We start from the raw sequence: 44,862 nt of genomic DNA, 5'->3' as shown, positions 1-44,862 counted from the left end.
CCTATTTAGCGTAAAAACGCCACAGATCAGGTGGATAATGAATAAAAAAAGCCGATAAAAATATCGGCTTTCAGTGTAAAAAGACAGAAAGGTCAATAAAAACCCTGAACTTAGTGGGCTTCTCCCCAGTTATCGCCGAACCCTGCTTCGGCGATCAAAGGCACATCCAAGTCAGCCGCTGACGCCATCAATTTCCGTACTTTGCTTTCAACTTTGGACATTGATGACGTTTTGACTTCCAACACCAGTTCATCGTGCACCTGCATCACCAGGCGAGCCTCATCCGCGGCGTTGGCTTGGATCCATTGATCAACCAGTATCATCGCACGCTTGATAATATCGGCTGCCGTCCCTTGCATCGGCGCATTGATTGCCGCGCGCTCGGCCCCTTTACGACGCATGCCATTTCGTGATTTTATTTCAGGCAGATATAGGCGACGACCAAAAATGGTTTCCACGTAGCCTTTTTCCGCCGCTTGCTCACGGGTGCGTTCCATGTAGGCCTTCACGCCTGGATAACGCTCAAAATAAGTATCCATGTAACTTTGTGCTTCATGGCGACCAATCCCTAATTGACGAGATAAGCCAAAGGCACTCATGCCATAAATCAGGCCAAAGTTGATCGCTTTGGCGCGGCGACGCTGTTCACTGGTGACTTCATCGAGGCGGATACCCATCACTTCGGCTGCGGTGGCGGCGTGAATATCTTTGCCCTCTCGGAACGCTTCTAGCAAGGCTTTATCACCAGATAAATGCGCCATAATCCGCAATTCGATTTGCGAGTAATCCACCGCCAAAATGGTGTTATCCGCGTCTGCCGTAAAGGCCTCGCGAATACGACGCCCCTGCTCGTTACGAATGGGGATATTTTGTAAGTTCGGATCGGTGGACGATAAGCGTCCCGTCGCGGTGACGGCTTGATGATACGAGGTATGCACGCGGCCCGTTTGCGCATTAATCATGCGCGGCAATTTGTCCGTGTACGTCGATTTGAGTTTTGCCAGTCCACGGTATTCCAAAATCCGCGCAGGTAGCGGGTAATCGAGTGAAAGCTCTTGCAGCACTTCCTCATTGGTTGAAGGGCTCCCTGATGGGGTTTTCTTTACTACCGGCAGGCCCATTTTCTCAAACAAAATCGCTTGTAGTTGCTTGGGCGAGCTTAAGTTGAACTCTTCGCCGGCAATCTCAAAGGCTTCACGCTCAAGCTCAATCAAACGAGTATGTAGCGCCTCTGATTGGGTCGCCAGCTTGTCTTTGTCGATTAGCACCCCATGACGTTCCATGCGCGACAGCACGCTGACCAGCGGCATCTCGTAGCACTCAAAAATGGTTTTTAGTTTCTCGTCACTGGTGACTTTCCCAATCAGGTATTGGTGCAAACGCAACGTAATGTCCGCATCTTCCGCCGCATAAGGTGCCGCTTGCTCAAGCGGGATTTGGTTAAAAGTCAGTTGTTTCTTGCCTTTCCCGGCAATCTCTTCAAAGCTGATGCAGGTATGCTGCAAGTAGCGCTCAGCGAGGCTATCCATGTCATGACGTCCCGCCACACTGTTATAGACGTACGACTCCAGCATGGTGTCATAGGCGATCCCTTTTAAGGTGATCCCGTGACGCGCAAACACACTGGCATCATATTTCAGATTTTGACCGACTTTCGCCGCTGAAGGATCTTCCAACCAAGGGCGTAATACGTCCAGCACCTGATCCAGCGATAACTGCGCCGGCGCTTCCAGGTAATCATGAGCTACCGGCACATACGCCGCTTCACCCGGCGCGACGGCAAATGAAATCCCAACCAGATTGGCTTCCATATAGTTGAGGCTATCGGTTTCCGTATCCACCGCGACCACCTCAGCATCACGGATTTTTTCAAGCCAACTATCCAGCGCGTCGCGTGTCAGAACGGTCTGATAGCCACTGCGGTCAATCGTGGCCGCTTGCGAGATAGGTTCATCAGACACCGCCTCTTCTGGCGCATCACCTTCATCCAGCTCTTTGAGCCAGCGGCGGAATTGCAAGTCACGATACATGGCTACCAAGGTGTCATTATCAGGCTCTTGCTTGACCAGCTGTTCAGGGGTGAAGTCCAGTTCAACGTCCAATTTTATCGTTGCTAACTGGTGTGACAAATAAGCCGACTCTTTATGCTCTGTCAGTTTCTTCGCCATGCTCTTCGCACCACGGAAACCAAGATCGGCGATACGCTCAAGGCTGGCGTAAATATCATCCAAGCCGCCCAGATTGGCAATCAACGCGGTCGCGGTTTTATCACCGACCCCAGGTACACCGGGAATGTTATCGACTTTGTCGCCCATCAGAGCAAGGTAATCAATCATATGCTCAGGACCAAAGCCATACTTCTCACGCACCGCCTCAGGATCCATCACCACATTGGTCATGGTGTTGATTAAGGTGACATGCTCATCCACCAGCTGCGCCATATCTTTATCACCCGTACTGATAAGCACCGGCATCCCCGCTTGTGAGGCTTGCGTGGCGAGCGTGCCAATCACATCATCGGCTTCCACCCCTTCTACCGCGAGTAAAGGCAAACCCATGGCTTTGATAATCTTGTGCAAAGGTTCAATTTGCCCGCGTAGATCATCTGGCATCGGTGGACGATTGGCTTTGTATTRTTCATACATGTCATCGCGGAACGTCTTCCCTTTGGCATCAAAAATCACCGCCACGTGTGAATGTGGATACTGTCGCAACAAGCTGCGCAGCATATTGACCACCCCAAACACCGCGCCCGTGGGCTCGCCTTGGCTATTAGTGAGATTGGGGGACGCATGGTATGCCCGGTAAAGATACGAAGAGCCATCCACAAGGATTAACGGATTGTCGGGAAGAGTTGCCATATCAGAATCTTGATCGCCAGTTAAACACGTTAGCCGTTAAGCATGCCACGAGTCTCGACCCCTGTTAACCATGGTTTTTCCCACAAGGTCGCCAATCTGTGGATAACTTTGTTGGTAATTATTTTATAGGGTTTTGATTTTGTCTAAACAAACATAAGAAATGGATTTTTTATTAAATAAAAACATTAACTTAGGCAAAATCACAGGATCTAGATCTTGATCGAAAAAGGATCCTGTGGTGTGGAAAAAGAAATCGCTACTGGCGTCAAAGGTTGCAGAGAAAGTCATCACAAACTGCGGAGATAATCACCAATTTCTCTTGCGATCTTGGCTACTATTTCGCATAAGCCTTGGCCAATGCGACACTGTTAGACGCAATTAGGCGTAGACGACGCTTTAAGCATTGCCCACTCGGATTGCAATATTTTAAATGCCGATACAAGGAGAGCGTGATGAAAAAGGTGGCTGTGATCTTATCTGGCTGCGGCGTGTTTGATGGTGCCGAGATCCAAGAAACTGTGTTATCCCTACTGGCCCTCGAGCAAAACGATGCTCAATGGCAGTGCTTTGCCCCAGATATCGATCAGCACCATGTTATTAACCATCGTACTGGCGAAGCGATGAGCGAAACGCGTAATGTGCTCACTGAAGCCAGCCGCATTGTGCGTGGGGAGATACTTCCGCTAACTGATTTGAACGCCGATGACTTCGACGCCCTACTGGTTCCTGGCGGTTTTGGTGCCGCGAAAAACTTATCGGACTTTGCTTACAATGGCGATCCGGTTCAGGTACACCAAGATATGTTTGCAGTGTGTCAGGCCTTTGCCCGTTCCGAGAAGCCTGCTGGCTATATGTGTATCGCCCCGATCATGATCCCGCAGATCTACCCAAAAGGCGTCAAAGGCACCATTGGTAATGAGCCAGACATCGCCGCCGCCTTTAACCGTATGGGCGGTGAGCATATCGAATGTCCAGTATCGGATTATGTGTTAGACCAACGCCACCATCTGCTATCCACACCGGCCTATATGCTGGCAACATCTGTGTCGGACGCCGCGAGTGGCATCAATCGGATGGTGAAAAAACTGGTTGAGCTGGCCTAAGCACATAATAGGAAGACACAAAGAAAAAAGCGACGCCGAGAGCGGCGTCGCTGTAACAGGTGAGCGCAAAAACAAAGCTGTTTGAGTAACAGTTTGCTGGCCCCAATACACTGGAAGCAATGTGAGCAATGTCGTGCCTTCAGCGCTGAGCATGTGGGCTTAGCCCTGAAGACAAGTTAACAATAACCATTCTCATTAGCATTTTCAACAAATAATTTCGATGCTTTTTGATTTGTTGATCTTGTGCTCAGACTCTCTCGCTGTCATCAAACTGTCATTGCATCCACCGCCATAATGCCAACATCCATCGTTCGAAAAGTCAGTACCCAGAAAAGAAAAAAGCGACACCCCGAAAGGTGTCGCCTAGCAAAAATGGGCTAACTTAATCACTGTCTGATAAGCGCCCCGCTAATACACTGGAAGCAATGTGAGCAATGTCGTGCCTTCAGGGTTAAGCATGTGGGCTTTACCCTGAGCGCAAGTTAATAATAACCATTCTCATTATCGTTTATCAAGAAAAAAATATGCTTATTTTCCACTCACTGTTCATTTATTGATCTGCTTCTCAAAATAAAGTCGATAATCGGCAGGCTGACGTAAAAAAAGAGCCGCGATGCGACTCTTTATTCTGCGACTGACTAGGACGTTTGCTGCATCGTCGCCGACGGCGTCACCTGTGTGATTCGTCGAATAATCAGGTTGAGCAACACCCCATACAGAGGAATAAACAGTCCCAAGCTAATAATCAACTTAAAGGCATAATCTACCAAGGCGATTTCGACCCAGTGCGCGGCCATAAAGGCATCTTGGCTTTGATAAAACGCAATCGCGAAAAAGGCGAGTGTGTCTGACGCATTACCAAACAAGGTCGAACAACTCGGTGCCACCCACCATTGACGCTGCTGGCGTAACCGATTGAACACATGAATATCTAAAATCTGACCCAGCAGATAGGCCATAAAGCTGGCAATCGCAATCCGCGCGACGGTGAGATTAAAGCTACCCAGCTGCTCCATGCCTTGATAACTGCCTTGGTAAAACAAGACGGATAACACGTAGGAAATCAGCAGCGAGGGCACCATCACCAGCAAGATAATGCGGCGCGCCAGAGTCGGACCATAGATCCTGACGGTTAAATCAGTGGCCAAAAAAATAAACGGAAAGGTAAAGGCTCCCCAGGTGGTGTGGAAACCCCAAACCGTAAAGGGGATCTGCACCAAGTAATTACTGGAGGCAATAATGATTAGATGGAATAGAACGAGGTAACCCAGCGCTTTACGCTGCTGAGCAAGAGAAAAGTGGCTCATCGTGCACCTTTTTGTTATTGGGGGCGAGGGAACCCAAAAGACTTAGCTACCCGTCTACAGGCAGCGCGAGGTGGCGAATTATACAGCAATCAAGCGCCGGTGCCAGTGCAATTTAAAGAGGCGGATGGCGCGTCCACCAACGGCGCAAAAAGGCAATTACCTCGTCGCCCTCATTATCCAGCGCTTCTACCCACACGCTCTGGGTATAATGTGCCGCTTTGAGCATCAAGCGCGTGCCTTCAAAATCAATCAGCCAAGTCATCATGTCAGCGTCCTGTTGGCACTCAAGCACAGAGGCCGCGAGAGTGTCTAACAATGGCTGACAGACTTCTTTAGCATTATCCGCATCAAGCTGCGGCTGATAAAACGCCAAGGTGCTGTCGGACGCCATCAGTTGCCAGTTACTCGGTGCCATAGCCGTACTCACTTACACTAAGATGATCATCGATTAAGTCCAAAAACGCATCGCCGAATTTTTCCAGTTTGCGCTGCCCAACGCCACTGACCGCTAAGAGTTCCGCTTGCGATGACGGCAGCATCTCAGCCATTTCCATCAAACTGGCATCGTTAAATACCACGTAAGGCGGAATATCTTCTTCGTCAGCAATGGCCTTGCGCAACTTACGCAACTTGGCAAACAATTTTTTATCGTAATGGCGCTGGCTCAGTTTGTTGGCTTTGGTGCGCGGGCTGAGGCCAATACGCGGCACCGCCAGCTCAAGGGCAATCTCGCTGCGCAGTAATGGCCGCGCCTGTTCGGTCAACTGCAGCACTGAGCTGCGGGCAATGTTTTGTACCAAGTAACCGCGGTGGATCAATTGGCGAATAATACTCACCCAGTATTCATGGCTCCACTCTCGCCCGATACCATAGGTAGAGAGCTTGTCGTGACCATGATCTTTAATGCGCTGATTTTGCATCCCGCGCAATACTTCCACCACATACCCGACCCCGAAGCTTTGGTTAACACGGTACACGCACGACAGCGCTTTTTGTGCTTGTTCGGTGCCATCAAAATGGGTGGGCGGGTCGAGACAAATATCACAGTTGCCACAAGGGGTTTGGCGGTTCTCACCAAAGTAGTTCAGGAGCACTAAACGGCGACAGGTTTGCGCTTCGGCAAACGCCCCCATCGCGGTCAGTTTATGGCTTTCGACCTGCTTTTGTGGCCCATCCGGCTTTTCTTCCAAGCAGCGATGGAGCCATCCCATGTCGGAGGGGTCATATAACAACACCGCTTCAGCTGGCAGTCCATCTCGCCCGGCACGGCCGGTTTCTTGGTAGTAAGATTCAATATTGCGCGGCACATCATAGTGCACCACAAAGCGAACATTGGGCTTGTTGATCCCCATCCCAAATGCCACGGTCGCTACCACAATGTTGACATCATCACGTTGGAACGCCTCTTGGACTGATCCGCGCGCCTCAGTGGTCATCCCTGCATGGTAAGCGGCGGCGAGCATATTGTTGTCACACAGTTTTTGAGTGACCTGCTCAACCCGCTTACGGCTATTACAATAGACAATCCCGGATTGGCCGCGTTGACCACTCAGAAACTGCACCAATTGGGCTAAAGGTTTGTGCTTTTCCAGCAAGGTGTAACGAATGTTAGGACGGTCAAAGCTACCCAGATGCACCAGCGGATCATGCAGGGCAAGGCGGGATAAAATATCCTCGCGCGTGGTGGCATCCGCGGTGGCTGTCAGCGCCATCACAGGCACGTCAGGAAAGTGCTGTTTGAGCTGGCCTAAAGAGGCATATTCGCGACGAAAATCATGGCCCCACTGGGAAATACAGTGCGCTTCATCCACCGCCACTAATCCAAGTTGCCAATCACTTAAGCGATGAAGAAAATCACGGCCCAGGGCACGCTCAGGCGACACGTACAGCAGTTTCACCTCGCCATGGTTTAAGGCGCGCAAAGTCTCCGCTTGCGCCTCAGGCGTCATCGCTGAGTTTAAGCACGCCGCGGCAACCCCATTGGCATTAAGCTGGTCAACCTGATCTTTCATCAATGAAATCAAAGGTGAAATCACCACGGTCAAGCCGATGCGCACCAACGCGGGGATCTGATAGCACAGAGACTTGCCTCCCCCGGTCGGCATAATGACCAAGGCATCACGCCCCGCAATCGCCGCATCAATCACCGCTTGTTGCCCCTCACGGAACTGGTGATAACCAAACACCGCTTTGAGTACCTGATGGGCAGGGCTCATGGCAGGATCAGCAATGGGGGCGTCGCTAGACGTTGACGCATCGGCATGGGCGGGGGTGGCGGACATAATCAAGCTCGTTATTCAAACTGGCGCTCATTCTACCGACACCCTGTAGGCGATGAAACCCTGAGCACAGAGAAAGGTGCTTGCGCCCACTCTTACAACTTGTTACATCTAGACAACATGCACACGTTGGTGTTCATCCCTGACCGACACTTATAACGAGACTGCGCTGTGATTCCTGATCCGAAACGTACACGCCAAGGCGTGTTATTGGCCCTGGCGGCCTACATTATGTGGGGTATCGCCCCCATGTACTTTAAAACGGTCAACCATATTCCGGCGCCCGAAATTTTAGCGCACCGGGTATTGTGGTCGTTTGTCTTTTTGGCATTGCTGCTTTTTTTCACCCGTCGTTTTTATCAGCTCAAGCCGATTATCCGCGAACCGAAAAAGCTGTTGATGTTAATGCTCACCTCTTGCTTTATTGGCTGTAATTGGCTGATTTTTATCTGGGCGATTGTCAATAATCGCATGCTGGATGCCAGCCTTGGCTACTACATTAATCCACTGGTGAACGTGGCGCTGGGGATGATCTTTCTTGGTGAGCGTTTCCGCCGTCTGCAGTGGCTTGCCGCCGCGCTGGCGTTGGTGGGAGTGTTAGTGCAACTGATCACCTTTGGTTCACTGCCTTGGATTGCGTTGGTGCTGGCCACTAGTTTTGCGATTTACGGCTTACTGCGCAAAAAAATCAATCTTCCTGCGGTGCCGGGTTTGTTTGTGGAAACCTGCACACTCTTACCCATTGCGCTGATTTATCTGTGGCAGTTTGCCGATACATCCAGCGCCAACCTGCTCGAGAATCCCATTAGCCTGAATATGCTACTGGCCGCTGCCGGTTTGATCACGACGGTGCCTTTACTGTGCTTTACCGGCGCCGCCACCCGCTTACCCTTAACAGTATTGGGCTTTTTCCAATATATCGGCCCTAGCTTAATGTTTTTACTCGCCGTCGGCTTGTATGACGAACCCTTTACCCCAGATAAAGCCACCACCTTTGCCTTTATTTGGGCCGCCTTGGCGATATTTAGCTTTGATGCCTATCGGGCAAAACGACAGCAAGAGGCCAAGATAGCGACCACGCCTTTGTCAGCAGGAAAATCAGGATGAATGAGTTCGCTATTCTCGCCACGCTGGCGGGGGTACATATGATTGCGCTGCTCAGCCCCGGGCCCGACTTTGCCTTGGTGCTCCAAAATGCGACCCGTTATGGCCGTGCCACTGGCTTGGCGATTGCGCTAGGGTTATCGCTCAGTATTTTGGCACACACAATATTGAGCATTACCGGCGTCAGTCTGTTGGTGCATCAGCACCCGCAACTGTTTATGTGGGTACAGGTGGCAGGGGGCAGTGTACTGATGTATTTAGGCCTTAGCGCAATCAAAGGCTTGCTCGCCGCTACCACAGCGCCGGCGCAAACCGCCAATGATGCGCCTGCGGTACGCGGCCAAAAACAGGCCTTTTGGAAAGGGGTACTGACCAACCTTTTTAACCCTAAAGCCTTGGTGTTTTTTATTTCCTTGATGAGTACCTTGGTGCCTGCCAGCATGTCCGCCAGTGGCAAAGCCATGGCCGTGGCGGTGGTGTTCCTACTCTCATTGGGCTGGTTTTCGTCACTCGCCTGGCTGCTATCAGGCAGTCGCGTACAGCAAGTGCTCACCAAAGTCGCCCCGGTTATCGATGGCCTGTGTGCACTGTTATTTTTGCTGTTAGGTGGCGCGGTCGTTTGGCAAGCCGGCGTGTTCGGCTAACGCCGCGGCAGAAAAAGCAGGCAATGGGATAAAGACCAATACGCCCAGCCAAGGCTGGGCGTATGTTACGTTTTTTGACGTTAAGCAGCCGAGATTAAAGCGCTTCCAGTTTGGCGTACTGAGTCACCAACCACTTAATCCCTTCCCCATTAAAGGCAACTTGCACGCGGCTTTGCCCGCCACTGCCTTCAAAGTTGATGATGGTGCCTTCACCAAACTTAGGGTGTTGAACCCGCTGACCCAAACTAAATCCGGTTTGGTTAAAGTTCTCCTGAGTCTGCGTTTTGGAAAAACGACCCCCGCTTGCAGCAGGGCGTGAGACATTGGCACGCATGCGCACTTCTTCCAAGCAGGCCTCGGGCAGCTCACGAATAAAGCGCGAGATCTTATGGAACATGTCTTTGCCGTACACACGGCGCATTTCTGCATAGGTGAGATAGAGTTTTTCCATCGCTCGCGTCATACCGACATAGCAAAGGCGACGCTCTTCTTCTAAGCGGCCCGCTTCTTCGGCTGACATCTGGCTGGGGAACATGCCCTCTTCTACCCCGACCATAAAGACTAAGGGGAACTCGAGGCCTTTGGCACTGTGCAAGGTCATCAATTGGACCGCATCATCAAACTCATCCGCTTGCCCTTCACCGGCCTCAAGGGCAGCGTGGGCCAAGAATGCCGACAGCGGTGTCATGCCTTCCGCTTCCGCCTCTTCGGGCGGCGTAWATTGGCGCGTGGCGGTCACCAACTCTTCCAAGTTATCGACGCGTGCTTGCGCTTTTTCACCTTTTTCTTGCTCGTACATAGCGCGCAAGCCGGAGTGACGGATCACGGCATCGGTCTGTTGATACAGCGCCATGTCACGGGTGTCATCTTCTAGCGCATTGACCAGCTCGATAAACCGGCCCAACGCATTGGCCGCGCGTCCTGCCAACGCTTTTTCTGCCAAAATTTGCTCGGCAGTGTGCCACAAGGTTTGGCCGCGATCGCGCGCCGCGCCACGAAGCGTCTCAAGGGTACGATCACCAATCCCTCGAGTGGGTGTATTTACCACTCGCTCAAACGCCGCATCGTCATTGCGATTCGCCATCAAACGTAAATACGCCAGAGCATCTTTGATTTCTTGGCGTTCGAAAAAGCGCATGCCGCCGTAGATACGATAAGGCAGACCGGCTTGAATTAAGGCTTCTTCCAGCACTCGAGATTGGGCGTTGTTGCGATATAAAATCGCACTATCAGTGAGTGCGCCGCCTTCGTCTTGCCAGGTTTTGATTTTCCCGACCACAAAACGCGCTTCATCCAGCTCATTAAAACCGGCATACACAGAGATGGGCTCACCCTCTTTGCCCTCAGTCCACAGGCTTTTGCCCATCCGGTCGGCGTTGTTTTCAATTAGGGTGTTCGCCGCTTGCAAAATCGTACTGGTTGAGCGGTAGTTTTGCTCCAAGCGAATGGTCTGCGGGGTAGTGAAATCGTCCAGAAAACGCTGAATATTCTCGACTTTCGCGCCACGCCAGCCGTAAATAGATTGGTCGTCGTCCCCCACAATCATTACATGCGCCTGTTGGCCAGCCATCATGCGTAGCCACGCATATTGGATGTTGTTGGTATCTTGGAACTCATCCACCAAAATGTGCTGAAAACGTGCTTGATAGTGTTCGCGGATCACCGCTTTATCGCGCAATAACTCTAAGGTTCGCAGCAAGATCTCGGCAAAATCCACCAAGCCGGCGCGATCACAGGCTTCTTGATACGCCTGATAAATCCGCAGCCAAGTGCTTTCAACCGGATCATGGCGGGTATCAATGTGCTTGGGACGCAAGCCTTCATCTTTTTTGCCATTGATGTACCAACTCGCTTGCTTGGCGGGCCAGTGTTTTTCATCCAAGTTTTGCGCTTTAATTAACCGACGTAGCAAGCGCTGCTGGTCGTCTGAATCAAGAATTTGGAAGTCTTGTGGCAGGTTGGCGTCCAAATAGTGGGCACGGAGAATACGATGACAAATACCGTGGAAGGTACCACACCACATGCCAGAGGCCGTGCCTTGCATCAATTGCTCAATACGGCCACGCATTTCCGCTGCTGCTTTGTTGGTGAAGGTCACCGCCATCACCGAGAACGGCGACGCCTCTTCCACCCGCATCAGCCAAGCCATACGATGAACCAGCACACGAGTTTTACCACTGCCAGCACCCGCCAGCACCAAATGGTTGCCGAGCGGCGCGGCCACGGCTTCACGCTGTTTGTCGTTGAGTCCGTCAAGAAGAGTTGATACGTCCATCGCCACCTGCCATTTTACTGGGTATTTATACACTGGTTGGCGATTATACCAGCTCAGCGCTAAATTGCGCGCCCGATCCCGACGCAACTTTTTTAAGTATAAAATTCAGCAGTTTATCCATCGCCGTGCAAAAAAACACTTAAATGATGAAAGATTGTGCAGTGTTTTCCTATCTTGATTTATAGGCCCACCACGAATCAGAGGGCTGATAACACCAACACGGAACAAGAAGAGGATACATGATGAAAAACACTAACCTAGCTGTTGCCGCTGCTGTCACAGGATTGCTGGCGGTGGGTACCACCACACTCACTAGCGCACCGGCCCATGCGGCAGAAAAAGAAAAATGCTACGGCGTCGTTAAAGCAGGAGAAAACGACTGCGCCACCAACACCAGCTCCTGTGCGGGCACGTCAACGAAAGATGGCCAAAAAGACGCTTTTGTCATGGTGCCTGAAGGCTTATGCGACCGCTTAGTCGGCGGCAGTACCTCGTCATCCTGATATGGCGCGCCCGGGCTTGCCCCGGGCTTCGTCACTCGACCACAAGGAGCGACCATGGATGAAGCAACCATTTTGACTGGCGTTGGACTCAGACAACCCCATCTCACCTACTTCGACCACTATCGCCCACAGCTTGGCTGGTTAGAAATCCACAGTGAAAACTATTTCCGCCCTCACCGTCCGGCTTTTTCGACCTTGATGCGGTTACGTGAGGATTACGCCATCAGCTGCCATGGCGTGGGATTATCGCTGGGGAGCGACGAGCCGCTTGATCGGGCCCATTTAGACAAGCTGTGTACACTGGTCAAACACGTCGAGCCACTGTTTGTGTCTGACCATTTAAGTTGGAGCCGGATAGATGGGCAGCACTTTCACGATTTACTCCCCCTCCCTTACACCGAGCAGGCATTGCGGGTGTTTTGCGCCAATGTGCAGCAGGTTCAAGACGCGCTGCAGCGTCCTCTGCTGATTGAAAACCCATCGAGCTATTTAAGCTTTGCTCAGGGTGACTACCACGAATGGGAATTTCTCGCCGAAGTGCACGCTCGCACGGGCTGCGATTTACTGCTCGATTTAAATAATGTTCATGTCAGCGCGTTTAACCATCATTTTAGCGCCAGCACCTACCTTGACGCGATTCCTGCCCATGCGGTGAAAGAGATCCACCTGGCAGGGTTTACCGTCAAACACACACCCGCAGGAGAGATTTGGATAGACACCCATAACCAGCCAGTTAGCGAGGCGGTGTGGACGCTCTATCAACAGTGGATTGACCGCCACGGCCCACGCCACACCCTCATTGAATGGGATACCGACTTGCCCACGCCCGAGCGATTGTTAGCAGAAGCGGCCAAAGCCCACCACCGACTGGCTCGACACAAGGAGGCAGTATGACGCTAGCCACCCTGCAACAGGCCTTTGCGGCCACATTGCGGGACGACCCTCAGCCGCTGCCGATAAAAGACGGTCGCCTTGCCGCTGACAAGCGATTGCAGATTTATCGCAACCATTATGTGGTCACCCTGACCGACACCTTAAAATGCGTGTATCCCAAGACCTGTGCACTACTGGGTGAGGCGTGTTTTGACGCGGTAGCCCGTCATCATGCGATGGTGCATCCCCCGCAAACCGGGGTAATGGAAGACTATGGCGCACAGTTCGATGCGACCTTGCGCGCCCTACCCAATATTATCGAGCCCGTGCCGTGTTGCGCCGAGCTTGCCCGTTTTGAATGGGCGCAAGTGGCGCTCACTCTCGCCCCAGCGTCTCCGCCGTTTGAAGGCAGCGCGCTCGCGTCGCTAAGCCCTGAGCAACAAGCGCAGGTTTGTTTACCGCTCAACCATCAAGCTCGTTTGTTTGAAAGTGACTACGCGGTCAGTGACCTGTGGCAAGCGATCGCCACCGAACAGTTCGAGGGCTTGGTGGTCGAGAAGCCGCAAGCTTTGTTGCTGGTTGCTCACCAAGACAAGGTGCATTGGTACGCGCTCAATACCCATCATGTCAGCGTGCTAAAAACCTGCCCCCATACACCATTAGGTGCCCTGTCAGAGGCGCAACTGGCGTGTGTGTCTGAACTCGCGGCCATGAATGCATTTACCACCCCAACGACTGCCTATAATGCAAAGGAGTAAGCCATGTGGCTAACCACGATCAATCACACCTTCACTCGCGCGCTTACCCCACTGCAGCCGTTACTTCTGCTGGTAGGCCGCGTCTATGTGGCATGGATTTTTTTTCAATCTGGGCTAATCAAATACCAAAATTGGGACAGCACCTTATACCTGTTCGAGTATGAGTATCAGGTGCCTTTGCTGCCATGGCAGCTAGCCGCGTATTTAGGGACAGCAGCGGAGCTGATTTTGCCGGTATTTGTTGCTTTGGGCCTGYTCGCGCGTCCCATGACCTTGGCGTTGTTTGTGTTCAACATTGTCGCGGTCACCTCCTACCCACTGCTATGGGAGCGTGGCTATGATGACCACATTATGTGGGGGGTGATCTTGTTGGTGGTCAGTGTGTGGGGGCCGGGTTGGTTTAACCTCGATAACTGGCTAGCCCGCAAAAAAAGCGGCAGCGATTAGCGGTGCCACTGCTGAATAAGGGTATCGAGTTCATATAGGTCGTCGATCGCCACATCCGGCAAGGTGCGCCCCTTATGCATCATGGGGGACTGGCGGTCTGGGCGGATCCAACAGGCTTGCATGCCCGCTTGGCGCGCGCCAGCCACATCCGAGCTTAAGTGATCGCCCACATGTAAAATACGCGCCGGGGCAAGATCCAAGGCCTGCGCGGCCTTATCAAACATCTCGGGGCTCGGCTTGGCCTCTCCGTGTTCACCGGCACGGAAAATATGCTGGAAAAAGGGCGTCAGGCCAATCGCATCAGTATCGACGTTGCCGTTAGTGATGGCCACCAATGGCAGTTTCTCGGACCAGGCTTTTAAGTAAGCCAAACTTTGCGCCGGCGGGGTAAAGTCACTGCGATATCCGCAAAAGAAGGTCGTCGCCGCTTGAGCTTGTGCGCGCGCTTTCTCCGCGGTTAAACCAACATGCTCTCCGGCTAAGGTCAGCTGGGCAACTCGCATCGCGGTGACGTCAAAGCGTTGGGCTGGATTCTCATCACGGGCTTGGCGGCGAAATCCCGCAAGGGAGGCTTTATCAAGCGCGGCGAGCGGGGGGCAGTGCTCACTCAAATAGTCGTTTAGCGCCGCCTCCGCGCGTGCGATCACCGGCCAGTTATCGTACAAGGTATCATCCAAGTCAAAACTCACCGCATCAAACGCGTTTAAGCGACGATAAAATTTCATATCACGACTCCGAGTTGGTTTTTTTGCCTGCGCTGGGTTTACGAGCCCCTTTACTGCGGGCGCGGGGATGCGCCGCGTCATACACTTTCGCCAAGTGTTGAAAATCCAAATGGGTATAAATTTGTGTCGTGCTTAAATCGGCATGGCCGAGCAGCTCTTGCACCGCCCGCAAATCCCCAGACGACTCCAGCATATGCGTGGCAAAGCTGTGGCGCAGTTTGTGAGGATTAATATGGCTATTCACCGCCTGCTTTTGTCCCCACTCCGCCATACGTTTTTGCACGCTACGGTGAGAAATTCGCTGGCCCAGTTTAGAGATAAATAGCGCCTCTTCTGGCCCTTTGAGGAGCTGGTTACGCACTTTCAGCCAGTTCATCACCCAAGTTTTCGCCATGCCGGAAAAAGGCACGATGCGCTCTTTTTCCCCTTTACCGGTGACACGCAAATCCCCTTTACGTACCGAGACATCACGCACGTTTAAATCAACCAGCTCGGCTAAACGCAGCCCTGCGCCATACATCAGCTCCATCATCGCCCGATCCCGTACCGACAGCGGGTCGTCTTGATCCACCTCGAGCAGCTGATTCATTTCATCCACATCGAGGTTTTTTGGCAACTGGCGCCCTTGCTTGGGCGCGGCGACCCCTTTGGCCGGATTAGCCGCGAGCTGCTCGGTGAGAACGAGGTAGTCGAAAAAGCTGCGCAGTGCGGACAGCCGCAACGCAATACTGCCCGGTTTAAGGCCATCGCGTTTAGCTTGGCTGGAAATTTGTCGCACCCAGTCGGCATCTACATCTTGCCAATGAGCGATGCCCCGCGCGGTCAGAAAGTCGACAATCTTATCTAACTGGCGCTGATAATTACGTTGCGTATGGGCACTGAGGCCCCGTTCGCTGAGCTGATATTGATAAAAGCGGTCAAGAGGGACCGTCAGTGAACGGGGGGCATTAGCAGCTTGGTCAGACGTTACCGTGGTCACTGACGCTCACCCCTTTTTGCCCATTGGCTACATAAGATGGCTAAGTGCGAGGCCAGTTGTTCAATAAAGAGCGTATCCATTTCTGGCTGAAAGTGCCCGCCATCGGCGCTCGCAAAGCTCAACAGTCCCCACTCTTTGCCTTCCCCTTTAATCGGTACCAACGCAAAAGAGCCGAGCTCCGGTGGCGTTGCCATCACCGCTTCCGCATCCACACGGCGTAAGCGCCCAAGATAACAAGGACGTCCGGCAAAATGATGGCTTTTTAATTGCTCCACCGCCTGTCGTGAGATGGTCTGCAGGCCGTCGATAGGCGCATACACCCGTAAGCTAACGCTCAGTTGCAGTTGTTCGCTAAGTGCCGTTAACGCTTTTTGCACCGCCTGCGGTGTGTCGGCACGCAACAGGGCCTGATGCGCCTCAGCAAAAGCACGAAACAGGGCATCGTTTTTCGCCCCTAGGCTCATTAGCTGAGTAATGTCTTCTTCCAGCTCCGCCACCCGCTCACGCAGGCGCTTGAGTTGGATTTCCACCAGCGATACCGCACCTTGCTCACCGTGTGGCACGGTCAGCTGCGTCAGTAAATCACGATGGCGAATAAAAAAGTCTGGATTGTCTTTTAAATACGTCGCCACCGCCTCGTCGCTCAGTGGCATGGTTTCCAGTGTCGAGGCTTCTACCCCATCATTCATAATTGCCATTGTCCATCAAATACATGTGTCGCTGGGCCTGTCATTGATAAAGGGTGACCCGGCCCACGCCAGCGAATGCGTAAATCTCCACCGGGTAAACTTACCGTCACTTGATCATCAAGCACGCCTTGCATGATCCCGACGGCAACGGCGGCACACGCGCCACTGCCACAGGCCTGGGTTTCGCCGGCGCCGCGCTCGTACACTCTAAGCTTAATCGCATTACGCGACAGGATCTGCATAAAGCCAGCATTGACCCGCTCAGGGAAGCGTTCGTGACTTTCAAGTAACGGCCCCAAGGTGTCCACATCGGCGTGGTCGACATCCTCAACCACAGTCACCACATGCGGGTTCCCCATGCTCACGGCACCAACAAACAAGGTCTGTTCCGCCACCCGCATTAGGTAGGTTTTCTCTTGTGAGTTAGCTCGAAACGGAATTTTCCCCGGTGTGAAGACCGGCTCGCCCATGTTCACGCGCACCTGATTGTCGTTTTCAATGTGCAGCAGCATTTTACCCGCTTGGGTGCTCACGCTGATCTGATGCTTATTAGTCAGGCCTTTCATTCGCACAAAGCGCGCAAAGCAGCGCGCACCGTTTCCGCATTGCGAGACTTCCGATGCGTCAGGATTAAAAATGCGATAGTGGAAATCCGTCTCGGGATCGTAAGGCGGCTCCACGACCAATAGCTGGTCAAACCCGACGCCACGCTGGCGATCAGCCAAACGCCGAATCAGATCCGGCGAAAAAAACGCGTTTTGCGTCACACAGTCAACCACCATGAAGTCGTTGCCCAGTCCGTGCATCTTTGCAAACTGTACCTGCATGCCAATCCTTATTCTGGTAGGCGCTGTTCAAGCTGCCATAACGACGCCAAGCTTTCACGCTCGCGCACAAGGTGCGCCTGGTCACCATCGACCATCACCTCGGCAGGACGGCAGCGTGAGTTATAGTTTGACGCCATCACAAAGCCATACGCGCCCGCTGAGCGCACTGCCAGTAAATCACCGGCTGCTAGCACCAACGAACGGTTTTTGCCTAAGTAGTCACCGGTTTCACACACTGGGCCAACCAGGTCATAGGTTTGTGGCTCACCGTCGCGCGGTACTACAGGAATGATCTCTTGATAAGCTTGATACAAGGACGGGCGAATTAAATCATTCATCCCCGCATCGATAATGGCAAAGTTTTTGTGCTCACTGTGTTTAAGAAATTCCACCTTGGTGAGCAAGACCCCGGCATTAGCAGCAATGGCGCGGCCCGGCTCAAAAATCAGCTCAAGGTGACGATGATTATCCAAACGCGCCAACAGCGCTTTAGCGTATTCCGACGGCTGCGGCGGTTTTTCATCGCTGTAGGTCACCCCTAATCCCCCTCCCACATCGAGATGGCGAATCGTAATGCCTTCGTCGGCCAAGGTATCAATCAGCGCCAGCAAGCGGTCGGTAGATTCAATAAAAGGGGCCAGTTCGGTCAGCTGCGAGCCGATGTGGCAATCAATGCCTTCGACCTTAAGGTGTGGCAAGCTGGCCGCATAACGGAAGCTCGTCAGCGCTTGATCAAAGGCAATGCCAAACTTATTGTCTTTCAACCCGGTAGAAATATAAGGGTGAGTATTGGCATCCACATCAGGGTTAATACGCAACGATATCGGCGCTTGCACACCCAATTCGCCCGCCACTTGGTTTAAGCGGTCGAGTTCAGAGTGTGATTCCACGTTGAAGCACTTGATGCCCACTTCCAGCGCGCGACGCATCTCTGCGGCCGTTTTGCCCACGCCAGAAAACACTACTTTCGTGGGATCACCACCGGCGGCAAGCACCCGCTCCAATTCACCTTGAGAGACAATATCAAACCCTGAGCCCAAACGTGCCAACACATTTAATACGCCAATATTAGAATTCGCTTTAACGGCATAACACACCAAATGCGGGTGGTCGCCCACGGCGCGATCAAACGCGTGCCAGTGGCGCTCAAAGGTAGCACGCGAGTAGACGTATAAAGGCGTGCCGTGATCGTGGGCCAGCTGGGTTAAGGGCAGTGATTCCGCCCACAGCTGGCCGTCTTCCTGATAATTGAAATAGTCCAAGGTGCTCTTCCCTGTCGTCGTTGGTTATTGATTTTGTGTCGGTTGTTCGTCCGGATAATACAGGGGCCCTTGTTGGCCACAGCCGGTCAGTGTCATGATGACAGTGAACATCAGTAAAATGACGAGTTTTCGCATAGTGAATGCCAGTGATTATCGAGTCAATGCCCTCTATAATCGCATCACAACCATGAAAAGCAATAGGATGTAACGGGATGAACACAACGGAATATCATCAGTTGGTCGATTTACAAATGCAGGCCATTGAAGAAGGTATCGATGACTCAGGCGCCGACATCGATTATGAGAGCGTTGGCAACGTGATGACGCTGGAATTTGATGATGGCAGCCAGATCATCATTAACCGCCAAGAGCCTATGCAAGAAATTTGGGTAGCGTCAAAAAGCGGTGGGTTCCACTTTGCTCTTAAAGACGGCGAGTGGACCTGCAGCAAAACCGGCTTGATTCTGATGGAGTTGGTTCAGCAAGAGTGTAGCAAGCACGCGGGTGAGCCTGTCTCTTGGTAAGAGGGCGCGGGGAAAGCACCCATGAGATCCCGCGTATCGGGATCTCATGTTTACTTAAATGAGGCGACTTGCCCGGTAAACCCGTCTTGAGAAGGCGGACGTGGTGGCTGCCACTGACTATCACATTTAAAAGGTAATGCTTGGGTGTCGCCCCTGTCATCTGTGACAATCTGATAAAACTGCGGCAAATTAAAGTTAATGAAATTGGCGCTGTAGCTGTAACGGTCGTGGGACGAGGTATAAAAACGGTTGACGCCCTGCACCATTTCGGTTTTATCCCCGCTGCACTGGCGATACACTTCCACCCGGTTATTCTCGTCGAGAATATAGAGGTTGTAACCATTGGTACAATCTTCAAAGAAAAACTGCACCAAGCCCTCGCTGGCATAGGCATCCACGACTTCTGGCGGATGCACATCCTGCGGATTATCCACCACCATCACTGGCGTACCGTTGACCTTGTTGGTGGAAATACAGCGATAAAAGTCGACCGAGTTTTCCAACCGCTGGACGGATACGCCACGACGCTCAAAGAATAAACCATGGGTTTGCTTGCCAATCCGTAGCGCCTTAAAGCGGCGACGTTTTTCTTTCTCAACCGGTTTAAGACGCAGCTCAATGCACTCCGCCACCAGTTGGTAAACCAAATTACGGATTAAGCCGCGCATTTTGCTTGAATAACAGAACACATCGACCGACTCTGGCGGCACCGCATCCTGGTGCATTTTCCCCAACATGGTTTTCAATGCTTCCAAAATGGCATCGTCGCCCCGGTAATTCAGGGTCCGAACTTCATTCCACGAGTTACGATAAACGAGATCAACACTCCCCACCAAACACGTTTCTTCCGGGCCATAACTGAATATGTCGCTATTTTTGAAATCAAAGCGCATCGACGGCTTTTTGTACGCTGATGTCGGGTCTTGCTCTAAATTGACAAACAACGCGAGTTGACGGATTTCGCATGGGCTCGACAGCGCATCCAGCGTCGGGCGTGGTGGGTTGAGCGAGAAGGTATTGCGAATATCGCTCACCAACTGATAGAGAGTATCAAGGTTAACATCGGTATCCCGCACCACAGTATCCAGGCGGGTAGACTCGGTTAGCAGGCCATTAAAAAATGACCAAGCGACCAGCTTTGAGAGGTAGCTGTTGTGCTCAAGTGGCGCGCGACCGATGATATCGACCGGATCAAGCGAGTGCTTATACAAATACCATCCCGGCGCATTCGTCCGCCCCTCCGGCACTTGAATAAAAGTGAGATCCGCTTCGTGTAAATCTGGTGAAATTTGCGGGTTGAGCAAGGTCACTTTGCCTGGCAATTCTTCAAATGCGGCGTAGAGTTTGCGAGCAAGAATGCTGATATCTTGCGGACTGATCGCGGATGTAATGTCGTTACGACGCGCAAAACGGATCAGGTTACGATAGCTTTGCATCAAGGCATCAAGCAATTCATTGTGCGCGTATTGGACTTCTTCGACTTTCCAATGGCGACGGTTGTCGAGGTACGCCAATGCCTGTTCATCCCAACCCCATTCACGCGCTAACAAGCGCAGCACTTCACGGCGCCAGGCGACCGAGCCAGTCGCTGGGGATTGCGTCAATTTCTCGTGGGTTTTCAGATAAAAACAACGGCGAACCAAATCTAACCGGCGCGTGTCACCAATCGATTCCAAGTAACGGGTGACTTTTTCCAGCATCAGGTAATAGGCGTCAGACTGATACACATCAACCCAACCGGCATAGAAACGACGCTTACCATCGACACTCAACAGCTGGGTGCCGGGGTACTGCCACGAGTACGCCTCGAGCAAAATGGCTTTGAGCACCGACTTATACGGCGAATCAATGCTTTTATACAGCTGCCACAAACTCGAGCCAAAATACTCTTCGGCGGGAATGGTGGGCAAACCACCAAAATCAACCCAATCACGACGGTCAAGGCCATGTTCAGCCACCAGTGTATCGACGTATTCCTCGTAGCAGCCTTCCATTTCTGGTGGGACCATGTACCACAACAGTTTTTGCCCAGCGAGTCGCATCGAAGAGCGATAGAACTCATCAAGCAGCAGGAAGTGCTGACTGGTGCCGCAGTTGTCACTGGTCATTGCCTGGGAGAGGTGATGACGAAAACGCCCCTCACAAACCACAAAAAAGTTGGCTTCGATCCCTTGGCTTAACGCCCATTCAGAGATCGCCATACACTTGGCATCGAGTTTATCGCGCTGAGCAGCCGTCACCGAGGCATCGATGCACACCCAGATATCGAGATCACTGGTGAGACTTTGCCCCATGGACCCGGTACTGCCCATGGTATACATGCCTTTAATCGGATGGCGCTTACGGCCTTCTAAACAGGCAGTTAAAGAGGAGAAACGGGTATCTGAGTGGATCAGGCAGTCAGAGACAAACTCACGCTGTGTCTCATCGAGCGCGTAGTCAGCAATACCGAAAGGCACGCTGTCGCCACAAAACCCGGGTAATGCGGGGTGATTTAGATGTAAAAGCACTGGCAGCACATCAAAGATAGCTTGAGCCTGACGACTCATCGCGGACCGCGCGCGATCCATTCTCACGCGGTTAAACGCTTCTATGCGCTCAGTTTGCTGTTCTACGTATGTTTGCAAGGCAATCATCCAGATTCGTTGACATCCCGGTCAACAGGTCGACGTTACTGTCTTCACCGTATCCGCCCAATTGCAGATAACAAAACGTGATCAATGTAACACTCTCGACAACTCGGGTAAAGCCAATAACCCCGATGCCTGTGTGGTGGTATCAAGGTCGCACTATAGGTGCTTTTTGAGACCAATATCAACTTTTTTGCTCTACTACCTTAGTCGTAACTCAGCCATATTGCCGCGTTAGGATCTCATTATTTGCGCAAATAACACGCTACCGATCACATTTTTTCATCTATATGACCATAACGCCGTCATAAATCGTCAAACCGCATGGCAGAGATTACGAGTCGCCCAGCGCCAATGTTACGATGGACGTTATGAACCAAGAAGGAAAACAAACCATGTACTCAACGCCTGTACGCATTGCCACGCGCAAAAGCCCTTTGGCTCTCTGGCAAGCTGAATTTGTTAAAGACGCATTAGAGCGCTCTCACCCGGGGCTAACGGTTGAACTGGTGCCAATGGTGACGAAAGGTGACGTGATTCTGGACACGCCTCTGGCAAAAATCGGTGGTAAAGGCTTGTTTATTAAAGAGCTTGAACAAGCCATGCTCGACGGTCGCGCCGACATCGCCGTGCACTCAATGAAGGATGTCCCGGTTGAGTTCCCTGAAGGGTTAGGGCTGGTCACCATCTGCGAACGCGGCGACCCCCGTGATGCGTTTGTCTCCAATCATTACGACAGTATTGACGACTTACCTGAAGGCGCCGTGGTGGGTACTTCTAGCCTGCGCCGTGAATGTCAATTACGCGAGCGTCGACCTGACCTGGTGATTAATACTCTACGAGGTAACGTGGGGACACGCCTCGGTAAACTCGATGACGGCCAGTACGACGCGATCGTCCTCGCGGCCGCCGGCTTAAAACGATTAGGCTTGAATGAACGCATTCGCAGCGAAATTCCCCCTGAAGTGATCTTACCCGCCGTCGGCCAAGGTGCCGTGGGAATTGAGTGCCGATTGGATGATGAACGCATTCGCACCTTACTCGCGCCGCTGTCTGATGCCAGCACCACTCAACGCGTATTGTGTGAACGCGCAATGAATAACCGTCTCGAAGGCGGCTGTCAGGTGCCCATCGGCAGCTATTCAGAAATTCAAGGCGATAAAATTTGGCTACGTGCGCTAGTCGGAGAGCCAGACGGTTCGACCATTTTGCGCGCCGAAGTCACAGGCCCGCTTGAAAAAGGCGAACAGCTCGGCACCGATTTAGCCGAGCAACTTCTCGCCCAAGGCGCGCGGCAAATACTGGATAAACTTTACCAAGACGACGCATGACCATTGTTGTTGTTCGCCCCGAGCCAGACTGCAGTCAGTTAGTCGATCAGCTTGCACAGCAAGGGCTGTCCGCGCTCCCCTGTCCACTGTTAAGTTTTGCGCCGGGGCAAGGCTTACCCTCTCTGGCCAATCTGTTCGCCTCACTGCCTACCGATAGCGTCTTGGTCGCCGTGAGCCCACGCGCCGTGGCATTTGCGCATCAAGCCTTGCAACACCAAAGTGGAAGATGGCCCAGTGACTGTCACTACGTCGCCGTTGGGCAACGCACCGCCAACGAATGGCAGGCCGTATCGGGGCAGCCTATCTTGACCCCCACCCGTGAAGACAGCGAAGGCATGCTTGCACTTGCCCCTTTTAGTGCCGTGACAGGGACGCAAGTGGTGATTCTGCGCGGGGAGAGTGGACGCGATATGATGGGGCAAACGTTACAAGCACAAGGCGCGCAAGTTCACTATTGCGAGACCTATCGGCGACAATGGGCGATTGAGCCTTTAGTATCGCAAGTAGCAAGCTGGCCGTATGACGTTATCGACACAGTGGTTATCACCAGTGGCCAACAATTAGCCTACTTTGATCAACTTATCACACTGAGCGGACAGCACTGGCTGCGCCAATGCCGTATACTGGTGCCCAGTAAAAGGATTCAAGATCAAGCCACTGCGCTTGGTTTTGACACGATTACGACCGTTGACAGCGTGGCCAATGATGCACTGGTTAACACGCTGCTCAGGTTAAGTAAAACGGGACTTTCGGATGACTGACAACAAAAATACCGACACCAAGCAAAGCAAGGCCACCACGCCATCTTCACCCAAGACCCACGCTACCGATGCGCCGGCGTCAGAAAAAGCCAGCAAAACCTCATCGGGGGGACGTGGCGGCATACTACTCGGCGCTATCGCCATCGCCTTGGCCCTCGGCTCCAGTGGCTGGGTATTTTACCATGGCCACCAGCAAGCCACCGTGTTGCAAAACACCGTATCCGCGCAACAATCTCATATCTCGCGCCTTGAACAAGATCTTAACCAACAAAAGCAAGCGGCAGAACAAGCGCGAGAGCAACTTAAAGCCACCACGCAAACACGTTTGAAACAGCAGGACAGCAGTTTATCTAGCTTGCAAAAAGCCGTCGCGGAAGTGAAAGGCCGACGTCCCAATGACTGGTTACTGGCAGAAGCCGACTATCTGATCCGAATGGCTGGGCGTAAAATTTGGCTCGAACAAGATGCCCAAAGCGCCACTGCCCTGATGGAAGCGGCTGATCACCGCATTGCTCAGCTCAACGACCCGTCCTTGATGCCGATTCGCCAGGCGATGGCTGACGATATCACCGCGTTAAAGGCGGTGAAACGGGTCGATAGAGATGGGATTGTACTGCGCTTGACCAGCATGCAGCAGCGAGTCGAAAACCTCCCGCTTGCCAGTGCCGTGATCCCAGAAGCACAAGAAGTAGAAAAACCCGTGGTGTCTGAATCGGTCAATGACTGGAAGCGCAACCTCACCACGTCGGTTACCGATTTTGTCGATAACTTTATCACCTACCGCAAACGTGACGGCAACGTGGTGCCCTTGTTATCGCCCACCCAAAGTTATTACCTACAAGAAAATCTCAAGAACAAGCTCGATCAAGCGATGCGCGCCGTGTATGAAGGCAATGATACCCTGTATCACCAAGCGCTAGAGATGGGAAAAGACTGGACACTACGCTTTTATAATCAAGATGCGAATGCCACGCGCCGCTTTGTCGAGCAGCTTGATGAGCTAAACCAACAAACCATTGGCGTCGATCTGCCACAAAAACTGAAAAGCCAGTCGCTAGTCAGCGATGAAATCAATACCCGATTGCGCCGAGACATTGCGCCGCTGACAGGAGGCCAATCATGATTAGATTGCTTTTGCTCGTCCTTGTTCTGGCGGCCGGATTAGTGGTTGGCCCGCAATTAGCCGGACAGCAAGGTTATGTGCTTATTTCCGCTGCCGAGCAGACACTGGAAATGAGTGTCACAACTTTGTTGGTACTGGTTGGCATTTTAATCGCAGTATTATGGGCACTTGAGTGGCTACTGAGAAAGCTTTTATCTATCAGCAGTACCGCAACAGGCTGGTTGTCCGGCCGTAAGCAACGCAAAGCGCGCCAACAAACCCAAACCGGCTTAATCAAGTTACGCGAAGGGGAGTGGAAAAAAGCCGAAAAACTCCTCGCCAAAGCCCGCCCTCACAGCGATGCGCCTATGCATAACTTATTGGCTGCCGCGGAAGCGGCACAGCAGCGACAAAACCTGCAGGCGCGTGACCAATACCTGCAGCAAGCCGCTGATCTTAACGCCAATAGCTTGGCTCTCGCCCTGACTCGTGCGCAACTCCATAGCCAAAGTGGCCAGCACGAAGAAGCCTTAGCCTCGTTGCGTGCGATTAAACGTCAGCATCCTCGCAACCCAGTGATGCTGGCGCTGCTAAAAGATACCTATATTCATCTAGAAGATTGGTCTGCCCTGCTCAACCTTCTGCCCACGTTGAAAAAGGCCCAGCTGCTTGATGATGCGCAGTTTGATGCCTTGCACGAGCGAGCCGAGCTGGGCGTGATGGCCCATGTCGCCAGTCAACAAGGCACCGAAGGGCTACTGGCGCATTGGAACCAACTCCCCAAAGCCAAACGCAACCAGCCTTCACTCTTAGCAGGGTTAGTCAAACATCTCGCGGCGCGCAATGCCGACTCAGAAGCCTATATTCTGCTGCGCGAAGCCTTGAAAAAGCGCACCGATGATCGCTTGATTGCGCTGATCCCGACACTAGACTTACCAGATAACTACCCCGCGGTGGTGATGCTAGAAGAATTGCTCACACAAGATAGCCGCAACCCTGTGCTTCATAGCGCGCTTGGGCAACTGCTTATGCAGTCGGGAAAATGGCAAGATGCGCGCAGTCACTTTGAAAACGCCCTCGAGTATCGCACGGATGTCAGCGACTATGCGTATTTAGCTGATGTGTTAGATAAGCTTGATCAGGGAAAAGCGGCGAGTGATGTCTCACGTACAGCGTTAAAGTTAGCACTGCCTGAACAGCCTCCCGCGGCATAGCATTTCGGCCAATAAGCCTCGCTATTCGCCGAAAAGCCCGTCAGTTCAGTTCGCCGTCTAATGAAGAACAGAACGCCCCGCACTGCGGGGCGTTTTATATTGCGGGTAAAAACTACCGCTTTTTACACAGGACATTGAGCGCCGCGTCGGCATTACGTGTCACCACTTTGCCACTTCGGGCGTCCACCCCCTTAGCGCCTTGCACCCAGTACGGTAAGCGCATGGGGAGCTGATCCGTCGCTTTTGCCACTTCCACTAATTCCTGTTGGGAAGCCAACATCATGCCTTCGCGTTGGCAACGAGGGGCCGCCTGCGCATAAGGAACGCGCAGCCAGCTCATGGATTTTTCCATGTACTGTTTATCTCCGGCCTCAGGCTCCGGTAAACCAAAATGGCTTAAGGTAATCGCCGTTTCCATCGGCGCCGACGTTTCATCCTCCGGAGCCGCTTGGGTTTGAGACAGCGGCGGTAAGCGGATCACGGCTGGTTGCGACAATGGCTGACGAGTTTGGCGTAACACCGCTTGTTTGGTCGGCCCAAATTGACGCACACGTTTCAGCACCAACTGTGCCACGTCTAGGTTAGGATACGGACCAATCAAGCAACGTCCTCGGCCCTCGCGCACTTGCACTTGAAACGGTAAGTCCGGCAAGCCTTGACGCAGGGACTGATAGAATTGACGCGATGGCACGCCTTGCGTCGCACCGCATTGCACCCAGAACGCGGCACTTTTGGGATCGGGGGCTTGGTTGCCCCACAGACCTTGTCCGATATCACATGTCTCACCAATGATTGGCCAGCCTTGCTGGCGGTCAACAATCGCGCAAGGGCTCTGTTCTGCGCGCACTGGCGCACTGATTGCCCACATTGCTACCACACTGACAGCCAAACCTCGCCACCGCCCCATGAGTCGCTCCCTTGATAATCTAACCTGCTCAGCTTAAGCAAAGTCATACATTGACTCAAGCCACTGATCACCAAGCTGTCAGACAGCCATCAAAAAAATGACTGCATTCGCAGCCATTTTCCTTACCCTTTGTAGATTTTGGGGTTGAAGACATCTCGCAACCAATCGCCGAGCAAGTTGATCACCAGTACCAGTAAAACCAACACGATGCCAGGGAAAGCAGTAATCCACCACGCCCCTGAGAAAATGTAGTTAAAACCGATGCTGATCAACGACCCCAGTGATGGCTGATCGACAGGCATCCCCAGCCCCAGGAAAGACAGTGCCGCTTCCGACATGATTGCGTTAGCCACCTGCACTGTCGAAATGACCAAAATAGGCGATAAGCAGTTGGGAAGAATATGACGGAACATGATCCGAGGCGAGCGGAAACCCATTACCCGCGCCGCTTCTACATATTCCTTTTTCTTTTCTGCCAAGACAGACGCACGAATGGTCCGCGCATACTGTGGCCACTCGGCAATCCCGATAATCACCACCAGCATTAAAATCGCGTATTGGCTGTAAAACTCACTGCCAAAGCTGGCCTTAAAAATCGCTGAAACAATAATAGCGACCATCATGGTCGAGAAAGACAGCTGGATATCGGCGATACGCATAAAAAAGCTATCAATGCGGCCACCAAAATAGCCGGCACTCAGACCAATCACCGTCCCCAGAATCAACTGTAGGCCGACGGCACACAAACCAATGGTCAAAGAGATCCGCAGACCATAAATAATGGTCGATAAGATATCTCGCCCTTGGTTATCGGTCCCGAGCAAAAAGCGCGGATCGCTCCACTCCATCCAAACGGGAGGGAGCTCAGAGTCCATAATATCAATCGCCATTAAATCATAGGGATTGGTCGGGGACACTAAGGGCGCAAAGACCGCCAGCAATAAGAACACCATGAAAATGGTGAAGCTAGCGATCGCCACTTTATCGCGCTTGAAGTGATAAAAGAAATCCGAGTCTAAGAAGCGCTGCCAGCGACTTGGTGTTGTATTCGTTTGTGTCATCGCTTACGCCTCCTTGCCGGTTAAGTTAACCGTTGGGTTAATCAAGCCATAAAGCAGATCGACAATGGTATTGGTCACCACAAAGATAAGCCCGACGAAAATCACGTAAGCGGTAATCAACGGCGTATCGACACGGTTAATCGCTTCAAGGAACAAAAAGCCCGTCCCGGGCCATTGGAAGACAGTCTCTGTCAAAATGGTATACGCAATCATGGTACCAATTTGCACCCCGCCAACCGTTACAACCGGCAGCATGGTGTTTTTTAACGCGTGTTGATAATAGACCTTGTTTTCGGGTAACCCTTTAGCACGTGCAAATTTCACATACTCGGTGCCTAACGCTTCCAGCATTTCAGAGCGCACCAAGCGGATAAACAAAGGCAACATGATGGACGCCAGCGACACAGAAGGCAGCACCAAGTGTGCTAAGCCATCCAGAGTGAAAAAGCCGGACTCCCAACCGAGCCAATTGGCGGTTTCTCCGCGTCCATAGGAGGGCAACCAACCTAATTCAATCGAGAAAACATACATGAGCATGATCGCGGTTAAGAAGACAGGTATCGAAATACCCACGATACTAAAGCCCATGATTATCTTGGTAAGCATGCTATTGGGGTGAATCGCCGAGTACACGCCGAGTGGTATCGACACCACGACAATGATCAGTGCCGCCCCCGCCACGAGTTCTAGCGTTGCCACCAATTTATCTAAAATGACGTCCACGACTGGACGCTTAAAGAAATAAGAATTGCCTAAATCCCCTTGTAGGGCTTTGCCTACAAAGCGGGTATATTTGGTTAAGAAGGGATCGTTAAGCCCCATTTCATCACGCAGCGCATCACGCTCCGCTTCTGATACTGATTGCCCCACCAGCTCCCGCAAGGGGTCGCCGAGGTTGTCTTGGATAGCAAACGCCACCAGACTGATGACAAACATCACAATCAGTGCCTGTACCAGACGTTTGACTAAAAACGTTACCATGTGTGCCTCTAAGCGATTGGATAATCAGGGCCCCAGAGGTTGGGGCCCTGTTTTAGTCCATTACTCGACCACTAGATCGCCGAAGTAAGGGAAGTTCATACCGTTAACGATCGGCTCGATGTTAACGTTATTTTTGGCTGCCCATGATGGATCTTGCCAGTGCAAGGGTAAGAAGGCCGCTTCGTCATACAGGATCTTCTCAACCTTTTTCAGCATGGCACTACGCTTTTCCAGATCCGTTTCTGAGTTGGCTTCCATCACCAGCTTGTCCACTTCGCTGTTCGAGTAGTGACCACAGTTGTATTGGCCCTTACCGGTGTCAGCGTCACGGGTCATGGTGAGGAACTCAGTGAAGTTGGCAGAATCTTCTGTATCTGGGTGCCAGCCGATCATCTGCATACCCGCTTCACACTTATCGAATTCAGGCCAGTACTGCGCTTTTGGCATGGTTTGCAAGTCAACCTTGATACCAATTTTCGCCATCATTGCCGCCACCGCTTGAGCGATTTTTTCATCGTTCACGTAACGGTTGTTAGGGGCAATCATGGTGATTGAGAAACCATCTGGGTAACCTGCCTCTTCCATCAGTTTTTTCGCTTTCGCCAGGTCATAACGTGGCTCGAGATCAGGATTATAGCCTGCATACCCGACTGGGCTTTGCTGGCTCGCGGGCGTGGCCGCCCCTTTCATGATCTTCTGCGCGATACCTTCGTTGTTGACCGCATAAGCCACCGCTTGGCGAACACGTGGATCTTTAAACTCATCCACTACACTCTGGTTCATTTGGAAGGTGATGACCCGCGTCCCTGGCATGGTCACCAATTGCAGCTCGTCGGCACGTTCGATACGGCGATAGTCGTTAGGAGAAACAGGCGCAATCATGTCGACATCACCAGACAGCAGCGCCGCGACGCGGGTGGCATCTTCTTTGATCGGACGCAGCGTGATGTTATCCACATTGCCTTCGCTGTCTTTGTCCCAGTAATTCTCATTACGGTCAAACTCGACAACCACGCCTTGTTCACGCTCGTCGACCACATAAGGGCCTGTGCCTGATAGGTGTGTTGATGCATAGGTTGAGCCATTTTTCTTCAGCTCAGATTTATCACGGCCGTCTTCGGTCTCACCACTGTAGAATTTGCTGTCCATGGGGAATACGTAGGTCATGACGTTTTCTACCAGCGGATAGGTACCGTCCGTGACCACATCTACCGTGTGCTCGTCGACTTTCTTGATGTCAACGATTGGGGTGAAAATCCCTTTAAAATCCGGTGATGACTTCAAACGGTCAAAGGTCCAGACGACATCGTCAGCAGTAAATGCGTTACCGGAGTGGAACGTCACGCCTTCGCGAAGGTTGAAACGCACGGTTTCATTATCGATACGCTCCCAAGACGTGGCGAGACGCGGCTCAAAATCCATCTCTTGGGTAAAACGGACCAAGGGGTCGAAGACCATGTGTGATAGCTGTAGCGTACCACCGGAAAGCTGCTCATGAGGGTCCAGTGAGACCGGATCCGCATCATAAGCGACGGTGATATCCGCTGCCGCGGCACTAAAGCTCAGGCCGGCGGCCATAAGCGCCACGGCAATCTTGCTCTTCATTGTTTTCATTGCATAGCTCCTTTATGCGTAGGGGTTGCCCCCTGCTGTGTTTGCATCATGGATGAGGTGCGGCGCAATGCCGCGTCGACATAGCGTGCTATGCCGGTTGCAAACCTTCCGTGCTCATTCCCTTAAACTCTGGCATCAATGAGATAAGCTGACGGCTATATTCGTGTTGTGGGTTAGTAAACAGTTGCTCTGTCGGCGCCACTTCTAATAGCTGACCTTTACGCATCACACCAATGCGGTCACACATTTGTCGAATCACCGGCAGATCGTGACTGATAAACAACATGGTGAGATTGAGTTCGTCCTGCAGATCTTTAAGCAGGTTCAAAATTTGTGCTTGTACTGACACATCCAACGCGGATGTCGGCTCATCGCAAATCAGTAAACGCGGACGCGTCGCCAATGCGCGAGCAATCGAAATACGCTGGCGTTGCCCCCCAGAGAACTCGTGCGGATATTTAATCCCTGCGCCGCGGCCTAAACCCACGTGGTCGAGCAAGTCGCCGACGATTTGGCGGATTTGAGACTCGCTTTCGGCCAAACGGTGAAAACGAATGGGCTCAGCGATAATGTCGTAAATCTTCATCCGTGGATTCATGGATGAATACGGGTTTTGAAACACCATCTGCATTTGGCGACGAATAGGACGCCGGGCGCGTTCGCTTTTAATCGCGGTCAGATCGATATCTTCAAAAATGATTTGCCCCGTATTGGGCGGATAAAGCCCGGTGATCGCCCGTGCGATGGTCGACTTTCCTGAGCCTGACTCTCCGACAAGACCAAAGGTTTCCCCTTCAACCACGTCAAAGCTCACATGATCAGAGGCTTGAACGTATTCGCGGCGGCTAGCAAAAAGAGAATCCTTGGTAATAAAGCGCAAGGACACATCTTTCACCTGCAGTAGCGGACCACTGTAAGCACGCTGATCTTGGCTTTGCCCCAGCCAGTGATTCTTAACATCAAGCTCAAGAGTCTCACCGGCCTCCTCGATATAATTGACTAGCGGAAAGCGGTCTAACTTGATATCAGAGCGTGGCACCGCTGAAATAAGGCTTTGCGTGTAAGGGTGCTGAGGCTCACCTAACACTTGCTGGGTGGTGCCCAGCTCCACCAAATCACCACGATACATCACCGCGACACGGTCGGTCACGTTGGCGACCACGCCCATATCATGGGTGACCAGCATACAACCCACGTTTTTCTTTTGGCATAAATCGCGGATCAGGGTGAGAATCTGATCTTGAATGGACACATCCAATGCCGTGGTCGGCTCGTCGGCAATGATTAAATCCGGCTCCCCGGCCAGTGCAACCGCAATCACCACGCGCTGACGCATCCCGCCGGAAAACTGATGGGGGTATTGTTTGATGCGCAGCTCTGGCTCAGGGATCCCCACCTGCTCCATTAAATTAAGCGCGCGCTGATAGGCCTGTTGCTGGGTGACATTCAAGTTGGTCAAAATGGTTTCGGTCAGCTGTTGCTCGACCGTAAACAGCGGGTTCAGGGAGGTCATCGGGTCTTGAAAGATAAACCCAATTTTATCACCGCGCACTTTGCGCATCTCATTAGGGCTAAGGCCGGAGATTTTTTTACCATCAAGGCACACATCGCCACTGGCAATGCGGCCCGGCGGGCTGAGCAAATCAATCACGGCATTACCCACCGTTGACTTACCCGCTCCAGATTCACCCACCACGCCAACAATCTCACCACGCTCAATCGTGAGTGACAATGACGTCACAGCGGCGTGAACGCCGTGGCGAGACGGGTACTCTATTCGTAGGTTATTTACTTCTAGCAGTGACATTTTTCATCCTTGATATCGTCCTCGATGACGATCGACTTCCTGACCAAAACAAGGTGATAGGATCTTGCCTCGGAGAGATGCGGATTTAATCTGGCAAAAATTTCACAAAAAATCAACATCACAGCAGAAAATGCCATAATGACACATTCGGCTCGAATATTCATTCACTTGGCTACGATTACGCACCCAAGCGTCAAACAAAAAATACACTTCATATCATAAAGATATAAGGTATTACGCTGCTCCCTGTTTTAAAGCAAATCGCGCATAGAATAAAGCAAAGTTATTTAACAGCGCGTAAACAATGATAGCGATAAACTCCAAAAAAGAAGCAATTAACAACTTAAATAATTAGTTAGTCAATTAAAGGTAGGTTTTTAAACCACTCATCAACAGGTATAGCAGTCACATCAAAAGGTGTGGTTTTTATTGCTAATTGGTGACTTTTTATCTATCAGAATCTTGATAGATCTCTAATTTCTGCATTTTATCCTCTCTCAAGGTCGCCGCGTAGGGAAAAGACTCACCAACACGTACTCGGCAAAGCGATATAAAACCGCCCAACAACAGTGACAATTTGAGGGGGGAGAGAAATGTCCAGAGGGGGTGGGTGAAACAAAAAAACCCCAGCCGTTAGGCTAGGGTTTGTAATAGTGGTCGGTGAAGAGGGCTTCGATGGGGCGGCCTACCGCGCGACCGGGCTTCCGGCCCCCGACCCTCGATCTCCAACAAACAGGCATAAACAAAAAAACCCCAGCCGTTAGGCTAGGGTTTGTAATAGTGGTCGGTGAAGAGGGATTCGAACCCCCGACCCTCTGGTCCCAAACCAGATGCGCTACCAAACTGCGCTATTCACCGACATATTCGCTGTTAGCGAAAATAATGGGGTGGCTGACGGGACTTGAACCCGCGACAACTGGAATCACAATCCAGGGCTCTACCAACTGAGCTACAGCCACCACTGATTTTTTGCCAATTTCCTTTATCCCCGGAATGGCGCGCCCGACAGGATTTGAACCTGTGACCTTTGGCTTCGGAGGCCAACACTCTATCCAACTGAGCTACGGGCGCTTGCCCCGTTGGCGGTGACGAATATTACGGATATCACCACCAGCCGTCTAGCACTTTTTTTAATTTTTTTACTGACTGGTCTCTTTTTCAACAAATTGCGTAGAAAACGTCAGTAAGGTCTCTACTATAACGGTTTAACGTAACAATCTAAAGCGCTATAATCACCTAATCTTTACACGGAGTTAACCCAGCAACGTTGGCAAATCCGTTAAGACGAGACTGACAGGCCGCAACCGAATCACCCTTGATTGATTCACCCCCTTAGGTTGGCGGCAAATAAGATAAAAAAGGCGTTAAGCCACCAGTAATGTGGGAGTGTCATTGTGAGCGCAAAGGGAAAAAGTCTAGGTCAAATTATGGTTGCCACTGTGGCGGCCCTGTTATTTGCTTCTACTGCGCAAGCGCTAGAAGTGTCTGAGCAAGAAAAAGCCGCCATCGCCGAACGCATTGCCCCGGTTGGTGATGTGTATATTGACGGCGAAGCGCCAACGGAAACCGCCGCCGCAGAGCCGAGTGGCCCGCGCAGCGGCGAGCAGGTCTACAATACCTACTGCACCGCCTGTCATGGCACAGGGGCGGCGGGTGCTCCGAAAATGGGCGATGCTGCTGCATGGGGCCCACGTGTCGATAAAGGCATGGAGACCCTCACCAAACATGCCATCAACGGCTTTAATGGCATGCCGGCTAAAGGGACTTGTATGGATTGTTCGGATGATGAAATAGTGGCAGCCATCGAGCATATGCTCGACGCACTTTAATACCGCGGCGCATTGCTAACGTGACAATAACGCCGCCTTTGCGGCGTTATTTGTTTTTATCCAGCATGGCTTTTAGGTTGGCGATCGCGGCTTGCCCTTTTTCCATTCGCTCTTCTTGAGATACCGGTTTTTTTTGCGATTCCCATTCGACATCGTCAAATGGCAATTCATCTAAGAAGCGGCTCTGCTGTGGCTTAATCACTTCGCCAAATTGACGCCGCTCTCGACACACTACAAAGGTCAACGCCTTTTGCGCGCGAGTCAGTCCGACATAAGCCAAACGCCGTTCTTCATCGATGTTGTCTTCATCAATGCTCGACTGATGCGGCAATAAGCCTTCTTCCATGCCAATCAGGTAGACATAAGGAAATTCGAGCCCTTTGGAGGCATGCAAGGTCATCAACTGGACTTGGTCTGCGTCATCATCGTCTTCGCCCCGCTCCATCATGTCACGTAGGGTAAGACGCTGAACCACTTCTCTTAGCGTTCGTTCCACCTGATCGGGGTTATCACCTTCTAAGTCGGCGACAATCCAACTGTAAAGCTGTGAGACGTTTTTCATCCGCATTTCTGCGACTTTGGGGCTTGAAGAGCTTTCGTACAGCCACTCTTCGTAGTGAATGTCACGCAAAAGCGCCCTCACTGCCGCCACGGTATCGCCTCGCTCGGCTTGATCGGATAATTCCACCACCCAGCGGGTAAACGCTTGTAGCGACGCCAAACCACGTCCTGATAAATGTTGGCTGAGCCCGAGCTCAAAGCTTGCCGCAAACAAGCTCTTTCCCCGCTGGTTGGCATAACTACCGAGCTTTTCTAGCGTCACTGGGCCAATTTCACGTCGTGGTGTGTTAACCACCCGCAAGAACGCGTTGTCATCATCGGGGTTAGTGAGCAGGCGCAGATAGGCCATGATGTCCTTGATTTCTGCACGTGAGAAAAACGAGGTGCCACCGGAGATCTTGTAAGGAATGCGGTTTTGCATCAGCGCTTTTTCGATCAAGCGTGATTGGTGGTTTCCGCGATAAAGGATGGCGTAATCTTTGTATTGGGTGCGTCCCAAAAAACGATGACCTATCAGCTCGCCGACCACGCGCTCCGCCTCATGTTCTTCATTGTTCGCGGTCAGTACTTTGAGCATGTCGCCATCAGGCAAAGCAGAAAATAAGGTCTTTTCGAATACATGAGGGTTATTGGCAATCAAGATATTCGCGGCGCGCAGAATGCGGCTGGTTGAGCGGTAGTTTTGCTCCAGTTTCACCACATGCAAACGCGGAAAGTCTTGCTGCAGATACACCAGGTTTTTCGGCTGAGCCCCTCGCCACGAGTAAATCGACTGATCGTCATCCCCGACCACCGTAAAGCGTGCACGCTCACCCACTAGCAGCTTCACTAACTGATATTGGCTGGTATTGGTATCTTGATATTCATCGACCAATAAATAACGAATGCGCGCTTGCCAGCGCTCACGTACGGCTTGGTTTTGGCTAAGCAGCGCGACTGGCATCAAAATGAGATCATCAAAATCCAGCGCATTATACGCACGCATTTGTTTTTGGTAGCGCGCATAGCAGGCGGCAAACAGTTGATCACGCTCGTCTTGCGCCTGAGCCAGTGCTTCATCCGGCCCCAACATGGCATTTTTCCAATTGGAAATGGTATGCACCAACTGCCGTAGCAAATCTTTGTCGTTGTCCAACTCTTGTTCGGTCAGGGCTTTTAACAAAGCTAATTGGTCTTGATCGTCAAATAGCGAAAAGCCCGCCTTGAGCCCCAAGGTTTTGTACTCGCGACGAATGATATTGAGGCCCAAGGTATGAAAGGTCGACACCATCAAACCACGCGACTCTTGCTTGCCTAAACCTTGTGCTACCCGCTCTTTCATCTCGCGTGCCGCTTTGTTGGTAAAGGTGACCGCGGCGATATGACGTGCTTTATAGCCGCACTGCTGAACCAAATAGGCGATTTTGTGCGTAATCACTCTTGTTTTGCCCGACCCTGCTCCGGCCAAAACCAGGCAAGGTCCAGAGATATGTCGGACGGCATCGGATTGCGCGGGGTTAAGTTTCATGGTGACAACACCTCATCAGTGGCTGAATGAGCATTGTAGAGCGAATCCGACTGATGTCTATCTCACCGCAGCAGAGTGCACTTTGCTTGCTACACTTTATGCTTGTCATTTGCGCGAAAAACGCTCTAAAATGAATGAACGTTCATTCATTGCTTGGTGCATTATTCATGGACAAACGTACACAAATCTTTGCCGCGACCGAGCAATTAATCGCGACGGTTGGGCTCGACAAAGTCTCAATGCAACAAGTGGCGATACAAGCACAGGTCGCAACAGGGACCATTTATCGCTATTTCAAAGATAAGGATGACTTGCTTCGCCAACTGTCTTCGCACCTGATGATGCAATGTGCAACCCATATCCAGCAAGGGGTCAAGGATGAACCGACACTCAAACGTCAGTTTGAACGCTTGTGGCGCAATACGTGGACCATGATGCTACAACGCGATCATCTTTTATTGTCTCGTGACCAGTTTGATGCCCTGCCACGCGATGATCAGTCTCATACTCAGCAAGAGCGAGAAGCCTTCTCCGATCTTTATCTGGTCTTTCAAGAAGGTAAGCAACAAGGCGTGCTCRAGCCCCTCGATGATGAGGTGTTAATCACCTTGGGGCTCGAACCCGCTTTTTGTTTAGCTCGCAAACAGGTTCGGGGTGTTATAACCCTGGACAGTCATGCTATCGCAGATGCGATCCACGCTTGCTGGGATGCAATTTCTCTTCACTAACGACGTTCGGAGCTTACTTCGATGAAAAAATGGTTTTTCTTTATGGTTATCCTCGCGCTGCTGCTGTTTGGCAGTGTGATTGGCTTTAACCTGTTCAAGCAGCAAAAAGTTGCAGAGTATATGGCAAACATGCCAGAGCCCACCCACCCAGTCACCGCGGTGACGGTTGAGGCTGAGCCTTGGACACCAACGCTTGACGCCATTGGGTTTATTGAGCCTAACCAAGGGATCACCTTAACCACCCAAATTGCCGGTGTCGTCGATGTGATTAATTTTGAGTCTGGCCAAACCGTTGAGCGTGGACAAAACCTGGTCGAGCTCGACTCGAGTGTTGAAAAAGCCAATTTAGCCAGCACCCAAGCGCGTCTACCGGCGGCGGAAGCCAAGTTTAAACGCTACCAAGGCCTGTTTGCTAAAGGCTCTATCTCTAAAGAAGCGCTGGATGAAGCCGAGGCCAATTATCGCTCGCTACAAGCTGACATCAATGCACTGAAAGCCACCATTGCCCGTCGTAATATCCAAGCTCCCTTCGATGGTGTGATTGGTTTGCGTGATGTTTTCTTAGGTGAATACTTACAACCCGGTACAGAAATTACCCGCCTCGAGGATACCTCGGTGATGAAGCTGCGCTTTACCGTGCCACAAACGGATATTTCCAAAATCCGTCTCAGTCAGCCGTTACGCATTACTGTCGACGCGTACCCTGAAAAGGAGTTCATCGGCTCTATCAGTGCCATTGAGCCTGCGGTCAACAGCCAGAGCGGCCTGATTAAAGTGGAAGCCAATATCCCCAACAACGACGGCCAGTTGCGCTCAGGGATGTTTGCCCGCGCCGATATCGTCTTACCGACTATTGAAGAGCAAATCGTGATTGATCAAACCGCGATCAACTTCAATTTGTACGGAGAAAGCGTCTACGTCATCCGCGAAGAGGAAGGAGAAAAACGCGCTTATCAGCAAGTACTCAAGGTCGGTGAACGTCGTGGCCATCAAGCGCGTGTTATCGAAGGTCTGCAACCTGGCGATCAGGTCGTAACCTCCGGCCAAGTGCGGTTAAGCAATGGCTCCAAAGTGAAAATCGTCGAAAACGACGCTCTCACACCACCAGAACAATTACCTCAATTGTAAGACGAGGATGTGATGCGCTTTACTGATATTTTTATCCGGCGCCCCGTGCTAGCCGCGTCAATCAGTATTCTGATTGCGCTGCTCGGCCTGCAATCTTTATTTAAGATGCAAGTCAGGGAATACCCGGAGATGACCAATACCGTGGTCACCATCACAACCAGCTATTATGGCGCCAGTGCCGACTTGATTCAGGGCTTCATCACGACGCCACTCGAACAAGCCGTGGCCCAAGCTGATAATATTGATTTTATGACCTCAGAGTCGGTACTTGGCTCCTCGACCATTACGGTCAACATGAAGCTCAATACCGACCCTAACGCCGCCTTGGCCGATATTCTTGCCAAGGTAAACTCGGTGCGTGCTCAGCTTCCTGCCGAGGCGGAAGATCCATCGGTATCCATGTCGACCGGTTCCACCACCGCTGTCATGTATATTGGCTTTACCTCGCCCGAACTCGACTCCAGTCAGATCACTGACTACCTCGATCGCGTGGTCAAGCCTCAGCTATTTACCGTGGATGGTGTCTCCAAAATCGATCTGTACGGCGGGGTGAAGTATGGCCTTCGCGTGTGGCTCGATCCGGAGAAAATGGCGGCGTTTAAATTAGCGGCCACCGACGTGATGTCCGTGCTCGATGCCAACAACTACCAGTCAGCCACTGGTCAGGCGATTGGTACCTTTATGATCTATAACGGTAGCGCCGACACCCAGGTGTCCACGCCCGAAGAGCTGCGTAATTTGGTGGTGGATACCCAAGATGGCCGCGTCGTACGCCTCGGAGACATCGCTAAGGTCTCACTCGAGAAAAGCCATGATCGGGTACGAGCACTGGCCAATGGCTCTGAAGCGGTTGTCGCCGCGATCAATGCCACCCCGTCGGCTAACCCCATCAATATTGCCGCTGACGTCATGGATATGTTGCCGGAAGTTGAGCGCAACATGCCAAGCAATATCGAGATGAATGTGCTGTATGACTCATCCAATGCAATCAATGAGTCCATCAATGAGGTCATCAAAACCATCATTGAAGCGGCGCTGATCGTATTAGTGGTGATTACCCTGTTCTTGGGCTCATTCCGCGCGGTGATTATCCCCATTATTACCATCCCACTGTCCCTGATTGGTGTGGCGCTGGTGATGGAAATGATTGGCTTCTCGCTCAACTTGATGACCCTGCTGGCGATGGTGCTGGCTATCGGCTTGGTGGTCGACGATGCCATCGTGGTACTCGAGAACATCGACCGCCATATCAAGCTGGGAGAGTCCCCTTTCCGCGCGGCCATTATTGGTACACGGGAAATTGCCGTGCCGGTTATCTCCATGACACTAACATTGGCGGCGGTGTATGCTCCTATCGCGATGATGGGCGGGATCACCGGCTCGCTGTTTAAGGAGTTTGCGTTAACCCTTGCCGGGGCAGTGTTTGTTTCTGGAATTGTGGCGTTGACACTCTCACCAGTAATGTGTTCGACCATGCTGAAAGCCAACGCCAAGCCAAGTCGCTTTGAGCTTGCCGTTCACCGCTTCTTGGATGGTATGACCGACAAATATGCGCGCATCCTCAGTAAGGTGATGCAACGCCGTCCTGTGGTGGTGTCCTTTGCGGTCATCGTCTTTGCTTCTTTGCCTGTGCTATTTAACTTTATCCCCAGTGAGCTGGCGCCATCGGAAGATAAAGGCGTGGTGGTAATGATGGGGACGGCGCCCTCGACGGCTAACCTGGATTACATCCAAAACAGCATGGCGGAAGTGAACCAAAAGCTCGACGAACAACCAGAAGTCGCCTTTTCTCAGGTCTTTTCTGGGGTGCCGAAGTCGAATCAAGCCTTTGGTATCGCCTCACTGGTGCCTTGGAGTGAGCGGGAAGCCAGTCAGTCCGAAGTGGTAAAACGCATGGCTGACGAAGTGAAAGACATTCCGGGTATGAAGGTCACTACCTTTGAAATGCCAGAACTGCCCGGTGCATCCTCCGGCTTGCCGATCCAGTTTGTGGTGACCACCCCGAATAATTTCGAAAGTCTCTATCAAGTGACCGCCGATATTATGTCCGAGGTACAATCTAGCCCGAATTTCGTCTATTCGGAGCTAAACCTCAATTTTGACTCGGCCACCATGAACATCAGCATTGATAAAGACAAAGCTGGGTCATATGGCGTGACCATGCGTGATATTGGCGCCACCATTGGCACCATGATGGCAGATGGCTACGTCAATCGTATCGACTTTGATGGCCGCTCGTACGAAGTGATCCCGCAAGTGGAGCGTAAGTATCGCCTCAACCCTGAATCGATCGAGAACTACTACGTGCGTGCGGCCAACGGTGATTCCATTCCGCTGGGCTCGCTGATTGACATTGAAGTCACCGCGGAACCTCGCTCACTGCCGCACTTTAATCAGCTAAACGCTGCTACCATCAGTGCGGTATCTGCGCCCGGTGTCACCATGGGTACCGCAGTGGATTGGTTCGAGAGCAAGGCAGCAGAGTTGCCTAAAGGCTATCAGCACGATTACCTCGGTGAGTCGCGCCAATACGTGACAGAAGGCAGCGCGCTGTATGCCACCTTCTTGTTCGCCTTAGCGATCATTTATCTGGTACTGGCGATTCAGTTTGAATCCTTGCTCGACCCACTGGTGATCTTGGTCTCTGTGCCACTCGCGATTTGTGGGGCTTTGATTGCGCTCGCGTGGGGGCTGTCATCCATGAACATCTACTCACAAGTCGGGTTGATAACCTTGATAGGTCTGATTACTAAACACGGTATTCTGATCTGTGAGGTCGCCAAAGAGCAGCAACTGCATCATCAAGCCAGCCGAATGGACGCAGTGAAAGAAGCGGCCAAGATTCGTCTGCGTCCGATCTTGATGACCACTGCCGCGATGATTGCAGGCCTCATCCCGCTAATGTTCGCCACCGGCGCAGGCGCCGAGCAACGCTTTAGCATCGGGATTGTGATCGTAGCAGGTCTCGCTATCGGTACGTTATTCACGCTATTCGTTCTGCCAGTGATTTATACCTATCTAGCCAGCAAGCACAAACCACTGCCTGTGTTTGTCGAAGACGATGAACTTGATAAGCTCGATGAAGACTATCGCGCATCACACTAACCCAAAGGGCCTTCGGGCCCTTTTCTTTTATCATCCTTTCGACAAGCTGTGCGTATTTACATAGAATAAAGACAGTTAATAAAGGAGTATTCCATGTTTGACCCCAAAAAACTTGAGCAAATGGCCAAGCAAATTCACGACGCCATGCCTCAGCCTGTTAAAGAGTTAGGCACGGATATGGAAGGCCGTGTGCGCCAAGCCATCCAAGGCCAGCTGACTAAGCTGGATGTAGTAAGCCGTGAGGAGTTTGATGTACAAACCCAGGTGCTACTGCGCACCCGTCAAAAGCTCACCGAGCTTGAAGCCAAGCTGGAAGCCATGGAAGCAAAAGTGGGTCAGTCGACAGATAACCAAGAATAACCCTCGCAGATATAAAAAAGCCTGACCCTCAGGCCAGGCTTCTCTTCCGCGTTATCTCAAACGATCCGCGTTATTATTTGTCGAGCGCAATTTGCTTCATATCGGTCATATAGCCGCGCAATTCCTCACCGATATACTCAATTGGGTGGTTGCGGATACGGTCATTGACCTCGATTAAGGTGGCGTTGTCGACCTGGTTAGAGGTTTCTCCAAGCCCTTTACCAATCACATCTGCGCTCACTGTTGGCATAAAGTGTTCGCGCAGCAGCGGTGTTGCCACGTTGGCGAACAAGTAGTTGCCGTACTCAGCCGTATCGGAAATGACCACGTTCATTTCATAAAGACGCTTACGCGCAATAGTATTGGCAATCAAAGGCAATTCATGCAATGACTCGTAATACGCTGATTCTTCGATAATGCCAGATGACACCATGACTTCAAAAGCAAGCTCGACCCCTGCGCGCACCATAGCTACCATCAAAATGCCGTTATCAAAGAATTCCTGCTCACTGATGCTTACATCCGACTCGGGATAGTTTTCAAACGCGGTCTGTGTGGTTTCTTCACGCCATGTGAACAAGTCTTTATCGCCGTTTTCCCAATCGGCCATCATGGTCGCGGAGAAATGGCCAGCGATGATATCATCCATATGTTTGTTATATAGAGGACGCATCAGTTCTTTAAGCGACTCCGACAACTCAAAGGCTTTGATTTTCGCTGGGTTGGACAAGCGATCCATCATGTGAGTGATGCCACCGAACTTTAGCGCTTCAGTAATGGTTTCCCAACCATACTGAATCAGTTTACCCGCATAACCTGGTTCAACACCTTCTGCGATCATTTTCTCATAGCAAACGACCGAGCCAGCCTGCAGCATGCCACACAGGATGGTTTGTTCGCCCATCAGATCGGATTTCACTTCTGCTACGAATGAAGAGGCAAGTACGCCAGCACGGTGGCCACCGGTTGCAGCTGCCCAGGCTTTCGCAATCTCAAAGCCTTCACCTTTAGGATCATTTTCTGGGTGAACAGCAATCAGCGTCGGTACACCAAAGCCGCGTTTATACTCTTCGCGCACCTCGGTACCCGGGCACTTCGGCGCCACCATGACCACAGTAATGTCGTCACGGATGCGCTGACCCACTTCGACAATATTAAAGCCATGTGAGTAACCGAGCGCGGCGCCCTCTTTCATCAGTGGCATCACGGTTTCGACGACGTTGGAGTGCTGTTTATCTGGCGTAAGGTTAATCACCAAGTCTGCTTGTGGGATCAAATCTTGGTAGCTACCCACTTCAAACCCATGCTCAACCGCATTCTGATAAGAAGGGCGCTTTTCATCAATCGCCGCCTGACGCAGCGCATAAGCCACATCAAGACCCGAGTCACGCATGTTTAAGCCTTGGTTGAGCCCTTGCGCACCACAGCCGACAATCACCACTTTTTTACCTTTGAGGAATTCGGCCTCGGTGGCAAATTCATCGCGCGACATAAATCGGCATACGCCTAATTGTTCCAATTGTTGACGTAAATTCAGGGTATTAAAGTAGTTCGCCATGGGGTGCTCCATTGATTCAAATCCGTGATTGGGTGTATTTTCACCGCGTATTTTTGATACTACCTTAACCACTATATTGCCTAAAGTGATATATTCACAACATAACATTGCAGTTACAGCAACGACAATTTATGAATGCAAAGCAACTCACGGGCTTTCTCCACCTCTGTGATACCAAAAGCTATACCCGGGCGGCACAGGCAATGCACGTCAGCCCTTCTGCGCTGAGCCGAATCATCCAACGTCTCGAAGAAGATATTGGTCAGCCGCTGTTTATTCGCACCAATAAAGCGGTCGATCTCACCCCAGCAGGTAAAACGCTGCTTCCCGTCGCACGTGATATTCTTCAGCTTTGGCACACGACTAAAGCCAGTATCAATGAACATGCCTCTTTGCTCGGCGGTAAGCTCACGCTCTTTTGTTCAGTCACCGCCAGTTATAGCCACTTGCCTGAGCTACTCGCGCGGTTTCGTCAACAATACCCAAATATCGAGCTACAGCTTCTGACTGGCGATCCCGCCCAAGCAGAAGAGAAGGTGCAAGACAATAGCGCCGACATTGCCATTGCCGCTAAACCCAAACGCTTGTCATCCAGCTTGGTGTTTCAACCGATTGATACAGTCAGTTTGTCGGTTATCGCACCGGCAATGGCCAGCAGTGGCATTGACCTACAAGCCATTGACTGGCAACACACACCTTTAATCTTGCCCGAAGCAGGAACAGCGCGCGTACTCGCTGATCAGTGGTTGGTCAGTAAAGGGATCGAGCCAAACGTCTATGCGCAAATAGCAGGCCACGAGGCGATTGTTAGTATGGTGGCATTGGGCTGTGGTATTGGTGTCGCGCCAGATGTGGTGATTGATAACAGCCCAGTAAAAGACAAGGTTGAGCGCTTACGCCAAGAAATTGTGCAACCTCTCGAACTGGGCCTTTGTTGTAAAGCTTCCCGCGCAAAAGAGCCTTTACTCAACGCTCTACTCGATGTCATGCGATAAACACAAAAAGCCCCAACACAATGATGCTGGGGCTTAAACGCAAAAAACCCCAGCTTTTCAGCTAGGGTTTCTAAATAGTGGCGGAGGGCCGGGGTTGCGGGCAATGGGCAGGCCATCCTGCGGAACTCATTCGCCCGCAGGGCGAACCTGGCCAACAACAAAAAACCCCAGCTTTTCAGCTAGGGCTTCTAAGTAGTGGCGGAGTGGACGGGACTCGAACCCGCGACCCCCGGCGTGACAGGCCGGTATTCTAACCAACTGAACTACCACTCCGCACCAATTCTGTCTCATCAAAGTCTTACATATCATTGCTTTGATGCTTAAATGTTTGCTAACTAAAGCCCAATATTAAGCTCTAATTAGATTATCTTGTTTGATGCGATGAGGATTTTGAATCGAGACGCGCAGTGTATGCCAATACATGAGCATCGCAGATATCAAAAGCATCGAGCTATCAACAAGATAAGCAATGAGAGCCTGGCGATGTCCTACTCTCACATGGGGAGACCCCACACTACCATCG

Annotated in this window: 37 protein-coding genes and 4 tRNA genes; 18 read left to right on the top strand and 23 right to left on the bottom strand. The window is 51.7% G+C overall.

Annotation, left to right across the window (positions count from 1 at the left end):
• Positions 1–110 precede the first annotated feature (110 nt).
• Entirely contained in the window at positions 111–2,861 is a 2,751-nt protein-coding gene (gene polA, locus BZG13_RS11375) for a DNA polymerase I (RefSeq protein WP_077486705.1), read from the bottom strand.
• 452 nt (positions 2,862–3,313) lie between these two features.
• Here polA and elbB point away from each other — a divergent pair, with 452 nt between their 5' ends.
• Positions 3,314–3,964, top strand: a complete 651-nt coding sequence (gene elbB, locus BZG13_RS11370; protein WP_069360781.1) for an isoprenoid biosynthesis glyoxalase ElbB — start codon at positions 3,314–3,316, stop codon at positions 3,962–3,964.
• Between the two features lie 638 nt (positions 3,965–4,602).
• Here elbB and BZG13_RS11365 read toward each other — a convergent pair.
• The 3 genes from BZG13_RS11365 to recQ form a co-directional block, all read right to left on the bottom strand.
• A complete protein-coding gene (locus BZG13_RS11365) occupies positions 4,603–5,271 on the bottom strand; it encodes a 7-cyano-7-deazaguanine/7-aminomethyl-7-deazaguanine transporter (RefSeq protein ID WP_077486704.1) in 669 nt (222 codons plus the stop codon).
• A gap of 112 nt (positions 5,272–5,383) precedes the next feature.
• Positions 5,384–5,686, bottom strand: a complete 303-nt coding sequence (locus tag BZG13_RS11360) for a DUF3630 family protein (protein ID WP_077486703.1) — start codon at positions 5,684–5,686, stop codon at positions 5,384–5,386.
• On the bottom strand, positions 5,673–7,487 hold the full coding sequence (gene recQ, locus BZG13_RS11355) for an ATP-dependent DNA helicase RecQ (RefSeq protein ID WP_241824803.1): 1,815 nt from the start codon (positions 7,485–7,487) through the stop codon (positions 5,673–5,675). The genes BZG13_RS11360 and recQ overlap by 14 nt, the downstream gene beginning before the upstream one ends.
• A gap of 237 nt (positions 7,488–7,724) precedes the next feature.
• Here recQ and rarD point away from each other — a divergent pair, with 237 nt between their 5' ends.
• The gene (gene rarD, locus BZG13_RS11350; protein WP_077486706.1) at positions 7,725–8,657 is read left to right on the top strand and encodes an EamA family transporter RarD; all 933 of its coding nucleotides are present in this window, start codon (positions 7,725–7,727) and stop codon (positions 8,655–8,657) included.
• A complete protein-coding gene (locus BZG13_RS11345) occupies positions 8,654–9,298 on the top strand; it encodes a LysE family translocator (RefSeq protein WP_077486701.1) in 645 nt (214 codons plus the stop codon). Before rarD ends, BZG13_RS11345 begins: the two co-directional genes overlap by 4 nt.
• 94 nt (positions 9,299–9,392) lie before the next feature.
• Here BZG13_RS11345 and uvrD read toward each other — a convergent pair whose 3' ends face one another.
• Entirely contained in the window at positions 9,393–11,573 is a 2,181-nt protein-coding gene (gene uvrD / locus BZG13_RS11340) for a DNA helicase II (protein WP_077486700.1), read from the bottom strand.
• A 242-nt stretch (positions 11,574–11,815) separates the two neighbouring features.
• Here uvrD and BZG13_RS11335 point away from each other — a divergent pair, with 242 nt between their 5' ends.
• Genes BZG13_RS11335 through BZG13_RS11320 form a run of 4 tightly spaced genes read left to right on the top strand, consistent with a single transcriptional unit; the run spans position 11,816 to position 14,154 of the window.
• Complete coding sequence (locus tag BZG13_RS11335; RefSeq protein ID WP_069360775.1) at positions 11,816–12,076, top strand: BufA1 family periplasmic bufferin-type metallophore; 261 nt, start codon at positions 11,816–11,818, stop codon at positions 12,074–12,076.
• A gap of 54 nt (positions 12,077–12,130) precedes the next feature.
• Positions 12,131–12,970: an MNIO family bufferin maturase gene (gene bufB / locus BZG13_RS11330; RefSeq protein ID WP_077486699.1), complete on the top strand. Its 840-nt coding sequence runs from the start codon at positions 12,131–12,133 to the stop codon at positions 12,968–12,970.
• The gene (locus BZG13_RS11325; RefSeq protein WP_158074893.1) at positions 12,967–13,707 is read left to right on the top strand and encodes an HvfC/BufC N-terminal domain-containing protein; all 741 of its coding nucleotides are present in this window, start codon (positions 12,967–12,969) and stop codon (positions 13,705–13,707) included. Before bufB ends, BZG13_RS11325 begins: the two co-directional genes overlap by 4 nt.
• A 3-nt stretch (positions 13,708–13,710) precedes the next feature.
• Positions 13,711–14,154 carry a DoxX family protein gene (locus BZG13_RS11320; protein ID WP_077486697.1) on the top strand — a complete coding sequence of 148 codons (444 nt, stop codon included), beginning with the start codon at positions 13,711–13,713 and terminating at the stop codon, positions 14,152–14,154.
• Here BZG13_RS11320 and BZG13_RS11315 read toward each other — a convergent pair.
• From BZG13_RS11315 to lptM, 6 genes are read right to left on the bottom strand one after another with little or no spacing between them, the layout of a single operon-like run.
• Positions 14,151–14,879, bottom strand: coding sequence for an HAD-IA family hydrolase (locus BZG13_RS11315; RefSeq protein ID WP_158074892.1), 729 nt, complete (start codon positions 14,877–14,879; stop codon positions 14,151–14,153). The genes BZG13_RS11320 and BZG13_RS11315 overlap by 4 nt on opposite strands.
• Position 14,880: 1 nt before the next feature.
• Entirely contained in the window at positions 14,881–15,858 is a 978-nt protein-coding gene (gene xerC, locus BZG13_RS11310) for a tyrosine recombinase XerC (protein ID WP_077486695.1), read from the bottom strand.
• On the bottom strand, positions 15,855–16,556 hold the full coding sequence (locus BZG13_RS11305; protein ID WP_241824802.1) for a DUF484 family protein: 702 nt from the start codon (positions 16,554–16,556) through the stop codon (positions 15,855–15,857). The genes xerC and BZG13_RS11305 overlap by 4 nt, the downstream gene beginning before the upstream one ends.
• On the bottom strand, positions 16,544–17,374 hold the full coding sequence (gene dapF / locus BZG13_RS11300) for a diaminopimelate epimerase (protein WP_077486693.1): 831 nt from the start codon (positions 17,372–17,374) through the stop codon (positions 16,544–16,546). Before dapF ends, BZG13_RS11305 begins: the two co-directional genes overlap by 13 nt.
• An 8-nt stretch (positions 17,375–17,382) precedes the next feature.
• Positions 17,383–18,636: a diaminopimelate decarboxylase gene (lysA, locus tag BZG13_RS11295; RefSeq protein WP_077486692.1), complete on the bottom strand. Its 1,254-nt coding sequence runs from the start codon at positions 18,634–18,636 to the stop codon at positions 17,383–17,385.
• A gap of 24 nt (positions 18,637–18,660) precedes the next feature.
• Positions 18,661–18,771 carry an LPS translocon maturation chaperone LptM gene (gene lptM, locus BZG13_RS15515; protein WP_219722564.1) on the bottom strand — a complete coding sequence of 37 codons (111 nt, stop codon included), beginning with the start codon at positions 18,769–18,771 and terminating at the stop codon, positions 18,661–18,663.
• Between the two features lie 77 nt (positions 18,772–18,848).
• On the opposite strand from lptM, the gene cyaY reads away from it, so the two are divergent.
• A complete protein-coding gene (gene cyaY, locus BZG13_RS11290) occupies positions 18,849–19,160 on the top strand; it encodes an iron donor protein CyaY (protein WP_077457433.1) in 312 nt (103 codons plus the stop codon).
• A gap of 50 nt (positions 19,161–19,210) precedes the next feature.
• Here cyaY and BZG13_RS11285 read toward each other — a convergent pair whose 3' ends face one another.
• On the bottom strand, positions 19,211–21,796 hold the full coding sequence (locus BZG13_RS11285) for a class I adenylate cyclase (RefSeq protein ID WP_077486691.1): 2,586 nt from the start codon (positions 21,794–21,796) through the stop codon (positions 19,211–19,213).
• Between the two features lie 389 nt (positions 21,797–22,185).
• Between BZG13_RS11285 and hemC the strand changes: the two genes are divergently transcribed.
• The 4 genes from hemC to BZG13_RS11265 are packed head-to-tail and all read left to right on the top strand — an operon-like array spanning position 22,186 to position 26,198.
• Positions 22,186–23,121, top strand: a complete 936-nt coding sequence (gene hemC / locus BZG13_RS11280; protein WP_069360764.1) for a hydroxymethylbilane synthase — start codon at positions 22,186–22,188, stop codon at positions 23,119–23,121.
• Positions 23,118–23,882: a uroporphyrinogen-III synthase gene (locus BZG13_RS11275; RefSeq protein ID WP_077486690.1), complete on the top strand. Its 765-nt coding sequence runs from the start codon at positions 23,118–23,120 to the stop codon at positions 23,880–23,882. The genes hemC and BZG13_RS11275 overlap by 4 nt, the downstream gene beginning before the upstream one ends.
• On the top strand, positions 23,875–25,005 hold the full coding sequence (locus tag BZG13_RS11270; protein WP_077486689.1) for a uroporphyrinogen-III C-methyltransferase: 1,131 nt from the start codon (positions 23,875–23,877) through the stop codon (positions 25,003–25,005). Before BZG13_RS11275 ends, BZG13_RS11270 begins: the two co-directional genes overlap by 8 nt.
• Positions 25,002–26,198 carry a heme biosynthesis HemY N-terminal domain-containing protein gene (locus tag BZG13_RS11265; protein WP_069360761.1) on the top strand — a complete coding sequence of 399 codons (1,197 nt, stop codon included), beginning with the start codon at positions 25,002–25,004 and terminating at the stop codon, positions 26,196–26,198. Before BZG13_RS11270 ends, BZG13_RS11265 begins: the two co-directional genes overlap by 4 nt.
• A gap of 112 nt (positions 26,199–26,310) precedes the next feature.
• On the opposite strand, the gene BZG13_RS11260 is transcribed toward BZG13_RS11265, so the two are convergent.
• The 8 genes from BZG13_RS11260 to BZG13_RS11225 form a co-directional block, all read right to left on the bottom strand.
• The gene (locus tag BZG13_RS11260) at positions 26,311–27,105 is read right to left on the bottom strand and encodes an SPOR domain-containing protein (RefSeq protein WP_077486688.1); all 795 of its coding nucleotides are present in this window, start codon (positions 27,103–27,105) and stop codon (positions 26,311–26,313) included.
• Between the two features lie 122 nt (positions 27,106–27,227).
• On the bottom strand, positions 27,228–28,166 hold the full coding sequence (locus BZG13_RS11255) for an ABC transporter permease (protein ID WP_069360759.1): 939 nt from the start codon (positions 28,164–28,166) through the stop codon (positions 27,228–27,230).
• A 3-nt stretch (positions 28,167–28,169) separates the two neighbouring features.
• Positions 28,170–29,147: an ABC transporter permease gene (locus BZG13_RS11250; RefSeq protein WP_046074479.1), complete on the bottom strand. Its 978-nt coding sequence runs from the start codon at positions 29,145–29,147 to the stop codon at positions 28,170–28,172.
• A 60-nt stretch (positions 29,148–29,207) separates the two neighbouring features.
• Positions 29,208–30,761: an ABC transporter substrate-binding protein gene (locus tag BZG13_RS11245; RefSeq protein ID WP_077486687.1), complete on the bottom strand. Its 1,554-nt coding sequence runs from the start codon at positions 30,759–30,761 to the stop codon at positions 29,208–29,210.
• 88 nt (positions 30,762–30,849) lie between these two features.
• The gene (locus BZG13_RS11240; protein ID WP_077486686.1) at positions 30,850–32,568 is read right to left on the bottom strand and encodes an ABC transporter ATP-binding protein; all 1,719 of its coding nucleotides are present in this window, start codon (positions 32,566–32,568) and stop codon (positions 30,850–30,852) included.
• A 781-nt stretch (positions 32,569–33,349) separates the two neighbouring features.
• A tRNA-Pro gene (locus BZG13_RS11235) sits at positions 33,350–33,426 on the bottom strand.
• A 25-nt stretch (positions 33,427–33,451) separates the two neighbouring features.
• Positions 33,452–33,527, bottom strand: a tRNA-His gene (locus BZG13_RS11230).
• Positions 33,528–33,562: 35 nt separating this feature from the next.
• Positions 33,563–33,639 (bottom strand) — tRNA-Arg (locus BZG13_RS11225).
• Between the two features lie 323 nt (positions 33,640–33,962).
• Between BZG13_RS11225 and BZG13_RS11220 the strand changes: the two genes are divergently transcribed.
• Complete coding sequence (locus BZG13_RS11220; protein ID WP_077486685.1) at positions 33,963–34,397, top strand: c-type cytochrome; 435 nt, start codon at positions 33,963–33,965, stop codon at positions 34,395–34,397.
• 46 nt (positions 34,398–34,443) lie between these two features.
• Here the strand turns inward: BZG13_RS11220 and rep are convergent, their stop codons facing one another.
• Positions 34,444–36,465 (bottom strand): DNA helicase Rep, encoded by a 2,022-nt coding sequence (rep, locus tag BZG13_RS11215; protein WP_077486684.1) that lies wholly within the window; start codon positions 36,463–36,465, stop codon positions 34,444–34,446.
• Between the two features lie 167 nt (positions 36,466–36,632).
• Here rep and BZG13_RS11210 point away from each other — a divergent pair, with 167 nt between their 5' ends.
• The 4 genes from BZG13_RS11210 to ubiK all read left to right on the top strand — a co-directional run bounded on the left by BZG13_RS11210 (position 36,633) and on the right by ubiK (position 41,786).
• Positions 36,633–37,193 (top strand): TetR/AcrR family transcriptional regulator, encoded by a 561-nt coding sequence (locus BZG13_RS11210; RefSeq protein WP_077486683.1) that lies wholly within the window; start codon positions 36,633–36,635, stop codon positions 37,191–37,193.
• A gap of 21 nt (positions 37,194–37,214) precedes the next feature.
• On the top strand, positions 37,215–38,321 hold the full coding sequence (locus BZG13_RS11205) for an efflux RND transporter periplasmic adaptor subunit (protein WP_077486682.1): 1,107 nt from the start codon (positions 37,215–37,217) through the stop codon (positions 38,319–38,321).
• 12 nt (positions 38,322–38,333) lie between these two features.
• On the top strand, positions 38,334–41,426 hold the full coding sequence (locus BZG13_RS11200; protein WP_069360752.1) for a multidrug efflux RND transporter permease subunit: 3,093 nt from the start codon (positions 38,334–38,336) through the stop codon (positions 41,424–41,426).
• Between the two features lie 93 nt (positions 41,427–41,519).
• Positions 41,520–41,786, top strand: a complete 267-nt coding sequence (ubiK, locus tag BZG13_RS11195) for a ubiquinone biosynthesis accessory factor UbiK (protein ID WP_077486681.1) — start codon at positions 41,520–41,522, stop codon at positions 41,784–41,786.
• Between the two features lie 73 nt (positions 41,787–41,859).
• Here ubiK and ilvC read toward each other — a convergent pair whose 3' ends face one another.
• Positions 41,860–43,344 (bottom strand): ketol-acid reductoisomerase, encoded by a 1,485-nt coding sequence (gene ilvC, locus BZG13_RS11190; protein ID WP_077486680.1) that lies wholly within the window; start codon positions 43,342–43,344, stop codon positions 41,860–41,862.
• A gap of 131 nt (positions 43,345–43,475) precedes the next feature.
• Here ilvC and ilvY point away from each other — a divergent pair, with 131 nt between their 5' ends.
• Positions 43,476–44,339, top strand: coding sequence for an HTH-type transcriptional activator IlvY (ilvY, locus tag BZG13_RS11185; protein WP_077486679.1), 864 nt, complete (start codon positions 43,476–43,478; stop codon positions 44,337–44,339).
• 196 nt (positions 44,340–44,535) lie between these two features.
• On the opposite strand, the gene BZG13_RS11180 is transcribed toward ilvY, so the two are convergent.
• Positions 44,536–44,612 (bottom strand) — tRNA-Asp (locus tag BZG13_RS11180).
• Positions 44,613–44,862 lie beyond the last annotated feature (250 nt).

This window comes from Salinivibrio sp. ML323 (assembly GCF_001995745.1).
GTDB lineage: Bacteria > Pseudomonadota > Gammaproteobacteria > Enterobacterales > Vibrionaceae > Salinivibrio > Salinivibrio kushneri.
Note: the sequence above shows the minus strand (reverse complement) of the source record. Positions and strands in the feature narration are given on the sequence as shown.

What these genes read in the sequence shown, in the direction of transcription:
- elbB (WP_069360781.1), top strand. Translation starts at nt 3,314, where the DNA reads ATGAAAAAGGTGGCTGTGATCTTATCTGGCTGCGGCGTGTTTGATGGT.
- BZG13_RS11365 (WP_077486704.1), bottom strand. Translation starts at nt 5,271, where the DNA reads ATGAGCCACTTTTCTCTTGCTCAGCAGCGTAAAGCGCTGGGTTACCTC.
- BZG13_RS11360 (WP_077486703.1), bottom strand. Translation starts at nt 5,686, where the DNA reads ATGGCACCGAGTAACTGGCAACTGATGGCGTCCGACAGCACCTTGGCG.
- recQ (WP_241824803.1), bottom strand. Translation starts at nt 7,487, where the DNA reads ATGAGCCCTGCCCATCAGGTACTCAAAGCGGTGTTTGGTTATCACCAG.
- BZG13_RS11345 (WP_077486701.1), top strand. Translation starts at nt 8,654, where the DNA reads ATGAATGAGTTCGCTATTCTCGCCACGCTGGCGGGGGTACATATGATT.
- BZG13_RS11335 (WP_069360775.1), top strand. Translation starts at nt 11,816, where the DNA reads ATGAAAAACACTAACCTAGCTGTTGCCGCTGCTGTCACAGGATTGCTG.
- bufB (WP_077486699.1), top strand. Translation starts at nt 12,131, where the DNA reads ATGGATGAAGCAACCATTTTGACTGGCGTTGGACTCAGACAACCCCAT.
- BZG13_RS11325 (WP_158074893.1), top strand. Translation starts at nt 12,967, where the DNA reads ATGACGCTAGCCACCCTGCAACAGGCCTTTGCGGCCACATTGCGGGAC.
- BZG13_RS11315 (WP_158074892.1), bottom strand. Translation starts at nt 14,879, where the DNA reads ATGAAATTTTATCGTCGCTTAAACGCGTTTGATGCGGTGAGTTTTGAC.
- BZG13_RS11305 (WP_241824802.1), bottom strand. Translation starts at nt 16,556, where the DNA reads ATGGCAATTATGAATGATGGGGTAGAAGCCTCGACACTGGAAACCATG.
- dapF (WP_077486693.1), bottom strand. Translation starts at nt 17,374, where the DNA reads ATGCAGGTACAGTTTGCAAAGATGCACGGACTGGGCAACGACTTCATG.
- lptM (WP_219722564.1), bottom strand. Translation starts at nt 18,771, where the DNA reads ATGCGAAAACTCGTCATTTTACTGATGTTCACTGTCATCATGACACTG.
- cyaY (WP_077457433.1), top strand. Translation starts at nt 18,849, where the DNA reads ATGAACACAACGGAATATCATCAGTTGGTCGATTTACAAATGCAGGCC.
- BZG13_RS11285 (WP_077486691.1), bottom strand. Translation starts at nt 21,796, where the DNA reads ATGATTGCCTTGCAAACATACGTAGAACAGCAAACTGAGCGCATAGAA.
- hemC (WP_069360764.1), top strand. Translation starts at nt 22,186, where the DNA reads ATGTACTCAACGCCTGTACGCATTGCCACGCGCAAAAGCCCTTTGGCT.
- BZG13_RS11275 (WP_077486690.1), top strand. Translation starts at nt 23,118, where the DNA reads ATGACCATTGTTGTTGTTCGCCCCGAGCCAGACTGCAGTCAGTTAGTC.
- BZG13_RS11270 (WP_077486689.1), top strand. Translation starts at nt 23,875, where the DNA reads ATGACTGACAACAAAAATACCGACACCAAGCAAAGCAAGGCCACCACG.
- BZG13_RS11265 (WP_069360761.1), top strand. Translation starts at nt 25,002, where the DNA reads ATGATTAGATTGCTTTTGCTCGTCCTTGTTCTGGCGGCCGGATTAGTG.
- BZG13_RS11260 (WP_077486688.1), bottom strand. Translation starts at nt 27,105, where the DNA reads ATGGGGCGGTGGCGAGGTTTGGCTGTCAGTGTGGTAGCAATGTGGGCA.
- BZG13_RS11255 (WP_069360759.1), bottom strand. Translation starts at nt 28,166, where the DNA reads ATGACACAAACGAATACAACACCAAGTCGCTGGCAGCGCTTCTTAGAC.
- BZG13_RS11250 (WP_046074479.1), bottom strand. Translation starts at nt 29,147, where the DNA reads ATGGTAACGTTTTTAGTCAAACGTCTGGTACAGGCACTGATTGTGATG.
- BZG13_RS11245 (WP_077486687.1), bottom strand. Translation starts at nt 30,761, where the DNA reads ATGAAAACAATGAAGAGCAAGATTGCCGTGGCGCTTATGGCCGCCGGC.
- BZG13_RS11240 (WP_077486686.1), bottom strand. Translation starts at nt 32,568, where the DNA reads ATGTCACTGCTAGAAGTAAATAACCTACGAATAGAGTACCCGTCTCGC.
- rep (WP_077486684.1), bottom strand. Translation starts at nt 36,465, where the DNA reads ATGAAACTTAACCCCGCGCAATCCGATGCCGTCCGACATATCTCTGGA.
- BZG13_RS11205 (WP_077486682.1), top strand. Translation starts at nt 37,215, where the DNA reads ATGAAAAAATGGTTTTTCTTTATGGTTATCCTCGCGCTGCTGCTGTTT.
- BZG13_RS11200 (WP_069360752.1), top strand. Translation starts at nt 38,334, where the DNA reads ATGCGCTTTACTGATATTTTTATCCGGCGCCCCGTGCTAGCCGCGTCA.
- ubiK (WP_077486681.1), top strand. Translation starts at nt 41,520, where the DNA reads ATGTTTGACCCCAAAAAACTTGAGCAAATGGCCAAGCAAATTCACGAC.
- ilvC (WP_077486680.1), bottom strand. Translation starts at nt 43,344, where the DNA reads ATGGCGAACTACTTTAATACCCTGAATTTACGTCAACAATTGGAACAA.
- ilvY (WP_077486679.1), top strand. Translation starts at nt 43,476, where the DNA reads ATGAATGCAAAGCAACTCACGGGCTTTCTCCACCTCTGTGATACCAAA.